The 56,505-nt window shown below is 74.0% G+C and carries 52 protein-coding genes and 1 pseudogene (1 of these 53 only partly in view); 28 read left to right on the plus strand and 25 right to left on the minus strand.

From position 1 onward, the window contains the following. From GA0070609_RS29485 to GA0070609_RS29505, 6 genes are all read right to left on the minus strand, one after another. Nucleotides 1-764: the 5' end (the start) of a hypothetical protein gene (locus GA0070609_RS29485; RefSeq protein ID WP_088996812.1), read on the minus strand. Its footprint begins 1,888 nt before the window's first position; the window shows 764 of its 2,652 coding nt (coding positions 1-764); its start codon is at nt 762-764; the stop codon falls past the left edge of the window. 347 nt (nt 765-1,111) lie between these two features. Beyond that, a complete protein-coding gene (locus GA0070609_RS33760) occupies nt 1,112-1,249 on the minus strand; it encodes a hypothetical protein (RefSeq protein WP_167180486.1) in 138 nt (45 codons plus the stop codon). A 221-nt stretch (nt 1,250-1,470) separates the two neighbouring features. Next, nucleotides 1,471-2,949, minus strand: coding sequence for a dihydrolipoamide acetyltransferase family protein (locus GA0070609_RS29490; protein ID WP_088998037.1), 1,479 nt, complete (start codon nt 2,947-2,949; stop codon nt 1,471-1,473). Nucleotides 2,950-2,954: 5 nt separating this feature from the next. After that, nucleotides 2,955-3,944, minus strand: a complete 990-nt coding sequence (locus GA0070609_RS29495; protein WP_088996813.1) for an alpha-ketoacid dehydrogenase subunit beta — start codon at nt 3,942-3,944, stop codon at nt 2,955-2,957. Then, nucleotides 3,944-5,128 carry a pyruvate dehydrogenase (acetyl-transferring) E1 component subunit alpha gene (gene pdhA / locus GA0070609_RS29500; RefSeq protein ID WP_088996814.1) on the minus strand — a complete coding sequence of 395 codons (1,185 nt, stop codon included), beginning with the start codon at nt 5,126-5,128 and terminating at the stop codon, nt 3,944-3,946. Before pdhA ends, GA0070609_RS29495 begins: the two co-directional genes overlap by 1 nt. Nucleotides 5,129-5,777: 649 nt before the next feature. Then, a complete protein-coding gene (locus GA0070609_RS29505) occupies nt 5,778-6,314 on the minus strand; it encodes a hypothetical protein (protein ID WP_172899434.1) in 537 nt (178 codons plus the stop codon). Nucleotides 6,315-6,518: 204 nt separating this feature from the next. On the opposite strand from GA0070609_RS29505, the gene GA0070609_RS29510 reads away from it, so the two are divergent. After that, nucleotides 6,519-7,139 (plus strand): phosphatase PAP2 family protein, encoded by a 621-nt coding sequence (locus GA0070609_RS29510; protein ID WP_088996816.1) that lies wholly within the window; start codon nt 6,519-6,521, stop codon nt 7,137-7,139. 90 nt (nt 7,140-7,229) lie between these two features. On the opposite strand, the gene GA0070609_RS29515 is transcribed toward GA0070609_RS29510, so the two are convergent. Further along, on the minus strand, nt 7,230-7,913 hold the full coding sequence (locus GA0070609_RS29515; RefSeq protein ID WP_088996817.1) for an NUDIX hydrolase: 684 nt from the start codon (nt 7,911-7,913) through the stop codon (nt 7,230-7,232). A gap of 76 nt (nt 7,914-7,989) precedes the next feature. On the opposite strand from GA0070609_RS29515, the gene GA0070609_RS29520 reads away from it, so the two are divergent. Further along, a complete protein-coding gene (locus GA0070609_RS29520) occupies nt 7,990-9,051 on the plus strand; it encodes an SPFH domain-containing protein (RefSeq protein ID WP_088998038.1) in 1,062 nt (353 codons plus the stop codon). Nucleotides 9,052-9,160: 109 nt separating this feature from the next. Further along, the gene (locus tag GA0070609_RS29525) at nt 9,161-10,120 is read left to right on the plus strand and encodes a hypothetical protein (RefSeq protein WP_088998039.1); all 960 of its coding nucleotides are present in this window, start codon (nt 9,161-9,163) and stop codon (nt 10,118-10,120) included. Between the two features lie 120 nt (nt 10,121-10,240). Here GA0070609_RS29525 and GA0070609_RS29530 read toward each other — a convergent pair whose 3' ends face one another. The 3 genes from GA0070609_RS29530 to GA0070609_RS29540 all read right to left on the minus strand — a co-directional run bounded on the left by GA0070609_RS29530 (nt 10,241) and on the right by GA0070609_RS29540 (nt 15,214). Further along, on the minus strand, nt 10,241-11,467 hold the full coding sequence (locus GA0070609_RS29530) for a hypothetical protein (protein ID WP_088996818.1): 1,227 nt from the start codon (nt 11,465-11,467) through the stop codon (nt 10,241-10,243). Between the two features lie 170 nt (nt 11,468-11,637). Beyond that, nucleotides 11,638-13,299 (minus strand): GTPase, encoded by a 1,662-nt coding sequence (locus tag GA0070609_RS29535; RefSeq protein ID WP_088998040.1) that lies wholly within the window; start codon nt 13,297-13,299, stop codon nt 11,638-11,640. 73 nt (nt 13,300-13,372) lie between these two features. After that, nucleotides 13,373-15,214, minus strand: a complete 1,842-nt coding sequence (locus GA0070609_RS29540) for an ABC transporter (RefSeq protein WP_088996819.1) — start codon at nt 15,212-15,214, stop codon at nt 13,373-13,375. Between the two features lie 219 nt (nt 15,215-15,433). On the opposite strand from GA0070609_RS29540, the gene dnaK reads away from it, so the two are divergent. The 5 genes from dnaK (at nt 15,434) to GA0070609_RS29565 (ending at nt 20,181) form a co-directional block, all read left to right on the plus strand. Then, a complete protein-coding gene (gene dnaK / locus GA0070609_RS29545) occupies nt 15,434-17,299 on the plus strand; it encodes a molecular chaperone DnaK (RefSeq protein WP_088996820.1) in 1,866 nt (621 codons plus the stop codon). A gap of 48 nt (nt 17,300-17,347) precedes the next feature. Further along, nucleotides 17,348-18,118, plus strand: coding sequence for a nucleotide exchange factor GrpE (gene grpE / locus GA0070609_RS29550; protein ID WP_088996821.1), 771 nt, complete (start codon nt 17,348-17,350; stop codon nt 18,116-18,118). Nucleotides 18,119-18,204: 86 nt separating this feature from the next. Continuing rightward, nucleotides 18,205-19,383, plus strand: coding sequence for a molecular chaperone DnaJ (gene dnaJ, locus GA0070609_RS29555; RefSeq protein ID WP_088996822.1), 1,179 nt, complete (start codon nt 18,205-18,207; stop codon nt 19,381-19,383). A gap of 32 nt (nt 19,384-19,415) precedes the next feature. Then, nucleotides 19,416-19,856, plus strand: a complete 441-nt coding sequence (locus GA0070609_RS29560; protein WP_088996823.1) for a heat shock protein transcriptional repressor HspR — start codon at nt 19,416-19,418, stop codon at nt 19,854-19,856. A gap of 142 nt (nt 19,857-19,998) precedes the next feature. Further along, a complete protein-coding gene (locus GA0070609_RS29565) occupies nt 19,999-20,181 on the plus strand; it encodes a hypothetical protein (RefSeq protein WP_088996824.1) in 183 nt (60 codons plus the stop codon). A gap of 331 nt (nt 20,182-20,512) precedes the next feature. Here GA0070609_RS29565 and GA0070609_RS29570 read toward each other — a convergent pair whose 3' ends face one another. From GA0070609_RS29570 to GA0070609_RS29585, 4 genes are all read right to left on the minus strand, one after another. Then, the gene (locus GA0070609_RS29570; protein WP_088996825.1) at nt 20,513-20,944 is read right to left on the minus strand and encodes a hypothetical protein; all 432 of its coding nucleotides are present in this window, start codon (nt 20,942-20,944) and stop codon (nt 20,513-20,515) included. A 177-nt stretch (nt 20,945-21,121) separates the two neighbouring features. Further along, nucleotides 21,122-22,327 (minus strand): cation:proton antiporter, encoded by a 1,206-nt coding sequence (locus tag GA0070609_RS29575; protein ID WP_088996826.1) that lies wholly within the window; start codon nt 22,325-22,327, stop codon nt 21,122-21,124. Nucleotides 22,328-22,334: 7 nt separating this feature from the next. After that, nucleotides 22,335-22,835: a cation:proton antiporter regulatory subunit gene (locus GA0070609_RS29580; protein WP_088996827.1), complete on the minus strand. Its 501-nt coding sequence runs from the start codon at nt 22,833-22,835 to the stop codon at nt 22,335-22,337. 79 nt (nt 22,836-22,914) lie between these two features. Then, complete coding sequence (locus GA0070609_RS29585) at nt 22,915-23,229, minus strand: winged helix-turn-helix domain-containing protein (protein ID WP_231928453.1); 315 nt, start codon at nt 23,227-23,229, stop codon at nt 22,915-22,917. Between the two features lie 209 nt (nt 23,230-23,438). Between GA0070609_RS29585 and GA0070609_RS29590 the strand changes: the two genes are divergently transcribed. Next, a complete protein-coding gene (locus GA0070609_RS29590; protein WP_088996828.1) occupies nt 23,439-23,690 on the plus strand; it encodes a hypothetical protein in 252 nt (83 codons plus the stop codon). 113 nt (nt 23,691-23,803) lie between these two features. On the opposite strand, the gene GA0070609_RS29595 is transcribed toward GA0070609_RS29590, so the two are convergent. Beyond that, nucleotides 23,804-24,940 (minus strand): epoxide hydrolase family protein, encoded by a 1,137-nt coding sequence (locus GA0070609_RS29595; RefSeq protein ID WP_088996829.1) that lies wholly within the window; start codon nt 24,938-24,940, stop codon nt 23,804-23,806. 82 nt (nt 24,941-25,022) lie between these two features. Between GA0070609_RS29595 and GA0070609_RS29600 the strand changes: the two genes are divergently transcribed. From GA0070609_RS29600 to GA0070609_RS29665, 14 genes are all read left to right on the plus strand, one after another. Beyond that, a complete protein-coding gene (locus GA0070609_RS29600) occupies nt 25,023-25,670 on the plus strand; it encodes a TetR/AcrR family transcriptional regulator (RefSeq protein WP_088996830.1) in 648 nt (215 codons plus the stop codon). 85 nt (nt 25,671-25,755) lie between these two features. Continuing rightward, nucleotides 25,756-28,347, plus strand: a complete 2,592-nt coding sequence (gene clpB, locus GA0070609_RS29605; RefSeq protein ID WP_088996831.1) for an ATP-dependent chaperone ClpB — start codon at nt 25,756-25,758, stop codon at nt 28,345-28,347. A 137-nt stretch (nt 28,348-28,484) separates the two neighbouring features. Then, complete coding sequence (locus GA0070609_RS29610; RefSeq protein ID WP_088996832.1) at nt 28,485-28,868, plus strand: hypothetical protein; 384 nt, start codon at nt 28,485-28,487, stop codon at nt 28,866-28,868. Between the two features lie 285 nt (nt 28,869-29,153). Beyond that, nucleotides 29,154-29,780: a DUF4178 domain-containing protein gene (locus GA0070609_RS29615; RefSeq protein ID WP_088996833.1), complete on the plus strand. Its 627-nt coding sequence runs from the start codon at nt 29,154-29,156 to the stop codon at nt 29,778-29,780. Further along, nucleotides 29,777-30,283 (plus strand): DUF2617 family protein, encoded by a 507-nt coding sequence (locus GA0070609_RS29620; protein WP_088996834.1) that lies wholly within the window; start codon nt 29,777-29,779, stop codon nt 30,281-30,283. The genes GA0070609_RS29615 and GA0070609_RS29620 overlap by 4 nt, the downstream gene beginning before the upstream one ends. After that, entirely contained in the window at nt 30,280-30,705 is a 426-nt protein-coding gene (locus tag GA0070609_RS29625; RefSeq protein WP_088996835.1) for a DUF4247 domain-containing protein, read from the plus strand. Before GA0070609_RS29620 ends, GA0070609_RS29625 begins: the two co-directional genes overlap by 4 nt. A 53-nt stretch (nt 30,706-30,758) precedes the next feature. Next, the gene (locus GA0070609_RS29630) at nt 30,759-31,181 is read left to right on the plus strand and encodes a DUF350 domain-containing protein (protein WP_088996836.1); all 423 of its coding nucleotides are present in this window, start codon (nt 30,759-30,761) and stop codon (nt 31,179-31,181) included. Next, complete coding sequence (locus GA0070609_RS29635) at nt 31,181-31,978, plus strand: hypothetical protein (RefSeq protein WP_231928454.1); 798 nt, start codon at nt 31,181-31,183, stop codon at nt 31,976-31,978. The genes GA0070609_RS29630 and GA0070609_RS29635 overlap by 1 nt, the downstream gene beginning before the upstream one ends. Next, nucleotides 31,975-33,543, plus strand: a complete 1,569-nt coding sequence (locus tag GA0070609_RS29640; RefSeq protein WP_088998042.1) for a polyamine aminopropyltransferase — start codon at nt 31,975-31,977, stop codon at nt 33,541-33,543. The genes GA0070609_RS29635 and GA0070609_RS29640 overlap by 4 nt, the downstream gene beginning before the upstream one ends. Nucleotides 33,544-33,627: 84 nt before the next feature. Next, nucleotides 33,628-34,461, plus strand: a complete 834-nt coding sequence (locus tag GA0070609_RS29645) for a hypothetical protein (RefSeq protein ID WP_088996837.1) — start codon at nt 33,628-33,630, stop codon at nt 34,459-34,461. 71 nt (nt 34,462-34,532) lie between these two features. Beyond that, nucleotides 34,533-35,168 (plus strand): hypothetical protein, encoded by a 636-nt coding sequence (locus GA0070609_RS29650; protein WP_088996838.1) that lies wholly within the window; start codon nt 34,533-34,535, stop codon nt 35,166-35,168. Between the two features lie 5 nt (nt 35,169-35,173). Continuing rightward, nucleotides 35,174-35,983 (plus strand): SDR family NAD(P)-dependent oxidoreductase, encoded by an 810-nt coding sequence (locus GA0070609_RS29655; RefSeq protein ID WP_088996839.1) that lies wholly within the window; start codon nt 35,174-35,176, stop codon nt 35,981-35,983. Nucleotides 35,984-36,150: 167 nt separating this feature from the next. After that, the gene (pyrE, locus tag GA0070609_RS29660) at nt 36,151-36,690 is read left to right on the plus strand and encodes an orotate phosphoribosyltransferase (RefSeq protein WP_088996840.1); all 540 of its coding nucleotides are present in this window, start codon (nt 36,151-36,153) and stop codon (nt 36,688-36,690) included. Between the two features lie 57 nt (nt 36,691-36,747). Further along, nucleotides 36,748-37,125 (plus strand): ArsR/SmtB family transcription factor, encoded by a 378-nt coding sequence (locus tag GA0070609_RS29665; protein ID WP_007073957.1) that lies wholly within the window; start codon nt 36,748-36,750, stop codon nt 37,123-37,125. Nucleotides 37,126-37,183: 58 nt separating this feature from the next. On the opposite strand, the gene GA0070609_RS29670 is transcribed toward GA0070609_RS29665, so the two are convergent. The 6 genes from GA0070609_RS29670 to GA0070609_RS29695 all read right to left on the minus strand — a co-directional run bounded on the left by GA0070609_RS29670 (nt 37,184) and on the right by GA0070609_RS29695 (nt 46,468). After that, a complete protein-coding gene (locus tag GA0070609_RS29670; protein ID WP_088996841.1) occupies nt 37,184-37,897 on the minus strand; it encodes a DedA family protein in 714 nt (237 codons plus the stop codon). 106 nt (nt 37,898-38,003) lie between these two features. Beyond that, a complete protein-coding gene (locus tag GA0070609_RS29675) occupies nt 38,004-38,789 on the minus strand; it encodes a thioesterase family protein (RefSeq protein WP_088996842.1) in 786 nt (261 codons plus the stop codon). 52 nt (nt 38,790-38,841) lie between these two features. After that, nucleotides 38,842-41,367 (minus strand): polynucleotide kinase-phosphatase, encoded by a 2,526-nt coding sequence (locus tag GA0070609_RS29680; protein ID WP_088996843.1) that lies wholly within the window; start codon nt 41,365-41,367, stop codon nt 38,842-38,844. Next, entirely contained in the window at nt 41,364-42,797 is a 1,434-nt protein-coding gene (locus GA0070609_RS29685) for a 3' terminal RNA ribose 2'-O-methyltransferase Hen1 (RefSeq protein ID WP_088996844.1), read from the minus strand. Before GA0070609_RS29685 ends, GA0070609_RS29680 begins: the two co-directional genes overlap by 4 nt. Nucleotides 42,798-43,157: 360 nt before the next feature. After that, nucleotides 43,158-44,696, minus strand: a complete 1,539-nt coding sequence (locus GA0070609_RS29690) for an LPXTG cell wall anchor domain-containing protein (protein WP_088996845.1) — start codon at nt 44,694-44,696, stop codon at nt 43,158-43,160. Nucleotides 44,697-44,905: 209 nt separating this feature from the next. Beyond that, nucleotides 44,906-46,468, minus strand: a complete 1,563-nt coding sequence (locus GA0070609_RS29695; RefSeq protein WP_157748328.1) for a cell wall anchor protein — start codon at nt 46,466-46,468, stop codon at nt 44,906-44,908. Nucleotides 46,469-46,580: 112 nt separating this feature from the next. Between GA0070609_RS29695 and GA0070609_RS29700 the strand changes: the two genes are divergently transcribed. Both GA0070609_RS29700 and GA0070609_RS29705 read left to right on the plus strand, forming a co-directional pair. Beyond that, nucleotides 46,581-47,060: a SigE family RNA polymerase sigma factor gene (locus GA0070609_RS29700; protein ID WP_088996847.1), complete on the plus strand. Its 480-nt coding sequence runs from the start codon at nt 46,581-46,583 to the stop codon at nt 47,058-47,060. A 2-nt stretch (nt 47,061-47,062) separates the two neighbouring features. Next, nucleotides 47,063-48,130, plus strand: coding sequence for an LCP family protein (locus GA0070609_RS29705; protein ID WP_088996848.1), 1,068 nt, complete (start codon nt 47,063-47,065; stop codon nt 48,128-48,130). 5 nt (nt 48,131-48,135) lie between these two features. Here the strand turns inward: GA0070609_RS29705 and GA0070609_RS29710 are convergent, their stop codons facing one another. Then, nucleotides 48,136-48,348, minus strand: a complete 213-nt coding sequence (locus tag GA0070609_RS29710) for a hypothetical protein (protein WP_088996849.1) — start codon at nt 48,346-48,348, stop codon at nt 48,136-48,138. 155 nt (nt 48,349-48,503) lie between these two features. Here GA0070609_RS29710 and GA0070609_RS29715 point away from each other — a divergent pair, with 155 nt between their 5' ends. Both GA0070609_RS29715 and fbaA read left to right on the plus strand, forming a co-directional pair. Beyond that, the gene (locus GA0070609_RS29715) at nt 48,504-48,887 is read left to right on the plus strand and encodes a phage holin family protein (RefSeq protein ID WP_088996850.1); all 384 of its coding nucleotides are present in this window, start codon (nt 48,504-48,506) and stop codon (nt 48,885-48,887) included. A 167-nt stretch (nt 48,888-49,054) separates the two neighbouring features. Continuing rightward, nucleotides 49,055-50,077 (plus strand): class II fructose-bisphosphate aldolase, encoded by a 1,023-nt coding sequence (fbaA, locus tag GA0070609_RS29720; protein WP_088996851.1) that lies wholly within the window; start codon nt 49,055-49,057, stop codon nt 50,075-50,077. A gap of 65 nt (nt 50,078-50,142) precedes the next feature. On the opposite strand, the gene GA0070609_RS29725 is transcribed toward fbaA, so the two are convergent. Then, on the minus strand, nt 50,143-51,348 hold the full coding sequence (locus GA0070609_RS29725) for an LOG family protein (RefSeq protein ID WP_088996852.1): 1,206 nt from the start codon (nt 51,346-51,348) through the stop codon (nt 50,143-50,145). A gap of 242 nt (nt 51,349-51,590) precedes the next feature. On the opposite strand from GA0070609_RS29725, the gene GA0070609_RS29730 reads away from it, so the two are divergent. Continuing rightward, nucleotides 51,591-52,019: a DUF3151 domain-containing protein gene (locus GA0070609_RS29730; protein WP_088996853.1), complete on the plus strand. Its 429-nt coding sequence runs from the start codon at nt 51,591-51,593 to the stop codon at nt 52,017-52,019. Between the two features lie 101 nt (nt 52,020-52,120). On the opposite strand, the pseudogene GA0070609_RS35090 reads toward GA0070609_RS29730, so the two are convergent. Then, nucleotides 52,121-53,539 (minus strand): annotated as a pseudogene (locus tag GA0070609_RS35090) (chromosome partitioning protein); the annotation flags it as partial. Nucleotides 53,540-55,360: 1,821 nt separating this feature from the next. Then, nucleotides 55,361-56,386, minus strand: a complete 1,026-nt coding sequence (locus GA0070609_RS29745) for a diacylglycerol kinase family protein (RefSeq protein ID WP_088996855.1) — start codon at nt 56,384-56,386, stop codon at nt 55,361-55,363. Between the last annotated feature and the right edge of the window lie 119 nt (nt 56,387-56,505).

Here is a 56,505-nt window from a genome sequence, read left to right on the forward strand (position 1 = left end):
TGCTGTCCGCCGGCCCAACCGCCGGACTGCTCCGGGCGCTCGTCGTGCCAACCGCCCGAGGCGGCCGGCTCCTCCTGGCCACCCCAGGCCGGCGCGGCCTGGGGCACCTGGGCGGCGCCCCGGGCGGCCGGCGGCTCGGCCGGCGCCCAGGCGGGCTGCTCGTCCTGCTGCGCGCCGGCCCAGCCGCCGGAGCGGGCCGGGTCGTCCTGCTGCGGCGCGGCGGCCCAGTCGGGCTGGCGGGGCTGCTCGTCCTGCGGGGCCGGGTCGTTGTGCCAGCCGCCGGACTGCGCCGGGTCCTGGCCGCCGCCGTTCTGCGCGGGCCAGGCGTCGGGGGCGGCGGACGGCACCTGGGCGGCGCCCCGGGCGGCGGGCTGCTGCGCCCAGGCCGGGGCCGACTGCTCGCCCGACGCCCAGCCGGGCTGCTCGGCGGATCCGCCGGCGGCCCACGGCTGCTGGCCGGGCTGCTCACCCTGGGCGAGCCAGGCGGGCTGCGCGTCGCCGGGCGGGTTCCAGGCGCCCGGTTCGCCCGCCTGCGGCGGCTGGGCGGCGCCCCGGTGCGGTGGCTGGTCCTGGGACGCGGCCCAGGCCGGTGCGGGTGGGCCCGGCTGCGCGGGGGGCGGTGGTGCCCAGCCCAGATCGGGCGTGGTCACGCCGCAGCCGGTCTGCTGCTGCGCCGGCCGGTCGCCGTACGGCGCCGGTCCGCCGGCGCCCGGCGACACCTCGTCCGGCTGCTGGCCGGGGTGGTGCGGGCCCTCGGACGTCATGCGTGCGCCTCCTCCATCACATGTCGGCCGCCGGTGCCGATCGGTCTGCTCGGCAGGGCTGCCGGCGTCGCCGGCGGTACCGGCCGTGCCGGCTCCCCGCACCGTATCCGGTGGCGGCCCGGGGGCGCCCGGGGAGCACTCGGTCGTCACTCCGCGTCGCCGGATGGTGTCGAGCAGCTTCTATCGGCCCGACCCGGTCCGGGTCGGCGGGCGACGACCGAGCCCCACCGTACCGGGCGCTGCGGCGAGGTGGAATCCCGGTGCCGAGGGCTGTGAAACGCCGACGACCCGCCCGGGTGGACCGGGCGGGTCGTCGATCTGGAGGAGGTGAGGAAAGTTGTGGAGCGTCAGCTCATGTGACGCTGGGCGATGGCGAGGATCTCGTCGCGGACCGCGGGCGAGTTGGCCGAGCGCAGCGCGTGCTCGATGGCACGGGCGCGGCGGTTGGCGTCGCGGCGGTTCCGGATTCGCTCGATCATGCTCATGGTGGTGTCTCCTCCTGGCTATTCGGTTGTCAGCCCGTCGATGTCTCTATTGAACCGCAGAACGCGGCCAACTTCCATCGATTATTAGGTGAGCTCGGACACCCGCCGAACAATCAAAGGTGAGAGGGCCATCTCGCCGACGTTTCTCGTCCTCCAATGGCAACGGCCGGTGTGCCGGGCGTTCACCCCTGGCACACCGGCCGTTGCCGGGTGTCGAGCCGTCAGGTCCAGGCGAGCAGCGCCGCCTCCGGGTCGCTGAGGAAGTCCCCGATGTCGCGCAGGAACTTCGAGCCCAGCTCGCCGTCGATGATCCGGTGGTCGAAGGAGAGCCCCAGCGTGGTGACCTGGCGCGGGCGGACCTTGCCCTTGTGCACCCAGGGCATCTCGCGGACCGCGCCGAAGGCCAGGATCGCCGACTCGCCCGGCGGCAGGATCGGCGTGCCGGTGTCCACCCCGAACACCCCGACGTTGGTGATGGTCAGGGTGCCGCCGGACATGTCGGCCGGCGAGGTGCGGCCGGCCTTCGCCGTCTGCACCAGGTCGGTCAGCGCGTCCGCCAGCTCCCGCAGCGACAGCCGGCCGGCGTCCTTGATGTTCGGCACGATCAGCCCGCGTTCGGTGGCCGCCGCGATGCCCAGGTTGACGTACTCCTTGACCACGATCTCGTCGCCCGACCAGGTGGAGTTCACCATCGGGTGCCGCTTGACCGCCAGCAGCACCGCCTTGGCCACCAGCAGCAGCGGCGAGACGCGTACGTCCCGCCACTCCCGCCGGTCGCGCAGCCGGTCCAGGGCCTTCATCGCCCGGGTCATGTCGACGGTCAGGAACTCGGTCACGTGCGGCGCGGTGAACGCCGACCGGATCATGTTCTCGGCGGTGAGCTTGCGTACCCCCTTGACCGGGATGCGCTGCTCGCGGTCCGCGCCGAAGCTCGGGGCCGAGGTGGCCGGCCGCGTCGCCGCGACCGGCTCGGCCGCCGCCGTGGCGCCGGCCGCCGCCCGCTGCACGTCCTCCCGGGTGATCGAGCCCAGCGGGCCCGAGCCGGTCAGCGTGGCGAGGTCGACGCCCAGGTCCTTGGCGAGCTTGCGCACCGGCGGCTTGGCCAGCACCAGCCCACCGGTGCCGGGGTGGCCGTTGCGGCCGGCGGCCGGGGCGGCCTCGACCGGCGGGACCACGGTCGGCGCCGCCGGTGCGGCGGGTGCCGCGGCGGCCGCGGCCGGCCGGGCCTGCGCCGGGACGTCACCCTTGCGCGGGCGGCGCTTCGCCGCGGTGGTACGCGGGCCGTAGCCGACCAGCACGGCGGTACGGCCGCCCGGGGCGGGACCGCCGATCAGACCCGGCTCGACCATGCCCTCGGCGGGCGCCACCTCGACCGCGGCCAGCGAGGCCGCCGACGGGGTGGGCAGGTCGTCGCCGCCGGCGGTGCTGGACGGCGTCTCGACCGGCCCGGCGCCCGGGTCGGTGTCGATCGCGATGATCGGGGTGCCGACCTCCACCGTGGTGCCCTCCGGGTGGAAGATCGCCTGCACCCGGCCGGCCCACTTCGCCGGGATCTCGACGGCGGCCTTCGCCGTCTCCACCTCGACGATCGGCTGGTTCAGCTCGATGGTGTCGCCCTCCGCGACCAACCAGCTGAGGATCTCGCCCTCGGTGAGACCCTCGCCCAGGTCGGGCAGGTTGAACTCCTTGATCCGGGACATGCCGATCACCAGCCGTAGGTGCGGTCGACGGCGTCGAGCACCCGGTCGAGGTCGGGCAGGTACTCCTCCTCCACCCGGGCGGCCGGGTAGGGGGTGTCGAAGCCGGTCACCCGCAGCACCGGGGACTCCAGGGAGTAGAAGCACTCCTCGGTGATCCGGGCCGCGAGCTCCGCGCCGAGGCCGACGTTGGAGGGCGCCTCGTGCACCACCACGGCCCGGCCGGTGCGCTTCACCGACTCGTACACCACGCCGAGGTCCAGCGGGGAGAGCGTGCGCAGGTCGATGACTTCCAGCTCCCGGCCGTCCTCGGCGGCGGCGGTCGCCGCGTCCAGGCAGGTCCGCACCATCGGCCCGTACGCCAGCAGGGTGACGTCGGTGCCCGGTCGGGCGACCCGGGAGGCGTGCAGCGGGTACGCGTCTGCCAGCGGCGCGTCCACCTCCACCGGACCCTTCTCCCAGTAGCGCCGCTTCGGCTCCAGGAAGATGATCGGGTCGTCCGAGGCGATGGCCTGCTGGATCATCACGTACGCGTCCTGCGGGTTGGCGCAGGAGACGACCTTCAGGCCGGCGGTGTGCGCGAAGTACGCCTCGGGCGACTCCGAGTGGTGCTCCACCGCGCCGATGCCGCCGCCGAACGGGATCCGGATCACCATCGGGATCTTCAGCTTGCCGCGCGAGCGGTAGTGCATCTTCGCCACCTGCGACACGATCTGGTCGTACGCGGGGTAGACGAAGCCGTCGAACTGGATCTCGCAGACCGGCCGGTAACCGCGGATGGCGAGGCCGATCGCGGTGCCGATGATGCCGGACTCGGCGAGCGGGGTGTCGATCACCCGCTGGTCGCCGAAGTCCTTCTGCAGCCCGTCGGTGATCCGGAAGACGCCGCCGAGCTTGCCGACGTCCTCGCCCATGATGACGACCTTCGGGTCGTTCTCCAGGGCGCGGCGCAGGCCGACGTTGAGGGCCTTGCCGAGGGTGAGCGTCTCCGTGGCCATCAGTGCGCGCTCCCCTCGAACGACTCCAGGTACCTGCTGAACTGCTCACGCTGCTGGTCGACCAGCGGCGACCCGTTGGGGTAGACGTGGTCGAACAGGGTGGTCGGCTCCGGGTTGGGCATGGCCAGCACCCGCTCGCGCAGGTGCACCGACTCGCGGCGGGCCTGCTCGTCGACCTCGGCGAAGAAGTCCGCGTCGGCCAGCTGCTGCTTGGTCAGGAACGCCTTCATCCGGGCGATCGGGTCCTTGGCCTGCCAGGCCTCGACCTCGCTGGCGATCCGGTACCGGGTCGGGTCGTCGGAGGTGGTGTGCGCGCCCATCCGGTAGGTGTACGCCTCGATCAGGCTCGGGCCCTGCCCGTGCCGGGCGTTGTCCAGCGCGTGCCGGGTGACCGCGTAGGTGGCCAGCACGTCGTTGCCGTCCACCCGGATGCCCGGGAAGCCGAAGCCGGCGGCCCGCTGGTAGAGCGGGATCCGGGTCTGCCGCTCCAGCGGCTCGGAGATCGCGTACTGGTTGTTCTGGCAGAAGAAGACCATCGGCGCGTTGAACACGCCGGCCCAGACGAACGCCTCGTTCACGTCGCCCTGGCTGGTGGCGCCGTCGCCGAAGTAGGCGATGACCGCCTCGCCGTCGTCGGTGCCGGTCTTGCCGTCCATGGCGATGCCCATGGCGTACCCGGTCGCGTGCAGGGTCTGCGCCCCGATCACGATCGTGTACATGTTGAACTTGAACTCGTTCGGGTCCCAGCCGCCCTGGTCGACGCCGCGGAACAGGCCGAGCGGCATGATCGGGTCGATGCCCCGGCAGTAGAGCACGCCGTGCTCGCGGTAGGTCGGGAAGGCCATGTCCTGCGTACGCAGCGCCCGGCCGGAGCCGACCTGGGCCGCCTCCTGACCCAGCAGGCTCGCCCAGATGCCCAGCTCACCCTGCCGCTGCAGGGCGGTGGCCTCGGCGTCCAGCTTGCGTACCAGCACCAGGTCCCGGTAGAGGCCGCGGTACTCCTCGTCGGTGAAGTCGACGCGGTACTCGGTGCCGTCCGGCCCGGTCACGCTCTCGATCCGCTCGCCCTCGGGGGTGAGCAGCTGCACCAGTTCCGGGTCGCCGGCCTTGCCGGCCCCGGCCTTCTTCGACCGGGGTGCGGCCCGCCGGCCGCGGGTGGTGACCCCGGGGTCGCCCTTTGCCATCCGTCTCTCCCTGTCATGTCTGCGTCGGCACCGGGGGGTCACCCGGCCGCGCAACTCGTGCGCCTGTCCGGCTGGTGCCGGACCGGTTCCTGGCGGCCGCGCCTAGCCCCGGTGGGGGTTGCCGCGCGGCGTGAGCCGGATTCAGGCCGAACCCGGTTCGGGGAGCGCCGGCGCCGTGCCGCGCCTGCCGCGAGGGTGCGCGGAGGTCGCGGCTGCGTTGCCGTCGTGGTCCATATTCGCATCAAGGGTGAGGCGGCCCACAGTACGCCCGCCCCGCACCCCGGTTGCCGCCCAGTTCGTTACACAGATCGCCCGGTGTCGCATCGATCGCCGCCCGACCGATCCGGCGATGGTTCGTCACCGTTCGGCCAGATACGCGTGGCGACACGCGGTAACGGGTTGGCTGACGCACCGTCACTGGGCCACCCTGGTCCGGGCGGATCGCCACCGATCGAGTGGTTTGCCGCTTCCCGGGTGGGCGCGACCCGTCCGGTCTCTCCGGTGGACCGAACGACGACGAGGAGTGTGCGGTGTCCGAGCCAGCTGAGGGACCAGGCGCTCCGCTGCTCGGCCGGCACCGCTCGGCCGGCGGCTACCGCCGGGTGGTCGGCGCGCACCGCGCGGCGGGCTCGGCGGCCCCGTCGCGGGGCTACCTGTTCACGGTCGCCCTGCTGGCCGGCACCGCGTCGATGCCGATCCTGGCCGCGATCAGCACCGGGTCGGCCACCGTCGGCAGCACCGCGCTGCCGGACACCAGCACCCCGTTCATCCCGACGCCGTCGGTGGGGCCGGTGGTGATCCCACTGCCGGTGACCAGCCAGCCGGCGGCCACCCCGCCCGGCACGCCGTCCGACGGCCCGGCGAACACCGCTCCGTGGCGGCCGGCCGGGCGCCCGCCCGGTCCGGCCGGGTTCGCGGCCGACCCGGCGCCGGCCCGGACTCCGCCGCCCGCGCGCCCGCGACCCTCCGGCGGTACGACGGCCCCACCGCCCCGGCCGACCCCGTCGCCGTCACCGTCGCCCACCGGCTCGCCGGGCGGTGGCACCTCGCCGTCCCCGTCGCCCTCGCCGGAGACCAGCACCACCGTGCCGCCCAGCCCGACCGGCAGCCCGCCCGCGTCGCCCGACGACGCGACCCCGTCCCCCGACGGCACCACCGGGGCGACGCCGGCCCCCGAGGTGGTCACCCCGACCAGGGCCGGCGGGCCCACTCCGACGTCTACCGGTTCGCCGGTACCGGCACCGCGTCCGGCCGGCGGCGCGCCGGCTCCGGGCGCGGGGCGCACGCCGGCGCCGCGGACCGGTCCGCCGGTCACCGAGCCGGCCGCTCCGGTCCCCGCACCGCGGACCTCGCCGACCCCGGCGACGGGTACGGTGCCGGCCACCGGCAGGTGAGTCGGGAGGTCCCGCCGGCCGACGCCGACCGGCCCGGCCCGGGTGCGCGGCTGGCCCGGATCGTCACCGAGGTGACCGCGCCCGCGGTGCTGGTCAGCGTGCTGACCATCGCCATCGGCTGGCACAGCAGCCAGGGGGCCGGGCGCGGCCTGGCCTGGGGGCTGCTCGCCACGCTCTTCGTCACCGGCATCCCGTTCGCGTACATCCTCGGCGGGGTGCGCCGGGGCCGGCTCACCGACCACCACGTGGGCGTCCGCGAACAGCGGCGGGTTCCGCTGCTCTTCGGCCTCTGCTCGGTGGCCGCCGGGCTGGCCCTGCTCGCGGCGCTCGGCGCGCCCCGCCCGGTGCTGGCGTTGGCCGCCGCCGGGGTGCTCGGCCTGGTGGTCGCGGTGGGCGTGAGCCACTGGTGGAAGCTGTCCATCCACGCGGCGGTGGCCGCCGGCACGGTGGTGGTGCTGGTGCTGACGTTCGGCGCCCGGCTGCTGGTCACCGCGCCGCTGCTCGCCCTGGTCGGCTGGTCCCGGGTGCGGCTGGGCGACCACACGGTGGCCCAGGTGCTGGCCGGTGGCGGGCTCGGTGGGCTGATCGCGGGCGTCGTCTTCGCCACCCTCCGCTGAGCCGGCGCGACCCGGGGCTGCCCGGGTCACCGCCGTCCATTCCGGACCGGCGTGCGCCGAGTCCGACCGCGCCGGAATCACACCCCCTACTCAGGACGGCCGCAGCATCGGCGGATGCAGCAGGGTGGCGGCACCGCGCCGGAACAGCTGCGCCGGCCGGCCCCGTTCGCCCGCTGTGGAGCGGCCCACCGGCTCCACGAACCCCGGCGTGCCGGTCACCTTACGGTGAAAGTTGCGTGGGTCCAGCCGGGTGCCCCAGACCGTCTCGTAGACCGCCCGCAGTTGCGCCACGGTGAACTCGGGCGGGCAGAACGCCGCTGCCAGCGGGGTGTACTCCAGCTTCGCCCGGGCCCGCTCCACTCCGTCGGCGAGGATCCGGTCGTGGTCGAAGGCGAGCTGCCCGGGGGTCAGCCGGGCGACCGGAAGCCAGTCCGCCGAGGCCGCGTCGGTGCCGGCGACCGGGCTGCCGAGATCGGGCAGGAGCGCCAGCCAGGCCACCGTGACCACCCGGCCGCGCGGGTCCCGGTCCGGCCGGCCGTACGTGCCGAGCTGCTCCAGGTGGCCGGCGGGCTCCGCGAGGCCGGTCTCCTCGGTCAGCTCGCGAACGGCGGCCGTCGGTAGGTCCTCGTCGACGTGGACGAAGCCGCCGGGTAGCGCCCAGCGCCCCCGGTACGGCTCGATCCCGCGCCGGACCAGCAGCACGTTCAGCTCGTCGGCCCGGACGGTGAGTACCACCAGGTCGACGGTCACCGCGAAGGGCGGGTACTCGGCCATCTTTATCACCACCTTGACGAGAATCTAGCAGAGCGTTTATCGTCGTGACGACGAAAAAGCGAGAGAGGTGGGGATGATGGCCGACGTGACGAGGCGGTTGCACCTGCGCCACCTGCGCGGGACGCCGACCAGTTGGGTGCGGTGGCAGGTGGGCGGGCGGGTGCGCCGGGAGGGCACCGGGCTCTCCTTCTGGTACCGGCCGCTGCGGGCGGTGCTCAGCGAGGTGCCGGTGGACGACCGGGAGCTGCCGCTGCTCTTCCACGCCCGCACCGGCGACTTCGCTGACATCACCGTGCAGGCCACGGTGACATACCGGGTGGCCGACCCGGCGCTCGCCGCCGCCCGGCTCGACTTCTCGGTCGACCCGCGCACCGGCCGGGCCCGGTCCCGCCCGCTCGACCAGGTGGCCACCCTCCTCGCCGAGCTGGCCCAGCAGCCCGCGCTCGACCTGCTGGCCCGGGTGCCGCTGGCCGAGGCGCTCACCACCATCGCGCCGGTGCGGGAGGCGGTCTCGGCGGCCCTGGCCGACGAGCCCCGGCTCGCCGACGTCGGCGTGGCGGTGGTCAGTGCCCGGGTGGTGGCCATCCGGCCCGAGCCGGAGCTGGAGCGCGCGTTGCAGACGCCGACCCGGGAGGCGGTGCAGGTCGACGCCGACCGGGCCACCTACGCCCGGCGCGCCCAAGCGGTCGAGCAGGAACGCTCGATCGCCGAGAACGAGCTGCAGAACAAGATCGAGCTGGCCCGGCGGGAGCAGCAGCTGGTCGAGCAGCACGGCGCGAACTCCCGGCGCCGGGTCGAGCTGGACGCCGCCGCCGAACTCGCCGCCGCGCAGGGCAAGGCCGAGCGGGAGAAGGTCGCCAACGCGGCGGCCGCCGAACGGGCCCGGGTGCTGGCCGGCGCCGAGGCGGAGAAGGAGCGGACGCTGGCCGCCGCCCGGGCCGACGGGATGCGCGCGGTCGGGCACGCCGAGGCCGAGGCGGAGGCGGCGAAGCTGGCCGCGTACGCCGAACTGCCGCCGGAGGTGCTGCGGGCCCTGACGGTCCGGGACCTGGCCGGGCAGCTGCCGCAGATCGGGCAGCTCACGGTCACCCCCGACCTGGTGTCCGACCTGCTGGCCCGGCTGACCCCGGCCCGATGAGCGGCGGGACGAGCCGCCGCACGGCGGCGATCGGGCCCGGCCCGGCGTGCCGGCCGGCCCGGGCGGCGGGCCGGCGCGGCGGGGCCGGGCCGGCCCCGGAGTGGCTCCGATGAGCGGCCGGGCGACCGTCGGCCGGGTGGGCGGCGGTCCCGGCGCCGGGGCGGGCACGCTCGCGCCCCGGGTGGTGGTGGTGAGCCGGCGCAGCGAGCTGGACGAGCTGCTGGCCCGGCACGGCACCCGGGCCGCGGCGGCCTGGTACCTGCGGGAGCGTGGTCGGGACCTGGCCGAGGTGGTGGACCGGCACGAGGCGCTCCAGGCCGCGCTGACCACCGTCGGGGCGGCCGTGCCGGCGGACTGGCGGCGTGGCGCGGTGGACCGCGCCGACCTGCCCCGGTTCCTCTTCGGACCGGAGGACGTGGTGGTGGCGGTCGGTCCGGACGGCCTGGTGGCCAACGTCGCCAAGTACCTGTCGGGGCAGCCGGTGATCGGAGTGGACCCCGAACCGGGGCGCAACGCCGGGGTGCTGGTCCGGCACCGGGCCGGGTCGCTCGCCGCCCTGCTGCCGGCGGTGGTGGCGGGCGCGGCCCGGACCATGGCCCGGACCATGGTCCGGGCCAGCCTCGACGACGGCCAGGAGCTGGTCGGCCTCAACGAGGTCTACGTCGGACACGCCTCCCACCAGTCCGCCCGCTACCTGCTCTCGGTCTGCGAGAGCGGGCGGACCCGGCGGGAGCGGCACTCCTCCTCCGGGGTGGTGGTCGGCAGCGGTACGGGGGCGACCGGCTGGTGTGCGTCCATCGCGCGCGACCGTCCGGGTGCGCCGCCGCCGCCCGCCCCGGAGGAGGCCGCGCTCGGCTGGTTCGTCCGGGAGGCGTGGCCGTCCCCGGTCACCGGGGTCGACCTCACCGCCGGCCGGCTCGCCGCGAACGACCGGCTGGACCTGGTCGCCGAGTCCGACGGGCTGGTGGCCTTCGCCGACGGCCTGGAGACCGACCGCCTCACCCTCGACTGGGGCCAGCGCCTCACGGTCTCGATCGCCCCCACCCACCTCACCCTCGTCTCCCCCTGACCGCCCCACCGCGGTCCCGCGCGGTTGATCATGAGGTTGGCGGCGGTGTCGATCTCCTCAGCTGCCGCCAACCTCATGATCAACGGGCATGGTGGGGTGGGGGCGGGTGGGGAAGGACGGTCAGGCGCCGTCGTCGGCCAGGCGGTGGCGGTTGGCTTCGATCCAGGCGTCCAGGGCGGCCGGGTCGTCCGGGTCGACGCCGTCGGCCATCAGCTGGGCGACCGCGGCGGTGGCCGGGCTGCGCCGCTCGCCGGTGCTGTAGAGCCGGGCGAACTCCGGCACCATCTCCTCGATCGCGGTGTCGGTCTGCGTCGCGGCCGGTCCGGGCAGCCCGCGCTGGCGGGCGGCGTACGCGGCCCAGGCGCGCAGCACCCGGGGCAGCATCGCGGCGTCGTCCATGTCCAGTACGGCCCGCCGGTGCACCCAGTCCAGCAGGAACAGCCCGGCCACCGCCGGACTCCAGCGCAGCGGGTCGGCGTCCGGGAAGCTCGCCGCGTGGTCCAGCAGCAGACTCAGGCAGAAGTGCAGGGACGCCAGCTCCGGGCCGTCGACGCTGTCCAGGCCGAACCGGGCCGCCTCGGGCGAGGCGAGGAACCGCCGCACCAGCTCCGTACGCTCGGCCGCGGAGAGCGGCTCGACGGAGTCCGGGTCGGCGGGCGGGACCGCGCCGTGCGGCAGCAGCGCCAGCCGCGCGCCGACCAGCGCCCGGTCGGTGGCCAGCGAGCCCTCACCCGGCAGCTCGCCGAGGTCGTCGGTGATCGCCAGGTGCCGGCTCACCTCGCCGTGCATCCGGGCCGGGTCCTCCTCGCGGAACCAGGTCAGCTCGTCGCCGGCGCACATCTGCCGGACCTGCTCCAGGATCCGCTCGGCCGGCCCGCCGACGAAGACGTCCTTGGTGATCCCGATGTTGTGGTCGACCAGGGCGACCAGCGCGTGCTCCGGGCCGCCGGCCGCGTCGTCGTAGGCGAACGTGGCGAGGTAGGAGGTCTGGTCGCCGTAGACGTCGCCGTACGCCCAGCTGCCGGTGAGGTGCACCTTGCCGAGCTGGCCGGACCAGGCCGGCGCGGTGGCGCCGGGGCGGACCCGGGCGGCGCCCTCGGCGTCGGGCACCAGGGCGGCGAAGACGGAGCGGATGGTGGTGGCCGCGGCCGTGCGGCGGCGGGAGGTGGCGGCCAGGAAGCCGGCCACGAAGTCCCGCACCGCGGCGCTGCGGTCGGTCTCGGCGACCGCGTAGACGCTGCCGAGCAGCGCGGCACCGAGCATCTCGGCGTCGAGGGCGGTGTCCAGCCTGGTCACGTCGCGTGCGGCCTGGAGCACCGCGTCGTAGGGGGTCTGGGGCGTGGCCATGTATCGACCCTACGCCGCCGGGCCGTCCCGGTCAGCGGTAGCGAGCCGAGCGATTCACCCGCCCGCCGGGCGCCCGGCCACCCCCGCCGGGCCCCGGACGACCATCCGCCGGGCTCCCCGGTGACCCGCGCGCCCGGGCTGCGCGGTCATCCGCGCGCCGGGCCTCGCGGTCATCCGCGGGTGGCCGACCGGAGTGCCTCGCGGGCCTTGGCGTACGAGCCGAGCACGACCCGCACCGGCGCGAGGACGTACGTCTCGCCGACCGTCGCCACCGCGGCGGTCAGCCGCTGCTCGGCCCGCCCCCGGGCGCGCCGGGCGGCCAGCCGGACGACCGGCCGGGTCAGCGCGGCCACCAGCAGCCCGGCCAGCAGCCCGCCGAGCAGCAGCAGGGTCGGCAGCGGCACCACCCCGACGGTGGGGTTGTCCAGCGCGGGCAGGCCGAGTGCGCGCAGTGCGTAGCCCAGCGCGAGCCAGCCCAGGCCGACCAGCGCGGTCAGGGTGAGCAGCCACTGGAGGCCGCCCACCAGCCGCCACCAGACCGGCCGCCGTTCCATGCCCAGGTCGGTGCCGGCCACCGCCCGGTCCAGCGCGTCCGGCAGGTCGCCGCGGCGGGACCGCGCGGCGGCGGCCACCGCGGTCTGCCAGACCGCCGGCAGGTCGGCCCCGGTGCCCTCGGCCACCGACCGGATGGCCAGCCCGAGCGCGGACCGCTGGGCCGCGGTCGGGTCGGGCACCGAGGTGGCGGCCACCAGGCTCTCCGCCGGATCGTCCCCGGCGGCGGCGCCGGCCAGGTGCAGCCGGCGCAGCGGGTCGGGGCGCAGCCGCCGCCAGCCCCGCACCACCGGCCAGCCGGTGGCCGCGCCGGCCCGGTGGCGGTACGCCAGCTCGACCGCCTCGGCCACCGCCGGCACCCCGGCCGCGCCGGCCAGCGCCCGGTTCAGCTCGCGGACCACCGCGGCGTCCGGCCCGGCGGACGGCTGGTCCCGGCCGACCAGGTCGGCCAGCCCGGCGACCACGCCGTCCACGTCGCCGGCCAGCCGGCGCAGCGCGGCCTGCCGTTCGGTCACGGTGCGCTCCAGCGCCTCCCGCAGCCCGGCGATGCCGGCCTGCTCGGTGGCCGTGGTGGCCAGCAGCGGTACGCCGGCGAGCTGATCGGCGTCGAGCAGCCGGCGCAGGTCGGCCAGCACCCGGGGCAGTTCGGCCGGGGGCAGCCGGTCGGCCTGGTTGAGCACGACCAGGGTGACGTCCCGGTGCCGGTGGAACTCGCGCAGGTAGCTGCTGTGGATCACCCGGTCCGCGTACTTCTGCGGGTCGACCACCCAGATCACCAGGTCGACCAGGCCGAGCAGCCGGTCCACCTCCAGCCGGTGGGTGCGCTGCACGGAGTCGAAGTCGGGCAGGTCGAGCAGGATCAGCCCGTGCAGGGCCGACTCGTCGTCACCGTCCAGCGCGCTCTCCCGGACGAACCGGTGCCGGGGCAGCACGCCGATCCAGTCGAGCAGCCGGCTGCCGCCGTCCAGCGGCCCCCACACGCAGGCGTGCGTGACCCCGGTGGTGGGGCGGCGTACCCCGACCGGCGACAGCTCCAGCCGGGCCAGCGCGTTGAACAGGCTGGACTTGCCGCTGCCGGTGGCACCGGCGAGGGCCACCACGGTGTGGTCGCGGGAGAGCGAGAGCCGGGTGCCGGCCCGCTCGACCAGGGTGTGCGCGGCGACCAGCTGCGTGTCCGGCAGGTGACCGTCGACCAGGTCGAGGAACCGGCGGATCGCCTCCAACCGGGCGACCAGGTCGTCCGCGTCCACCCGCTGGTCACCGCGGAACGCCTCCCGCATCCGCCCCACGATGTTGTTCACCGGAGTCCCTCTCCGTTCGCGGCGGCCGGGCGCGCAGGCTCACTCCGCGCGTTCACGAGAGTCCCTCTTCCCCGGCCGGGAGGGTGGCGCCGGTGGCCTCGGCGAAGCCGCTCCGGTGCCGGGCGGCCTCCACCCGGCCGGCGGCCCGGCGCAGCTCGGCGGCGGTGTCGGCGGCCGGCCGGGCCTGCTCGGTGCGGGTGAGGAAGCGAGCGGCCTCGTCGTCCAGCAGCGCCCGCACCCGGTCCAGCAGGTCGGCCCGGGCCTTGTTGGCGAGCGTACGCACGGCCTGGTCGCCGAAGATCGCCTGGAGCACGGCCTGCGCGGCGACGGTGGTGCCGGCGCCGGTGGCCACCTCCAGCCCGGTCGGGATGAACGCGGTCGAGGCGAACACCGCGATCATCACGGCCAGCCCGGTGGCGTTCACCGCGTAGGCCGCCGTGCGGGCCACGAACCGCTTGTCGCCGCCCTCCGCCCGGACCAGCTCCAGCACCCCGCGCTGCCAGTCGCGGACCATCCGCTCGGCGCGCTCGGGGAGGTCGTCGGCGGGGTGCGCGAGCGCCGGTTCGAGCAGCGCCGCCCCCGCCGGGTGCGCCTTCCACCCGGTGTAGGCGTTCTCGGCCGCCTCGGCGGCGACCCCGCGCAGCAGGGTGACCAGCTGCGACTCGATCGCGGTCCGCAGCTCGGCGGCCGGGGCGGGGCGCCCGGTCACGGCGGCCACCACCCGGTCGCGCAGCCGGCCGATCCGCGCCTCCAGGGTGCGGAAGAACTCGCCGGTGCCGACGAACTCCTGCCAGCGGGCGAGCACCTCGCCGCGGAGCAGCCGACCGTCGCGCAGCCCCTGCTCGACCGTCCGGTGCGCCCCCCGGTACGCGGCCCGGACCCGTTCGTCGAGCGCGTCCGCGGCGGCCAACTGCTCCTCGGCGGCCTCGGCGAGCCCTTCGACGGTGGGGTGCAGCGAGGCGAGTGCCCCGTCCAGGGTCTGCCGGACCACGGCGGCCCGGGCGTCCGCGTCGGCGGCGAGCCGGGCGAACCAGCCGGCCAGCGGCGCGGTGACCCGGTCGGGCAGCAGCCCCTGGCCGTCGACCCAGGTTTCCGGCAGCACGAAGAGCGGCGCCGCGCCGAGATCCTGCGCGGCGAGCATCTCGGACAGGTGGGCGGCGACCTCGTCGGCCGCCTCCGGTGGCACCCGGTCGAGCACCATGGCGATCACCGCGCCCCGGGACCGGGCGCTGCGCAGCAGTTCCCAGGGGACCGCGTCGGCGTAGCGGGCGGCGGTGGTGACGAAGAGCCAGAGGTCGGCGGCGGCCAGCAGCTGACCGGCCAGGGCCCGGTTGGCGTCGACCACCGAGTCGATGTCGGGCGCGTCGAGGAAGGCCAGCCCGGCCGGGAGCGCGGGGGCGGTGACCAGGTGCAGGGTGCGCGGGTCCTCGCTGGGCTCGTTGGTGCGGGTGAGGCCGGGCAGCAGCTCGCCCTGGCGGAACCAGGCGGCGTCGGCCGGGTTGCAGACCAGCACCGGGGAGCGGGTGGTCGGCCGGAGCACGCCGGCGGCGCTCACCCGGGCCTGCACCAGGCTGTTGACCAGGGTCGACTTGCCCGCGCCGGTGGAGCCGCCGACCACCACGAGCAGCGGCGCGTCCAGCCGGGCGAGCCGCGGGATGAGGTAGTCGTCGAGCTGGTCGGTGAGGGCGGCGCCGGTACGCCGGGCCGGCTCGGCCGAGGGCAGGACGAGCGGGAACCGGGCCGCCCCGATCGCGGCCCGCAGGCCGGCGAGCGCCGCGGGCAGGCTGTCGTCCCCGGTGGTGGCGGGCGGGTCCTCCCCGGCGTCCGTGGAGCCGGTGCGGGCTGCGACGGCGGGCGCGCCGGACTGGGTGGCGGGATCGCCGTGCGTCGTCACCGCTAAAGCGTGCCCGACCAATGCAAGGGAAGACAACTGATGAGTAGCTGTGTCGGACTTGCGTCAGCCAGACTCAACCTCGACTTGACGATCGCCGGCCGCGTGGCACTATTGAGTCAAGTTCACTCAACTTGTGGTGGGGTCCGGCAGCGGGCACCCGCCGGACAGTTCAGCGGGCGGCCCGTCACCTGCTCAACGTAACGAAGCGAGGAAGCGAAGATGGCACGTGCGGTCGGTATCGACCTCGGCACGACGAACTCCTGCGTCAGCGTCCTGGAGGGCGGTGAGCCCACCGTCATCGCCAACGCGGAGGGCTCGCGGACGACCCCGTCGATCGTCGCGTTCGCCCGCAACGGCGAGGTGCTCGTCGGTGAGGTCGCCAAGCGCCAGGCGGTGACCAACCCGGACCGGACCATCCGGTCGGTGAAGCGGGAGATCGGCACCAACTGGTCCGTCGACATCGACGGCAAGAAGTACACCCCGCAGGAGATCTCGGCGCGGACGCTGATGAAGCTCAAGCGGGACGCGGAGGCGTACCTGGGCGAGCAGATCACCGACGCGGTGATCACCGTCCCGGCCTACTTCAACGACGGCCAGCGCCAGGCCACCAAGGAGGCCGGTGAGATCGCCGGCTTCAACGTGCTGCGGATCGTCAACGAGCCGACCGCGGCCGCCCTGGCGTACGGGCTGGACAAGGGCTCCAAGGAGCAGACCGTCCTGGTCTTCGACCTCGGCGGCGGCACCTTCGACGTGTCGCTGCTGGAGCTGGCCGAGGGCGTGGTGGAGGTCAAGTCGACCAGCGGTGACAACCAGCTCGGTGGCGACGACTGGGACCAGCGGATCATCGACCACCTGGTGAAGACCTTCCGCGGCGAGCACGGCATCGACCTGGCGCAGGACAAGATGGCCCTGCAGCGGCTCCGGGAGGCCGCCGAGAAGGCCAAGATCGAGCTGTCCGCCGCCACCACCACCAACATCAACCTGCCGTACATCACCGCCGGCGCCGCCGGCCCGCTGCACCTCGACGTGACGCTCAGCCGGGCCGAGTTCCAGCGGATGACGCAGGACCTGCTGGACCGCTGCAAGGGCCCGTTCGAGCAGGCCGTGAAGGACGCCGGGATCAAGGTCTCCGACGTCGACCACGTCATCCTGGTCGGTGGTTCGACCCGGATGCCGGCCGTGACCGAGCTGGTCAAGCAGCTCACCGGCAAGGAGCCCAACAAGGGCGTCAACCCGGACGAGGTCGTCGCCGTCGGCGCCGCCCTGCAGGCCGGTGTGCTCAAGGGCGAGGTGAAGGACGTCCTGCTGCTCGACGTGACCCCGCTGAGCCTGGGCATCGAGACCAAGGGCGGCATCTTCACCAAGCTGATCGAGCGCAACACCACCATCCCGACCAAGCGCTCCGAGGTCTTCACCACGGCGGACGACAACCAGCCGTCGGTGCTGATCCAGGTCTTCCAGGGCGAGCGCGAGATCGCTGCCTACAACAAGAAGCTCGGCACCTTCGAGCTGACCGGCCTTCCGCCGGCGCCGCGCGGCGTGCCGCAGATCGAGGTCACCTTCGACATCGACGCCAACGGCATCGTCAACGTGCACGCCAAGGACCTTGGCACCGGCAAGGAACAGAAGATGACGATCACCGGCGGCTCCTCGCTGCCGAAGGACGACATCGAGCGGATGCGCCGGGACGCCGAGGAGCACGCGGAGGAGGACAAGCGCCGCCGCGAGGAGGCCGAGACCCGCAACGTGGCCGAGGCGCTCCAGTGGCAGACCGAGAAGTTCCTGGCGGAGAACGGCGACAAGCTCCCCGCCGAGAACAAGGACCAGCTCAACGAGGCCCTCGGCGAGCTGCGCGGCGCGCTCGGCGGCAGCGACATCGAGAAGATCAAGTCGGCGCACGAGAAGCTGGCCCAGGTATCCCAGCAGGCCGGTTCGCTGCTCTACGCCCAGCAGGCCGAGCAGCCGCAGCCGGGTGCCGAGGGTGCCGGTGCCGGGACGACCGGTGGGGCCCAGGCCGGCGGTGCGCAGGCCGGTGGCGCCGACGACGTGGTCGACGCGGAGATCGTGGACGAGGACAAGAAGTGACCTTGCCCCTCGCCAGCCGAACTCCACGCACAGGGATGAGGTAGCCGTATGACGGAGAAGCCACGAGCCGCCGACCCGGGCGCCACCGGGTCGGCGCCGGGTGGCTCCGCGCCCGCCGAGCCGACCGAGAAGGCCGCTGGCGGGAAGCCGCGGGTCGTCATCCGCAACAACCGCAAGATCAGCGAGACGGTCGAGCCGGAGGCGGCCGCCGCCGACGCCGGGACCGACGTCCCGGCCGAGGGGCTGGTCGAGGAGGCCGAGGTCGTCGTCGACGAGATCGAGGTCGAGGCCACGCCCGCCGAGGGTTCGGCGCCGGGCGGTCCGCCGGTGGTGGACGCGCCGGCCGAGCCGGCGGAGGGCGGCGCCGGCACCGGCACCCCGCTCGCGGCCGAACTGGAGGCGCTCCGCGCCGACCTGGACGAGCGGACCCGGGACCTGCAGCGGGTGACGGCGGAGTACGCCAACTACCGCAAGCGGGTGGACCGCGACCGGGGCCTGGTCACCGAGCAGGCCACCGGGGCGGTGCTCGCCGCGTTGCTGCCGATCCTCGACGACCTGGACCGGGCCCGCGAGCACGGCGACCTGGTCGGGCCGTTCGGCTCGGTGGCCGAGCAGCTCACCACGGCGCTCGGCAAGTTCGGGCTGACCGCGTTCGGCGAGCAGGGCGACCCGTTCGACCCGACCCGGCACGAGGCGGTGGCGCACCAGACCTCGGCCGACGTCACCGAGCCGACCTGTGTGCAGATCATGCGACGCGGCTACCAGATCGGCGAGCGGCTGCTACGGCCGGCGCTGGTCGGGGTCGCCGACCCGGAATAGATGCGAACGAGTGACCGGACCGCCCCGCCCGCCGGCGTACGACGGGCGGGGCGTCCGGGCCAAGTGGGCCGGGAGGGGGTGGACCGGTGAGTTCCAAGGACTGGATCGAGAAGGACTACTACGCCGAACTGGGCGTGACGAAGGCCGCCTCCGCAGACGAGATCAAGAAGGCGTACCGCAAGCTGGCCCGGGAGTCGCACCCGGACCACAACCCGGGTGACCCGAAGGCGGAGGAGCGGTTCAAGGCCGTCTCCGAGGCGTACGCGGTGCTCGGCGACGAGGCCAAGCGCCGGGAGTACGACGAGATGCGCTCGCTGTTCGGCTCGGGCGCGTTCCGGCGGGGCGCCCGCGGCGCCGGCCAGCCCGGCGGGATGCCGTTCGACGTCTCCGACCTGTTCGGCGGCGCGGCCGGCGGGGGTGACCGGCGCTTCGGCGGCGCCGGCTTCCAGGACCTGTTCAGTTCGATCTTCTCGGGTGGCGGGGGCGGGACGGCGCCCCGGGGACCGGCCCGGGGACGGGACGTCGAGGCCGAGGTCGCGCTCGACTTCGGCGACGCCGTACGCGGAGTGACGCTGCCGCTGACGCTGCGCGCGCCCGGGGTCTGCGACACCTGCCACGGCAGCGGGGCCAAGCCCGGCACCCAGCCGCGCACCTGCCCGGTGTGCCAGGGCGCCGGCGTGACCACCCGCAACCAGGGGTCGTTCAGCTTCTCCGAGCCGTGCCGCAACTGCCAGGGCGTGGGCACGATCGTCGAGGAGAAGTGCCCGGAGTGCCAGGGCACCGGCGGGGTCACCAAGACCCGCACGCTCAACGTCCGGTTCCCGGCCGGGGTCGCCGACGGCCAGCGGATCCGGCTGGCCGGGCGGGGTGAGCCGGGCGAGCGCGGCGGTCCGGCCGGCGACCTGTTCGTCCACGTGAAGGTCCGCCCGGACGAGCTGTTCGGGCGTGCCGGCGACGACCTGACGCTGACCGTGCCGATCACGTTCGCGGAGGCGGTGCTCGGCACCGATCTGCGGGTACCCACGCTCGACGGCGCGGTGACCCTGCGGGTGCCGCCGGGCACCCCGAGCGGCCGGATCCTGCGGGCGCGGGGCAAGGGTGTGGTACGTCGCGACGGGCGCGCTGGCGACCTGCTGGTGACGCTCGACGTGGTGGTGCCCGCCGGAGTGTCCGACGAGGCGCGGGCGGCGCTCGAGACCTTCGCCGCGCAGACCCCGCCGGCCGCTCGGGAACATCTCGACGCGCGAGTGCGTCGGTTCAGTTAGCCGGTGGTGGAGTGCACGCGGAGGTGAGTGGCATGTCGGGCGAGTTCGTCGGCTCGGACGACCCTGCCTACGAGGCCAAGGTGCTGATGATCTCGGTGGCCGCGCGGATGGCGGGGATGCACCCGCAGACGCTGCGCCAGTACGACCGGTTGGGCCTGGTGCAGGCCGGCCGGGCGGCGGGCGGCGGGCGCCGGTACAGCGTCCGGGACGTGGTGCTGCTGCGCGAGGTGCAGCGGCTCAGCCAGGACGACGGCATCAACCTGGCCGGGGTCAAGCGGATCATCGGCCTGGAGCGGCTGCTGGAGCAGGCCCAGCAGCGGGTGGCCGAGCTGGAGGCGGAGCTCGACGCCGCGTACCGCCGGATCGCCGAGCTGGAGTCGCTGGCCCGCTTTCCGGGCCGAGACCTCGTGCCCACCAACCGCACCACCACCGCCCTGGTGGTCTGGCGACCCCGCCGGGGGCCCGAACGCTGACCACCGCTGACCCGGAAGCCGCTGCGCCGGCCCGGTCCGCTCGCCGGAATCCCGGCGCGGGCCGGGCCGGCTTCGTTATGGTGCCAATAGGTCCTATCCGCTTAATCCGGACCTAACCTACTGACCCGGTGAGGGGGAGCAGGTGGCGGAGCCAGCGAAGAAGGTGGCGGAGCAGGCGGAGCAGCGACTCGACAAGGTGGCCGAGACGGTCCGGGAGAAGTTCGACGAGATCCTCGACGGCCGGTTCACCGACCAGGTCGACCACGGTGTCGACAAGGGGCGGACCGACACTCGCCCCCGGAAGCAGGGCGGTCCGGTTCGCTGACGACCGGTACGCCGACGTGCGGGCCGGGACCCACGGGGGGTCCCGGCCCGTTCGCCGTCGCGAGGTGTGGGCCGGGACGCCGCGATCCTCAGGGCGGGGGTCCCGGCCCGTTCGCCGTCGCGAGGTGTGGGCCGGGACGCCGCGATCCTCAGGGCGGGGGTCCCGGCCCGTTCGCCGTCGCGAGGTGTGGGCCGGGACGCGGCGATCCTCAGGGCGGGGGTCCCGGCCCGTTCGCCGTCATGAACCACTCGGTGTGCGGCGAACAGGGGTGTCCGGCGGCGCGGTTGGCGCGAGATCCCGCAAACGGAGTCGATCAGCGAGGGGTGCCAGCTCAGCCGATGCGGCGGTTCTCCCGGACCAGGCCGCCCTCGCACCAGTCGCGGTAGACGAAGAGGTCCGGCCGGGCCAGCAGCACCCGGCTGTTGTGCGCCCAGGTGCGCATCAGCTCGTCGCCGTCCCGCTCGGCCTGCTCGACCAGCTTGCGGAAGCGCCGCTTCGGGTGGGCCCGGAAGTTCGTCCGGATGCCGTCGGCGGCGTAGATGTAGAGGCAGTGCAGCGCGAACCGTCGCGCCGGGCAGGCCGGGTCCATGGCCAGGTCGAACAGGGTCATCACCAGCCGGTCGCCGGAGACCAGCAGATCCCAGTCGGGGGGCATGGAGGACAACGGAACGGAGTCGGGATGGTAGGCCCACGCCCGCAGCTCCGCCGGGGACGGGTCGACCGGGTTTGCGAACCCGTGGAACGTCGACTCCTGCACGCTCACCGGCCAACCTTCCGCTCTCGCCCGAGGGAGCACGCTCCCGCGAACCCTGGCTGCTGGGGCGACACGGTAACGCGCCACCGGCGACCGGCGGTAGACCCTGGCGGCAGCAATTCGGCAACCGTTGGCCCGGCCGGGTCGACCGTACGGTCGACCCGGCCGTCCAGGCTGATGTGCAGGTCAGTCCGGCACGGGTGCTGGCTGGGCCCGCTGCGCCGCGCCGCGCTGGCGCACCCAGCGCTTGAACCACGCGAGGTCGGGCAGCCGGGCCAGCATCGGCCCGGTCACCACGGTGATCAGGACGTACGCCGTGGCGAGCGCCGCCAGCTTCGGCTCGACGCTGCCGGCGGCCACCGCGAGCCCCGCGATGACGATGGAGAACTCACCGCGCGGCACCAGGGCCAGGCCGGCCCGCCAACGACCGGGTTCGGCGATGCCGACCCGGCGCGCGGCCAGGTAGCCGGTGAGCGTCTTCGTCGCCATGGTGACGATGGCCAGCCCGAGCGCCGGCAGCAGCACCGGTGGGATGTCCCGCGGGTCGGTGACCAGCCCGAAGAAGACGAAGAAGACCGCGGCGAAGAGGTCCCGCAGCGGGGTGAGCAGCTCGGTCGCGTGGTGCGCCACCGGCCCGGAGAGCGCGATGCCGACCAGGAACGCGCCGACCGCCGCCGAGACCTGGAGCTTGGCCGCCACACCGGCCACCAGCAGCGTCATGCCGAGCACACCGAGCAGCAGCGCCTCGGGGTCCTTGGCCGACATGAAGGTGGAGATGGCGTTGCCGTAGCGGATGGCGACCACCAGCACCAGCAGCACCGTGCCGACCGCGACGGCGAGCGCGATGCCGCCACCCAGCAGGCCGGTGCCGGCCAGTACGGCGGTGACCAGGGGCAGGTAGAGCGCCATGGCCAGGTCCTCGATCACCAGGACCGACAGGATCACCGGGGTCTCCCGGTTACCGAGCCGGCCCAGGTCGCCGAGGACCTTCGCGATCACACCGGACGAGGAGACCCAGGTTATGCCGGCGAGCACCAGCGCGGCCACCCAGTCCCAGCCCAGCAGCAGCGCGAACGCCGCGCCGGGCAACGCGTTGAGCAGGCCGTCGATCAGGCCGGCCGGCGCCGCGGACCGCAGGTTGCCGACGAGTTCGTTGGCCGAGTACTCCAGGCCGAGCATCACCAGCAGCAGGATCACGCCGATCTCGGCGCCGACGGCGAAGAACTCCTCGCTGGCGTTGAGCGGTAGCAGGCCGCCGTGCCCGAAGGCGAGCCCGGCGAGCAGGTACAGGGGGATTGGCGAGAGGCCGATCCGGCGGCTCAGCCGGCCGAGCAGGCCCAGCAGGAAGAGCAGCGCGCCGACCTCGACGAGCAGTGTTGTGGTCTCGTGCATCCGCGCCTCAGCCGTCCGGGTCGCTGTCGGCGAGGATGGCGGTCACCCCGTCGAGACCCTTGCGGGTACCGACCACGACCACCACGTCGCCAGCGGCGAAGCGGAAGGACGGCTCCGGCGAGACGATGACCTCGCCGTGACGCAGCACCGCCACGATCGAGGCACCGGTGCGGGTGCGCGTCTGAGTGTCGGCCAGCTTCCGGTTCACGTACTTCGAACCGGCCGGAATGGCGATCTGCTCGGTGAGCAGCCCGGCGGCCTGCTCGCGCAGCCCGGAGAGCTGGCCGAGCATCAGCGACGCACCGAGGATGTCGGCGAGCGCCTCCGCCTCGTCGTCGGTCAGCGGGATGTCATGCTGACACGAGTCGGGATCGTCCGGGTCGTACAGGACGAGATCACGACGGCCATTACGGTGGGAGACCACGCCGAGCCGGCGGCCGGACTCCGTCAACAGATCGTGACGGACCCCGATGCCCGGGAGGGCGGTCTGTTCGACACGTACACGCACATCGACAAGGCTACCGCTCGCTGACAGCCGTAGATCTTGGTACGAAATGGCCCCTCCAGGGGCACTTTGTCACCAACTCCTACCGATGTTCCGGGCGGGGAGTGACGTAGGTGCCCTTGCCCTGGTGGCCTTCGATCAGCCCTTCCGCCTGAAGGATCAGCAGGGCGGAACGGACCGGCTCGGCCGAAACCCCGTACTGGGCGATCATCTCGCGCAGTGACGGCAACTTGTCGCCCGGCGCGTACTCGCCTGAGCTGATCTTGTCGCGGATGTCCTGTGCGATGCGCTGACGGTCGGATACTCGGGGCATGGGCGGCAACTCCTGGTAGGCCCCAAGATCTTCCCACGCCTGTGCGCCCCAGCCAACACTTGTTGTGCCGAGCTTGGTACTCATTGTCTTTGCATGCTTTGCATTGTATGTTGACTTCCACGGATGCGGTCGGCGGAAGTCCTGGTAGGCAACCGGCTCCGAGTACGGCATTCGTCGTTCCACTGGCACGGCCGGCCGCTCCCCGGCGCCCGGCCGTGCCAGTGCCTGGACGCCCGACATCCGCCCACCACCCTCCTCAGAAGGACGACGATGACTGATCGCATTGGCCCGCGATGAGTGGGCGGTACGTGATCCATCTGCCGGTGACCGCGCCTGATCTGGCGCGGGCCAAGATGCTCGGCCGGACCGCCGGCCGCGCGCTGGCCTTCCTCGCCCACGTCGAGCCCGGTGGCATCACCGTCTCCGCCGAGGACAACCAGGGCGTACGGCACTGGGTGTTCTGTGACCGCCGGCTCGACGGGGGCCGTCGGTGCGTGCTGCGGGCCGACCATGAGACGCCCTGCACGCCACGGCTGCCCCGCTGACGACGCCGGACGCGACCGCGGCGTCCTTCGTGATGTCGTAGCCGACTCAGCTCCACAGCGCGGCAGTGCCCGCCCCGGCGGGAAAGCCGGGGCGGGCAGGAGAGCACGAGCAGTCAGGTCAGGCTGGCGAAGAAGGCGCGGATGTCGCCGACCAGCACGTCGGTCGCCTCGTGGGCGGCGTAGTGGCCGCCGACCTCGCCGCGCCCGTCGACGTCCGCCTCGTACGCCGTCCAGCGCACGATGTTGGCGTGGTCGCGCTCGGCGAAGCGGCGGATCGACTGGAAGTCGCCGGGGAACATGGCCAGCGCGGTCGGCACAGTGGTCGGCCCCTCGGGCTGCTCACCGGCGTGCGCGTCCTCCCAGTAGAACCGGATGGCCGAGCCGGCGGTGCCGGTGAACCAGTAGAGCGCCACGTTGGCCACGACGAACTCGTCGTCCAGGCTCTCGTCGAACAGTTGGGCGTTCCAGGCAAGCAGCCCGACCGGTGAGTCGGCCAACGCGAACGCCAGGGTCTGCGGCTGCTGGCTGTGCACCTGGTTGAAGGAGAACTTGTTCTCGTAGAACCACTGGAGGTGCTTGAGCGCCGCCTGGTCGGCCGCGGACAGGTCGGCGAACTCGGCCGGGTCGCCGGACGGGAACGAGAAGAGCTGGGTGACGTGCACGCCGAGCACGTGCTCCGGGTCGATCCGGCCCAGCTCGGGCGAGATGAGCGAGCCGCCGTCGTTGCCGACCGCGCCGTACCGCTCGTACCCCAGCCGGCTCATCAGCTCGGCCCAGGCGCGGGCGGTGCGGTAGCGGTTCCAGCCGGCCTCGCCGGTCGGGCCGGACCACCCGAAGCCCGGAATCGACGGGATGACCAGGTGGAACGCCGGCGCCGCCGGGTCGGTGGGCTCGGTCAGCGGGGCGATTACGTCCAGGTACTCCAGCACCGAGCCGGGCCAGCCGTGGGTGAGCACCAGCGGGGTGGCGTCCGGCCGGGAGGACCGGACGTGCAGGAAGTGCACCCGCTGGCCGTCGATCTCGGTGACGAACTGCGGGTGGGCGTTCAGCCGGGCCTCGACGGCCCGCCAGTCGAACGTCTCCAACCAGTAGGTGGCCAGGCCCCGGACCCGGTCGGTGGTCATCCCGTACGCGCCGCCGACGCCGGGCAGCTCGCCGGGCCAGATGGTCCGGCGCAGCCGGTCGGCCAGGTCGTCCAGGGCGGCCTGCGGGATCTCGACGCGGAACGGGCGGATGGCGGTGCCGGTCATGGCTGCTCCTTCAGAACGGAATGTTTCGTTCCGTTCCAACGTAGCAGATCGGAACGATCCGTTCCACTGCTAATCTCGATCCATGCCGAACCCGACCGGAAACGCCGCCGCGCCGCTGGCCGGCCGCCGCGCCCAGGCTGCCCGCAACGACGCGGTGATCCTGGAAGCGGCGCGCGCCGTCTTCCTCGACGACCCGAAGGCGCCGATCGCCGCCGTCGCCGACCGCGCCGGCGTCGGCATCAGCGCCCTCTATCGCCGGTACGCGGGCAAGGAGGACCTGCTCCGCCGGCTCTGCCACGACGGGCTGCGCCGGTACGTCGCCGAGGCCGAGGCGGCGCTCGCCGACCCGGACGGCTGGCGGGGGTTCGCCGGCTTCCTGGAGCGCGTGGTCGACGCCGACGTGCACTCGCTCACCGTCCACCTGGCCGGCACCTTCACCCCGACCGAGGAGATGGGCCGGGACGCGCAGCGCGCCAACGAGCTGACCGTGACGCTGGTCGAACGGGCCCACGCCACCGGCCGGTTGCGGCCCGACGTGGTGACCCAGGACGTCGGGCTGTTGCTGGAGGGTTGCGCCGCGCTGCGCGTACCCGATCAGGAGCGGACCCGGCAGTTGCGCCGGCGCCACCTGGCGGTGCTGCTGGCCGGCCTGGCCGTGACCGACCCCCCGCTGCCCGGCCCGCCGCCGGCGGCGGGCGAGTTCGCCTGGCGCTGGCGCCGCCCCGAGTGACTCAGCTCACACTGTCAGGGTTGAGCGGAATAGGCTCAACTCTGGTTGTGTCCTTTCCAGTGGACACGCCGATCCGGGGGAGCCCATGAACACGGAACGCCTCACCACCAAGAGCCGCGAGACGATCACCGGTGCCGTCGCGCTGGCGAACCAGCGCGGCCACGCCACCGTGGAGCCCTGGCACCTGCTGCTGTCACTGCTGGACACCGAGGGGTCGACCGCCGCCGGCCTGCTGCGCGCCGTCGGGGCCAACCCGGCAGAGCTGCGCCGGGCCGCCCAGCGCGCGGTCGACGCGCTGCCCGCCGCACGCGGCTCCAGCATCGCCGAGCCGACCCTGGCCCGCGAGTTCGTCAACGCCATCGGTGCCGCCGAGCAGATCGCCCGCCCGCTGGGCGACGAGTACACCTCGACCGAGCACCTGCTCGCCGGCCTGGCCCGGGTGGGTGGCGCGGTGTCCGGCGCGCTCAGGTCCGCCGGCGCCACCGAGGAGAACCTGGTCGCCGCCTTCCCGACCGTGCGCGGCGGGGACCGGCGGGTCACCACCGCCGACCCGGAGCAGACCTACCAGGCGCTGGCCAAGTACGGCGTCGACCTGACCGCCAGCGCGCGGGACGGCAAGATCGACCCGGTGATCGGCCGGGACTCGGAGATCCGCCGGGTGATCCAGGTGCTGTCCCGGCGCACCAAGAACAACCCGGTGCTGATCGGCGAGCCGGGCGTCGGCAAGACCGCCATCGTCGAGGGGCTGGCCCAGCGGATCGTGGCCGGCGACGTGCCGGAGTCGCTGCGGGACAAGAAGCTCGTCTCGCTCGACCTGGGCGCGATGGTCGCCGGCGCGCAGTACCGCGGCCAGTTCGAGGAGCGGCTGAAGTCCGTGCTGGAGGAGATCAAGAACTCCGACGGGCAGGTCATCACGTTCCTCGACGAGCTGCACACCGTGGTCGGCGCCGGCAAGGGTGAGGGCTCGATGGACGCCGGCAACATGCTCAAGCCGATGCTGGCCCGCGGCGAGCTGCGGATGGTCGGCGCCACCACGCTGGACGAGTACCGCGAGCACATCGAGAAGGACCCGGCGCTGGAGCGCCGCTTCCAGCCGGTGCTGGTCGGCGAACCGACCATCGAGGACACCATCGGCATCCTGCGCGGCCTTAAGGAGCGCTACGAGGTGCACCACGGCGTACGGATCACCGACGCCGCCCTGGTCGCCGCAGCGTCCCTCTCCGACCGCTACATCACCGACCGGTTCCTGCCGGACAAGGCGATCGACCTGGTCGACGAGTCCGCGTCCCGGCTCCGGATGGAGATCGACTCCCGGCCAGTCGAGGTGGACGAGATCGAGCGGGCGGTGCGCCGCCTGGAGATCGAGGAGATGGCGCTGGCCAAGGAGCCGGACGCCGCCTCCGCCGAGCGGCTGGAACGGCTGCGCAAGGAACTGGCCGACAAGCGTGAGCAGCTCACCGCGCTGTCGGAGCGCTGGCAGCTGGAGAAGAGCCACATCACCAAGCTCTCCACCGCCAAGGAGGAGCTGGAGCGGCTCGGCGGCGAGGCCGAGCGGGCCGAGCGCGACGGTGAGCTGGAGCGCGCCGCCGAGCTGCGCTACGGCCGGATCCCCGCGCTCAAGGCCGACCTGGCCAAGGCCGAGGAGGAGCTGGCCCGCCTGCAGGCCGACGGCGCGATGCTCAAGGAGGAGGTCGGCGCGGACGACATCGCGGCTGTGGTCGCCTCCTGGACCGGCATCCCCGCCGGCCGGCTGCTGGAGGGCGAGACGGCCAAGCTGCTCCGGATGGAGGAGTCGCTGCGCGCCCGGGTGGTCGGCCAGGCCGAGGCGGTGGGCGCCGTCTCCGACGCGGTCCGCCGCGCCCGCGCCGGCGTGGCCGACCCGGACCGGCCGACCGGCAGCTTCCTCTTCCTCGGCCCGACCGGCGTCGGCAAGACCGAGCTGGCCAAGGCGCTCGCCGAGTTCCTCTTCGACGACGAGCGGGCGATGGTCCGCATCGACATGAGCGAGTACGGCGAGAAGCACTCCGTTGCCCGCCTGGTCGGCGCCCCGCCCGGCTACGTCGGCTACGAGGAGGGCGGCCAGCTCACCGAGGCGGTGCGCCGCCGGCCGTACTCGGTGATCCTGCTGGACGAGGTGGAGAAGGCCCACCCGGACGTCTTCGACATCCTGCTCCAGGTGCTCGACGACGGTCGGCTCACCGACGGGCAGGGCCGGACGGTGGACTTCCGCAACGCGATCCTGATCCTCACCTCCAACCTCGGGTCGTCGGTGATCAGCGACCTGACGCTGGCCGAGGAGCAGCGCCGGGAGGGCGTCCTCGCGGTGGTCCGGTCGCACTTCAAGCCGGAGTTCCTCAACCGGCTGGACGACATCGTGGTGTTCGCCGCGCTCCAGGGCGCCGACCTGCGGGCCATCGTGGACATCCAGCTCGACCGGATGCGCAAGCGGCTCGCCGACCGCCGGCTGGGCCTGGAGATCACCGACGCCGCCCGCGATTGGCTGGCCGAGCACGGGTACGACCCGATCTACGGCGCCCGCCCGCTGCGCCGCCTGGTGCAGTCGGCCATCGGCGACCAGCTCGCCAAGGCCCTCCTGGCCGGCCAGATCCGCGACGGCGACACCGTGAAGGTCGACCTGACCGACCCCAAGGACAGCCTCACAGTCACCCCAGCCTGACCCCCCTCCCTCCTCCCTCCCGGCCCCGTTCACGTTGATCATGGGGTTAGCGGCGAGTTTGATCTCGATCACTGCCGCTACCCCATGATCAACACCGTGGGAGGGGTGAGGCTGGCGCGTCGGGGAAAGGTGGGGGCATGTTCGGGATGGGGAAGAAGGACTGGGAGCGGGAGCTCGAGGCGGCGATCGGGGAACTCGCGGGGGCGGACACTGTCGCGTTCGGCGGGGTGGGGATCGCGGGCACGCTGCTGCCGGCGACCGAGGCGTACCGGCGGGTGGAGGCGGCGCTGGCCGAGCACCCCGAGCAGGTACGCGAACACCTCGACCGGCTGCTCGCCGAGGGCTCGCCGGCCGGCCGGGCGTACGCGGCGACGCTGCTGGCGCGCCTCGACCCGGCGGCCGGCCGGGCGGCCTGGTCGGCGCTGGCCGAGGACCCGGGCGAGTTCACCACGTTCAGCGGCTGCGTGATGGGCCGCGCCACGCTGCGCGAGTACGCCACGGAGCGACTCGCCGAAGCATGATCGATTCGCCGGTCCCGGGCTGCCCGATCGGGCCTGCCGGGACCGGCCGCGCAGCCGTACGTTGCCTGCCATGAGCCCGCCCACCGGCACCCCGGACCGCCGAGCCGCCCGCCGACCGGCTCGCGGACCGGACCGCCGAGCGGCCCGCCGAGCGGCCCGGCGACCGCGCAGGCCGCCGCCGGTCCGGGGACGGCGGGTAGTCGGGCGGTCACCGGTGGGACATCCTCTGTGGCCAGGTGCGCGGGGTTGTTACCGTCTCCGCCGACGTACCTGGGGAGGTGCTCGGTGAACGGGTCGGTGGCGTACCTGGCGGCGGCGGTGGGGTGCCTGGTCGGGGTGGCCGGAATCGTGGTCGCAGTGGTGGCGCTGCGCCGTGCCCGGTCCCGGCCGCAGGGCCGGCCGGCCCCGGGCGACCCGTTGCGCGACCGGGACGCCGACGCGCTGCGCGGCGACCCGCGCCGCCTGCAACCCGGCGACCTGGTGGAGATCCGGCAGGTGACGTACGCGGTCCGCGGCTCGATCCGGCTGGTCGAGGGCGGCTGGAGCTGGACCGAGCACCTGCTGGACGACGCCGCCGGCGTACGCCGCTGGCTCTCCGTGGAGGAGGACCCGGAGCTGGAACTGGTGCTCTGGACCGCCGAGCCGGCCGCGACCATCACCCCGGGCGCCCCGACCATCGACTTCGCCGGCCGCCGCTACAGCTGGGACGAGTCCGGGCAGGCCCGCTACACCGCCACCGGCACCACCGGCCTCGACCCGAACGGCACCATGCGCTACCACGACTACCAGGCCCCCGGCGGCGCCCGGCTCTCCTTCGAGGCGTACGGCGAGGCGGGCTGGGAGGTGGCCCGGGGCGAGGTGCTGCACCGGGCCGAGGTGATGATCTACCCGCAGGGCGGGACCGACCGGTGATCGTCACCCTGCACGCCCCGTACGTCGACACCAGCGCGGCCGACCTCAGCCTCGCCCTCGACGACGTCGAGCGGCCCGCGCTGCACGTGCTGGACCTCGACCTGCCCGGCGCCGTCCGGCTGCGGCTGCGCCTGCTCGGCGCCTCGCACCAGGTGGTGCTGCGGGCACCCGGCGCGGCGCTGACCGAGACCGTGGCCTGCCTGCCCGGCCGGCCCCCCGAGCTGCCCGGAGCGCTGCACGACGAGCGGGCCGGCTACCGGTTCACCGCCACCGTGCTGCGCCCCGCGGGCAGCGGCCTGCGGGACCGGGTGGCCGCCCTCCGGGCCGACCTGGCCGACGACCCGTACGCGCTGGTGGGGGTGTTTCCCGGCGACGTCGACGCGGTCACCGCGCTGTCGGTGCGGCCCGACCCGCCGGACGGCACCCTCGGCTGGCGCACCTGGCACGCGTACCCCCAGACCAACGAGCTGGTCCTGACCGAAACGGTGGTGGCACTGCGATGACGTACCGACGCTGGTTCGTGGTGGGGGCGGTGTTCGCCGTCATCGGCGCGCTGGTCGCCGCGTTCGCCATCTTCTACGGCAATTTCTCGCCGCGCGGCTACGTGGAGGACCGGTACACCCGGGCGTCCAGCCGGGACATCGGCGCGGACGCGGTTGCGTACACGTCGCCCCGGTCGCCGAGCCAGGTGGCGAAGGAGGTCACCGACGCCTGGCAGCCGGCCGACCAGTACGTCGACGGCAGCGGCGTCTACCTGCGCTACGACGACGACTCGGTGGTCATCCTGCCGATCGCCACCGGCTCGGTGATCCTGCTCGAACGGCTGCGCACCGCCTACCCGCGCTACCACTCCACGGTCGGCAACCACTGGGGCTGGGGGCGCGGCAACACCGTCCGGGGCGGCGGCCCGGGCAGCGGCAAGTAACCCCGGCTTCTGCGTACCCGGCACGTCGATCCCCCTCAACCCTGGAGAACCCTGTGCAGACCCTCGTCACCGATCTGCTGGTCACCCTCGCCTACGGGGTGGTCGGCGTCCTGCTGATGGGCATCGGCTACGTCCTGGTGGACGTCGCCACCCCCGGCAGGCTCAACGAGCTGATCTGGAACGAGCGCAACCGCAACGCCGCGCTGCTGCTCGCCTCGAACCTGGCCGGGGTGGGCATCATCGTGGTCGCCGCGATCGCCGCCAGCGAGGACGACTTCGTGCTCGGTCTGGTCGGCGCGGCGGCGTACGGCGTCCTCGGCCTGGTCATCATGGCGGCGGCGTTCCTGCTGCTCGACGCGGCCACCCCGGGCCGGCTGGGCGAGCTGCTGGTCGACCCGGAGCCGCACCCGGCGGTCTGGGTCTCGGCCGTCGTCCACCTCGCCACCGGCGCGATCATCGCCGCCGCGATCAGCTGATGGCCACCGCCAAGCGCACCCCGGCCACGGGCCGGAAGACCTCCAAGGCGGCCGTCTGGGTCACCTGGCTGAGCGTGGCCGTGGTGCTCGGCGGCTGCGTCGTCGCCGGGGTGCTCAACAACGACGGGGACACCGACGTGCCGGCCCCGGTCGGGCAGGAGCGCGACGACACCGTGGCGATCCTGAAGCGCTCCTCGGCCAGCCAGGGCGTCTGCTACGGCTGGGAGCTGACTGACTACTTCGGCTACGGCGACCCGGTGAGCGTCGGCTCCAACCTCGGCGACGGGGTGGCGGTGGCGGACAACCCGTCCTGCCCGCGCTGGCTGCAGGTGGGCGTCCGGGTCTACTACGCGTCGGAGAGCAGCGAGAGCGAGGACAACGCCTACGTCGACGTCACCGGCTCCGACGACTTCTCCGCGACGGAACTGCTGCGCATCGAGAACGGGCTGGACCGGCTCGGGGTCACCAGGGAGGTCTTCGTCGACGACCCGGGCTGGGCGGTCACCCGGGCCGCCGTGATGCTGCCGCTGCTCGCCGTCGAGGCGGGGGTGGCCCAGCCGGCCGCCACGCCGACCCCGGCCGCGGCGGCGCCGTCGCCGCTGCCCGACCCCGGCGGCGACCTGTGGCGGGACCGCTGGGGCTACCTGCTCGCCGCCGCCGGCCTGCTGCTGGTCACCGCGCTGCTGGTCACCGTCGGAGTCGTGCAGCGCCGCCGGCAGCGGGCGGAGCAGGCCACCGTGCCGGCGCAGCGCGCCGGAGGCAAGCGGGCCGCGGAGCGTACCCCGGAGAAGGCGTGACCGTCGACGCGCCGGAACGGCCGCGCTGGCGACTGGCCCGGGCGGCGGTGCTGCTCGCGGTCTTCGTCTGCGCGGCCTGCGGCCTGGTCTACGAGCTGGCCCTGGTCGCGCTCGGCAGCTACCTGATCGGCGACACGGTCGGCCAGGCGTCGATCGTGCTCGGCGTGATGGTCTTCGCGATGGGCGTCGGCGCGCTAGCCGCGAAGCCGTTGCAGTCCCGGGCGGCCGCCGCGTTCGCCGCCGTCGAGCTGGCGCTGGCGCTGCTCGGCGGTCTGTCGGTGCTCGGCCTCTACGCCGCCTTCGCCTGGCTCGACCTCTACGGGCCGGCGCTGGTCGGCACCGCCTTCGTGCTCGGGCTGCTGATCGGCGCGGAGATCCCGCTGCTGATGGTGCTGCTGCAACGGATCCGGGAGCAGGCCGCCGGCAGCGCGGTCGCCGACCTGTTCGCCGCCGACTACGTCGGCGCGCTGCTCGGCGGGCTGGCCTTCCCGTTCCTGCTGCTGCCGGCCTTCGGCCAGCTCAAGGGGGCGTTGGTGGTGGGCGTGGTGAACGCGGCCGCCGGCCTCGCGCTGGTCTGCACCGTCTTCCGCCGCGAGCTGAGCCGCCGGGCGCGGGTCGCGCTCGGCGCCGGCACCGCCGTGGTCGCCCTCTGCCTCGGGTACGCGTGGGTGACCGCGCACGACTTCGAGCTGACCGCCCGCCAGCAGCTCTACCGGGACCCGGTGGTGCACGCCGAGCGCAGCCGGTACCAGGAGATCGTGCTGACCCGCTCGGTCAGCGAACCCGGCCGCACCGGCACCGACCTGCGGCTCTACCTCAACGGCGACCTCCAGTTCAGCTCGTCCGACGAGTACCGCTACCACGAGGCGCTGGTGCACCCGGTGCTGAACGGGCCGCGCGGCGAGGTGCTGGTGCTCGGCGCCGGCGACGGGCTCGCGGTCCGTGAGCTGCTGCGCTACCCGGACGTCCGGCGGATCACCGTGGTCGACCTGGACCCGGCGGTGGTGGCGCTGGCCCGCAGCGAGCCGCAGCTGCGCCGGCTCAACGGCGGGGCGCTCGACGACCCCCGGGTGCGGGTGCTGCACGCCGACGCGTTCACCTGGCTGCGCAACGCCACGGACCGGTTCGACGCGGTGGTAGCGGACCTGCCCGACCCGGACGAGACGGCCACCGCCAAGCTCTACACGGTCGAGTTCTACGCGCTGGTCCGCGCGGTGCTCGCTGACGGCGGCCGGCTGGTGGTGCAGTCCGGCTCGCCGTACTTCGCGCCCCGGTCGTACTGGTCGATCGAGGCGTCGCTACGCGAGGCGGGCTTCGCCACCACGCCGTACCACGTGGACGTGCCCTCCTTCGGCGACTGGGGTTTCCTGCTCGCCGCACCCGGCGCCGCCCCGCCCGCGCTGGCGCTGCCGGCCGACGCGCCGGCGCTGCGCTTCCTCGACGCGGCGACCCTGGCCGCGGCCGGGGCCTTCCCCGCCGACCGGCGCCGGCTGGACGTGCCGGCCTCCACCCTGCTGCACCCCAGGGTGCTGGAGTACGCCCGCGCGGAGTGGCGCGGCTACTGACCGTCCCGGCGGGTCCGGCCGCCGAGGCATGCCTCGTTGGCCGGTTGTCGATACGGTGTGGGCGCGATCTAGGGAAGGAGAATCGTGGTCGACACCCAGAACCCGCCGGCCCGGTCACGGCCGGGCGTGGTGACGATATCCAGCTACCTGCTGATCCTGTTCGCCGTGCTCCAGGTGATCAGCCTCATCATCTCGCTCGCCACGATCGGCACGGTGCGCGACGTGTTGGACGAGGCGTACAGCGGCACCTCGGCCAACGGCATGCAGAACGTCGCGGACTTCGCGTTCGCGGCGGGCATCGCCTCCAGCATCCTGTTCCTGCTGCTGTCGGTGGGCCTCGCGGTCCTGGCCCTGTTCAACAACCGGGGCAGCAACGGCTCGCGGATCGCCACCTGGATCCTCGGCGGCATCATGGTCTGCTGCACCGGCGGCAACCTGATCGGCGGTGTGACCGGCAGCTTCGGCGGGACCGGCGGGACCGACGGGGACGTGCCGAGCGGCGAGGAGATCCAGCGGATGCTGGACGACCGGCTGCCCGCGTGGGTCACCCCGGTCACCGTCCTGCTCGGGGTGATCTCGCTGCTCGCGCTGCTCGCCGCGCTGATCCTGCTGGCGCTGCCGAAGGCGAACGAGTTCTTCCGCAAGCCGAAGCAGGTGTGGGAGCCGCCGGTGCCCGGCGCGTCCTACCCCGGCTACCCGCAGGCGCCGGGCCAGCCCGGTTACCCGCAGACCCCGGGCCAGCCGGGCTACCCGGCCGCGCCGGGTTACCCGCCGGCGCCCGGCCAGCCGGGTGGCGCGGCCGAGCCGCCGTACCCGGGCGGCCCGCAGCAGCCGGGGAGTGCGCCCGGCGGCCCGGAGCAGCCGGGTGCGCAGCCCGGGTCGGACCGCCCCGGCCCGACCCTGCCGCCGGTGAGCTGAGCGCCGGATAACGACGACACCGACGGTCCCTCCGAGTAGGTTGCATCCGACGCCTACCGGAGGGACTCGTCGTGTCGTATCCCGATCAGGCCCCGACCCGTCGGCCGGCCGTGGTCGTGCTGGCCGCCGCGGTGCTGGCCGTGATGGCGGTCGCCGCGGTCGGGTACGCCGTGGCCGGCCTGCTCGCTCTCGGCGGCGCCGTCGCGGAGTTCCGGTCGGCCGCCGCCGGCACCTCGGCCCGACCCGACGAGATCGACGGCATGGTCACCCTGCTCCGGGTGTCCACCGTGCTCACCGCGGTGGTGAGCCTGCTGGGCGGGCTGCTCCTCGCCGGGCTGGCCCTCGGCCTGCTCGCCGGCCGCTCCGGCGCCCGGGTCGGCACCTGGGTGGTGAGCGGGCTGGGTCTGCTCTTCGGTTGCTGCGGGCTGGCGGTCCTGGTCGGGCAGCGGGCCGCCCCGCTGCGGCTGGGCGCCGACGAGCGGACCACCGCCGAGCTGCTGGCCCTGCTCGGCGACGCCCAGCCGGGCTGGTGGCTGCCGGTCAACGCGGGGCTTTCCGTCGGCCAGGTGCTCGGCTACCTTGTGGTGGCCGCGCTGCTGGCCCTGCCGGCGGCGAACGCGTGGTTCCGCCGGCGCCCGCCGGTCGGGCCGACCGATCGGCACCAGCCGCCCGCGGCGCCCCTCGCGCCCCCGTACCCGCCCAGGTGAGGCCCGTGACCGTCGACCAGCCCGACACCGAGCGGCGGGCACTGATCACCGGAGGCACGGCCGGCATCGGCGCGGCCTTCGCCCGGCGGCTCGCCGCCGACGGCTGGCACCTGGTGCTGGTGGCCCGGGACGCCGACCGCCTCGCCGCGACGGCCGCGGAGCTGATTGGCCGGTACGGCCGGACGGTGGAGACCATCCCCGCCGACCTGTCCACCGACGACGGATGCGCCGCGGTGGAACGTCGGCTCGCCGCGGAGCCCCCGGTCGAGCTGCTGGTGAACAACGCCGGGATCAGCCTGAACACGCCGTTCCTGCGGTCGTCCGTCGAGGACGAGTCCCGGTTGCTCCGGCTCAACGTGCACGCGGTGATGCGACTGACCCTGGCCGCCCTCCGGCCGATGACCGAACGCCGGCGCGGGGCAGTGATAAATGTCTCTTCCGTCGCCGGTTTCGGGGCCGTGATGCCGGGGTCGACGTACTCGGCCAGCAAGGCGTGGGTGACCAACTTCAGTGAGTCGGTGGGCCAGTCCGCCCGGCCGTTCGGGGTGCGGGTGATGGCGCTCTGCCCCGGCTACACCCGCACCGAGTTCCACGACCGGGCCGGCATCAACATGTCGAAGACACCGGGGTGGATGTGGCTGCGGGCCGACGACGTGGTCGACGAGGCACTGCGTGACCTGCGGAAAGGCAAGCTGGTCAGCGTTCCGGCGTGGAAGTACAAGCTCGCCGTGGCGGGCCTGCGGCACGCACCGCGGCGGCTGCTCGAGGTGGTCTCCCGGGACACCCGGGGCCGGATCGGCCGCGAGCACGGCTGACCCCGCCGGTCGCGGCCGCCCGGGCCCGCCGGTCGTCGGGCGTCCGGCCCCGTAACGCTCACGGTTGCTCAGCGTAGCCGGACATCGCCACCCATCTTTCGCCCGCAGGGTGGATCCAGGTAGGCCCCGCACACGGCTCACAGACTTCCGCAGTACGCTCTATCGCCATGGGGGCCCACGACGACCTGCGTAAATTCATTACCGACCTGGCTGTGGTCCACGGACGGGTGGTGCTCTCCTCCGGGCGCGAGGCCGACTGGTACGTCGATCTGCGGCGCGTCACGCTCCATCACCAGGCTGCGCCGTTGGTCGGCCGGGTGATGCGTGACCTCACCGCCGACTGGGCGTACGACGCGGTGGGTGGGCTGACTCTCGGCGCGGATCCGATCGCGCTGTCGATGCTGCACGCCGCGTCCGAAACTGATCGCCCGCTGGACGCCTTCGTGGTCCGTAAGGCGGGCAAGGCGCATGGGTTGCAGCGCCGGATTGAAGGTCCGGACGTGGCCGGGCGCCGGGTGTTGGCGGTGGAGGACACCTCCACCACCGGGGGAAGTGTGTTGACCGCCGTCGAGGCCCTTCGCGAGGTCGGGGCCGAGGTGGTGGGTGTGGCGGTTATTGTTGATCGAGGCGCCGGCGACGCGGTGCGAGCCGCCGGATTGCCGTATCGGGCGGCCTATACGTTGGCTGACCTCGGCCTTGTGGCGTAAAAGTCTGCCGATTCGGATCTGCTGATATGCAGGCGGATCGATGCTGCTGGTGGAAGGATGGAATACGTGGGAACTGCGTTGGCTGAAATGACTATGCCTCAGATCTCGCCGCTTGCCGGCGAGCCGATCGAACGTGCCGATGCCGAGCGTCTCGCCGGGGTCCTCAAGGCCCTCGCCGACCCCGCCCGGTTGCGGCTGCTCAGCCTGATCCAGTCGGCGCCCGAGGGCGAGGCGTGCGTGTGCGATTTGACCGCGCCGCTCGGCCTCTCGCAGCCGACGGTCAGCCACCACCTGCGGATCCTCACCGAGGCCGGCCTGCTGGAGCGGGAGAAGCGTGGTGTGTGGGCGTACTACCGGCTGGTCCCGACCGCGATCGCCACGATCGCCGATCTGCTGACCCCGCCGCGCAAGCGGGCCACCAAGAAGGCTCGCTGACCCGTTCCGATCGTCCGGTGCCATCCCAGTTCGGGACGGCGCCGGACGGCCGGGCCGATCAGTGCTTGCCGTAGTGCTCGCGGGTCTCCCGGATCGCCTCCTCGGCGGCGGCCCGCTCCTGCGGGGTGGTGCCACGCTTGGCCGCCATCCGCGCCCGGAGCAGCTCGACCACGATCGGGACCACCGAGATGCCGACGATGGCGATCAGGATCAGCTCGATGTTCGCCTTGACGAACGGGATCTGGCCGAGGAAGTAGCCGAGCACCGTCACGCCGGTGCCCCACAGGATCCCGCCGATCACGTTGTAGGTCACGAAGGTGCGGTAGTTCATCCGGCTCACCCCGGCCACGATCGGGGTGAAGGTCCGCACGATCGGCACGAACCGGGCCAGCACGATGGAGCGGGCGCCGTACTTCTCGAAGAAGTCGTGCGCCTTGAGCACGTTCTCCTGCTTGAACAGCCGCGAGTTGGGGCGACGGAACAGCGCCGGGCCGACCTTGCGGCCGAACGCGTAGCCGACCTGGTCGCCGGCGATCGCGGCAATGGTGATCAGCAGGCAGACCAGCCAGAGCGGCCAGGTGATGTACTGCCCGTCGGCGGTGAGCAGGCCCGCGGTGAACAGCAGCGAGTCGCCCGGCAGGAAGAAGCCGATCAGCAGGCCCGACTCGGCGAAGACGATGACCAGGATGCCGAGCAGCCCGAACGTCGAGATCAACACCTCTGGATCGAGCCAGCTCGGCCCCAGGGCCAGGGTGGTGGTGGGCGTCGGCACGAGCTGACCTCCGATGAATGCCGGTTCGGTGACGGAACGTCCGTAGTCTAGGTGGCCGCCCCACGCGGCGGTGCTCGACGTCACACCGGCGCCCGGGCCGCCCTGCTCAGCGTGGCGCGACGACGAGCGTCTGCACCGCCCGGCCCACCGTGCCGGCGGTGTCGGCCAGCCGGCTCTCCGCGACGCCGGAACCGTGCGGCCCGATCGTGGTGGCCGAGTCGAGCAGCAGCCACTCGCCGCGGGGCGGCCGGTGCAGGGTCACCGTCAGGTCGACGTTCACGAAGAGCCAGCGGGCCAGGTCCAGCCGGGCACTGACCCCGCTGCCCGAGTCGGCCACCAGCAGCGCCAGCTCCGCCGGGCGGACCGGCTCCGCGGGCAGCAGCGGGATCCGGGGCCGTACCCACACCCGGGCCGGACCCGGCTCGGCGAACGCGCCGGCGACGAAGCGCCATTGCATCGCCGCCAGGTAACCGGCGGCGTGCGCCGACGACCAGAACTCCGGCTCGGTGCCGGCGTCGGGCCCGGGCGCCGGCGGCGCGTCGTCGGGCGTCGCCGGTGTCGGCTCGGCCGGGGTGAGGATGCGCCAGCCCCGGGCGTGCAGCACCTCCTGCCCGCCCGCCTCGGCGATCCCCTCCACCAGGGTGATCCGGCGACCGGCGCGCAGCGTCCGGACGCGCAGGCTCAGCTCCGCCACCGGAACCGGGCGCAGGATGTCCACCGACACCCGGGTGAGCGGCTGACCGTCGACCGGATCGTGGTCGGCGAGCGCCCGGGCGAGCAGCGCCGACGGCGGTCCGGCGTGCTGGGCGGCGGGATCCCACGGGCCGGCGGTCGCCGGGGTGGCCACGAACCGGTTCGCGCCGGCCGGCTCGTAGAACGCCTCGTACGTCATGGTCGGCGACCATACCCGCCGGTACGCCCCGCCCGGGTGCCCCGCCGGCCGCCTACAGCCGCGGGTCGACCGGCTCCGACTCGCAGGCCAGGATCGCGAAGACCAGCTCGTGCCGCCGCCACAGCGGCGCACCGGCCACCAGGGCGTCCAGCGCCGCCAGCCCCAGGCCGTGCTCGCGCAGCGCCAGCCCCCGCTTGCGCCCCAGCGACCGGCCGCGCAGCGCGGCCAGCTGCTCCGGCTCGGTGTAGCCGGGGCCGTAGATGATCCGCAGGTACTCCCGGCCCCGGCACTTGATGCCCGGCTGGAGCAGCGAGCCCCGCTCGCTACGCGCGGCGAGCCCGGCGTACGGCTTGACCACCATGCCCTCGCCCCCGGCTGCGGTGAGCGCCAACCACCAGTCGGTGGCGTCGGCCACCGCGTCGGCGTCGGCCAGGTCCACCACCTGCCGCCGGGTCGGCGTGAAGAACTCCGGGTCGGCGGCGCAGAGCCGGTCGGCCAGCGCCAGGTGCCAGCCGTGGTCCCGGTCGGCGTAGCCGGCCTTCGCGCCGGCGAGCACCGCGAACGGGGCGAGGGTCACCCCGCGCAGCCCGTCGGTCGGCCCCACGTACGCCCGGTAGGCGGCCGAGTAGGCCAGCACCTCGTCCCGGCGGCGGGCCATCCGGTCGCGCAGCTCACCCACCGGCAGGCCCCGACCGGCGGCGGCGTCCAGGGCCGCCAGCGCCGCCGGCAGCGCTGCCCGGCCCGCCGCGCCGACCCCGGCGTACTGGTCGCGGATCAGCCCGCCCGCCTTGGCCGACCAGGGCAGCAGCTCGCAGTCGAGCAGCAGCCAGTCGGTCTCCAGCTCGGCCCAGAGGCCCGCCGCGGTCACCGCCGCGCGGACCCGGCCGAGCAGTTCGTCGTCCAGCGGCGCGCCGAAGAACGGCCGGCCGGTGCGGGTGTGCACCACCCCGCCGCCCGGCCCGAACGGGCCGGCGTCCGGCTCCCGGCAGACCAGCACCACCGCCCGCGAGCCCATGTGCTTCTCCTCGCAGACCACCCGGTCCACGCCGGCGGCCCGGTAGTCGGCGAACGCCTCCGCCGGGTGCTCCAGGAAGCCGTCCCGCTGCGAGGTCGAGCAGGGCGCCATCGTCGGCGGCAGCCAGGCCAGCCAGCGCGGGTCCACCGCGAACCGGCTCATCACCTCCAGCGCGGCGGCGGCGTTCTCCGCCGGCACCGTGAGCGAGCCGTACGGGTGCTCGACGTGCCGCCGGCCGACCACGTCGGTCAGCTCCAGCACCAGGTCGGGCCGGGCCGGAGCGGCGGTCAGCGGGCGGACCGGGGCGTACCACTCCCGCTCCGCCGGCACCGAGACCAGCTCCTTCTCCGGGTAGCGCAGCGCGGTGAGCCGGCCGCCGAACACGCAGCCGGTGTCGACGCAGATGGTGTTGTTCACCCACTCCGGCTCCGGGGTGGGCGTGTGCCCGTAGACCACCATGGCCGAGCCCCGGTAGTCGCGCGCCCACGGGTAGCGCACCGGCAGGCCGTACTCGTCGGTCTCGCCGGTGGTCTCGCCGAACAGCGCGAACGCCCGCACCCGCCCCGAGGCGCGGCCCTGGTACTCCTCCTTCAGCCCGGCGTGCGCCACCACCAGCCGGCCGCCGTCCAGCACGAAGTGGCTGACCAGGCCGTCGACGAAGGCCGCCACCTCGGCCACGAACTCCTCGGGCTCCGCCGCCAGCTGCTCCATCGTCTCGGCCAGGCCGTGGGTGAGCCGCACGTTGCGGCCGCGCAGCCGGCGCAGCAGCTTCTGCTCGTGGTTGCCGGGCACGCAGATCGCGTGCCCGGCGGCGACCATGCCCATCACCAGGCGCAGCACACCGGGCGAGTCCGGGCCGCGGTCCATCAGGTCACCGACGAAGATGGCGGTACGCCCCGACGGGTGCGTCGCGTCCACCGGCCGGCCGTGCTCGTCCCGGTGCAGCTGCCAGCCCAGCCGGGTCAGCAGCGCCTCCAGCTCGGCCCGGCAGCCGTGCACGTCGCCGACGATGTCGAACGGCCCGGTCAGCTCGCGCCGGTCGTTGAACAGCTTCTCGTAGCGGATCTCGGCGGCGTCGATCTCGTCCACGCCGCGCAGCACGTGCACCTTGCGGAAGCCCTCCCGGGCCAGCTGCCCGTACGAGCGACGCAGGTCGCGCTGCATCCGGGCGAGCACCTGCCGGCCGAAGGTGCGGTCGGCACGGGCGCCCGTGCGCTCCCAGGCCAGCGCCTCCGGCACGTCCAGCACGATGGCCACCGGCAGTACGTCCTGCTCGCGGGCCACCCGCACCAGGGCGGCCCGGGCGTGCGGCTGGAGGTTGGTCGCGTCGACGACGGTGAGCCGGCCACGCCGCAGCCGGGTGGCGGCGACGTGGTGCAGCGCCTCGAACGCGTCGGCGGAGGCGGACTGGTCGTTCTCGTCGTCGGCGACCATCGCCCGGAACGCGTCCGAGGAGAGCACCTGGCTGGGCGCGAAGTGCCGGCGGGCGAAGGTGGACTTGCCCGAGCCGGAGATGCCGACCAGCGCCACCAGGGCCAGCTCGGGGATGTCGAGGGTGCTCATCGGTTCGCCTCCTCCCGGGTGAACACGGCCAGTTGGGTCGGGGTGCCGACCTCGGGGTCGTCGTCGCCGACCCCGCGGATCACGGCGGAGTAGCCGTAGCTGGTGGCCACCCGGTCGACCCAGGCGGCGAACTCGGCGCGGGTCCACTCGAACCGGTGGTCCGGGTGCCGGAGCCGGCCCGCCGGCAGGCCGTCGTAGCGGACGTTGTACTCGACGTTGGGCGTGGTCACCACGACGGTGCCGGGGCGGGCGTGACCGAACACGGTGTCCTCCAGCGCCGGCAGCCGGGCCGGGTCGACGTGCTCGACCACCTCCATCAGCACCGCGGCGTCGTAGCCGCGCAGCCGGTCGTCCCGGTAGGTCAGCGCGGACTGCCAGAGCCGTACCCGGTCGCGCTGCCGCTCGGGCAGCCGGTCGAGCCGCAGCCGCCGGGCGGCCAGGGCCAGCGCGTGGGTGGCCACGTCGGTGCCGACGACCTCGGTGAACCGGCGGTCGCCGACCAGCGCCGCGAGCAGCGCACCCCCGCCGCAGCCCAGGTCGAGCACCCGGGTCGCGCCCGCCTCGGTGAGCGCGGCGAGGACCGCCTCCCGGCGGCGCGCGGCCAGCGACGGCTGGCGCACGCTGCCCTCGGCGACGCTCTCGTCCACCGCGTCGGGCTCGGCGGCGGCCGGCTCGTCGGCCAGCCGCTGCTCGGCGAGGCGGGCCAGGGCCAGCCCGGCGAGCGCCCGCCGGTGCGCCAGGTACCGGCGGGTGATCATGCCCCGCTCCGGGTGGTCGGCTAGCCAGCCGGCGCCGGCCCGGAGCAGCTTGTCCACCTCGTCCGGGGCCACCCAGTAGTGCTTGGCGTCGTCCAGCACCGGCAGCAGGACGTAGAGGTGGTTGAGCGCGTCGGCGACCCGCACGGTGCCGGTCAGGGTCAGGTCGACGTACCGGCTGTCGCCCCACTCCGGGTGCTGCTCGTCGAGCGGAATGGCGCGGGCGGTGACCGACCAGCCGAGCGGGGCGAAGAGCCGGACCGCCACCTCGGCCCCGCCGCGGCAGCGCAGCACCGGGACGTTGACCTCCAGCGGGATCGGCGTACCGGCCAGCTCCGGCCGCTCCCGGGACTCGCCGCGCAGCGCCGACCGGTACACCTTGGACAGCGCCGAGGAGAGCAGGCTCGACGCCGCGTACGGGCGGTCGTTGACGTACCGCCCGAGGGTGAAGCCCTCCGGGGCCGGCTGCCGGCCGCGACGGCGCCCGCCGGCCAGCCGCTGCGGGTCGACGTCGAGCAGCAGGGCGGCGGTGCAGCGCTGCTCGCCGGCCTCCGGGTAGAACACGTGCGCGGTGCCCACCGGCACGTCGAAGGAGTGCGCCCGGTCGGGGTGCTTGACCAGCAGGTGACCGAGGTCGGTCGCCGGCCGGTGGGTGGTGGTCAGGGTGAGCAGCACGCGCCCAATGGTGTCAGTGCCTTCGATCTTGCGTCGTCCCGTTTTCGGGTCCGGCCGTGGGGCTTCGGTGGTTGCGGTGGGGGGTTTCCGGGGGAGCCCCACCCGCTCCGGGCGGTCAGGCTTGATCCCTGCGCGGGCGGGGCTCCCCCGGAAACCCTCGGTGGTCCGGCGCCGTCCGTCGGTTCCTCCTGGCTGCTGATGGTGGGGTGCGTGCTGCCGGGTCTGGGGCGGGGAAGGGGGTGCGTGCTGTCGGGTTCGGGGTCTGGGGGTGGGGATGGCGGTGGGTGCTGCTTGGGTTCGGGTGGAAAAGCCGGTGCCCCGCCAACGGGGGTCGGCGGGGCACCGGTGGTGCGTGGTGGGTCAGGCGACGAAGCGGGTGCGGCGGCGCTTGGCCACCAGGTAGCCGCCGACGCCGGCGGCGAGCAGCAGGGCGCCGAGGCTGGCGATCAGGCCGGTGGAGGCGCCGGTGATCGGCAGCGTGCCGCCGTCCCCGCCACCCTCGCCGCCACTGGCGTTCACCAGGATCTTCGCGGTGTCGTTGGCCGGCTTCAGGTCGGCGTAGAAACCACCGTCACACTGGCACGGAATGTTGATCTTGACGGTACCGGTCGCGTTCGCGATGACCTTGTCGATCCGGAGGGCGAACTCGAAGGTCTCCTCGTCGCCGGCCTTGAGGAACGGCGGGGCGTAGCAGAAGTAGTTGCGAGCGCCCGGCTCGCCCGGTTCGCCCTGCTCCTCGCCCTTGGTCGGCAGGCAGTTGTCGGGGGCGTCGACCACTGTGGTGCCCTCGGGAACCGCCACCGCCATGTAGGTGACCGACGAGAAGCCGCGGCTGTAGTCGAGGGTGGCGGGGCCGTTGTTGTGGAAGCCGACGGTTGCGATGACCTTGTCGCCGGCCTTGCCCTTCACCTTGTCTCCGATGGCGGCGAGGTCGGTGCCGTTCGTGCCGGTCGCGGTGACCTCCAGGCTCGACCAGTTGTTCTCCGGGTCGATGTCCGCCTGGAACGAACGTGCGCTAGGGGACGAGAGGGTCAGCGGCTCGCCGTCACCGGGCTCACCGACCGAGTACCCGTTGTCGGTGAGGTACTTGGTGAAGTCCTCGAACTCGGCGACGGTCATCCAGTTGTAGTAGCCGTAGTCCCGGCCGGGGGCGTAGGTGTCCTCGCCCAGGCGGTACGCCAGGGTCCCGGAGAGCGACTGGCCCGGGGCCACCTCTTCGGAGAACCGACAGGTGCGAAGCTGTCCGTCCTCGTAGGTGCAGTTGCTGTGCCGCTTGTCAGCGCGGATGGCGTAGTCGTTGTCGAACACGGCGACGGCACCCTTGGCGGTGGTCTGTCCGGCGTTGCCGAGCTTGATCGGCGCGGTGAACCGGCTGCCGGGCGCCGCCGAAACCTTCACCTCATCGCCGCCGGCGAGGTCGACGCCCTCACCGACGCGGATCTGCCCGGTGGCACTCGTCGACGCGAGACCGTCGGCGCTGATGGTGACCTTGAGGTTGCCGACGTCGCCGTCCTTCGCCTCCGCGGTGGGCGCGATGACCACCCTGAAGTAGCCGGAGCCCCAGTCGTAGAGGTCGTGCTCGAAGGGGTCCGTGCACACGAGCACGCCCTCTTCCGGCGCGGTGCAGTCGTCGAAGCCGCCCTCCGACGTGAGCTTCACCTTGCCCCCGAGGTCGCGGTAGTCGAACCGGGCGGTCAGGCCGAACACGGTTACGGGCTCGGAGCTGAACAGGATGGGCGACTCGACCTTGCCGTCTGAGCCAGCGGCGATGGTGGTGTCGTTGACATAGACGCCGAGTTCGATGGCCTCCTCGGCGAAGGCGGGGGTGGCGGAGGCGGCGACGAGCGCGCCTGCGACGCCCAACCCGGCGAGCCAGCGCCGGGTGGAGTTCCTGAGCATTGGGGGTTTCCTCCCGTGGGGGTTACCGGTGGAGTCCGTGGAGCTTAAGGAACCGTTAAGCCGCGCCGCTGACCGGAGAAGCCGCTACCTGCGAATATGGGCCGAACGGCTGATCGGATCGGGCGCAATGCCCGGGTCGCCGGACACGGTCCGTCACCCGCCACCCTGGCTGGTGACGAGTCGCCGGTATCGCGGAAACAGTGCTGTGGTCAGGCGATGAAGCGGGTGCGGCGGCCTCGGGTCAACAGGTAGCCGGCGAGGCCGGCGGCGAGCAGCAGGGCGCCGAGGCCGGCGATCAGGCCGGTGGAGGCACCGGTGATCGGCAGCGAACCGCCGTCCCCGCCGTTGCCACCGGTGCCGCCGTCGCGCGGGGTGACGGTGATCCGCGCGGTGTCGTTGGCCGGGTTGGTGTTGCCGGCCACGTCGATGGTCACGGTGCCGGAGGTGGGCCCGGTCAGCCTGTCGACCCGGAGGGTGAAGGCGAACTCGTGGCGTTGACCCGCTTCGACGAAGTCGGCGTAGGCGCTGCACCCGTATTCCCGGGCGCCCGGCTTGCCGAACTCCTCCATCGGGTTCCAGCCGTCCGCGTCGATCGGAGCGCAGAAGTGGGTCACCTCGACCGCCGTGGTGCCCTCGGGAATGCGTACCCGCAGGTGCGGTTGGGACCGCCAGATCTCCACCCTGGTCGGCCCGAGGTTCTGGTACGCGGCGGTCACCCGCACCCGCTCGCCCAACCGGGCGCTGACGCTGCTGCCGACGGCGGCCATGTCGGCCGTCCGGTCACCGGTGACGGTGAGGTCCACGGCGGTCCAGTTGTTCCACGGCGCGGTGTCGGTCTGCCGGGTCGCCGGCTGCTCGACCAGACGCAACTCCGCGCCGCTGCCACCGGGCGTGTCCGGTGGCAGCGAAACCCCCGGGGCCTGCTCGGCCAGCGCCCAGTCGTCGGGCGTCCACCACTGCAGACGGTTGGCCAGCGCGATGCCGCTGCGCGCGGTCGGATTGAGGACGAGCGGCAGCGGCGCCGAGAGCCGGTAGGTCACCCCGGGCCGCAGTTGCGTGTCGAAGCGGCAAATGGTGGGCAGGCCCTCCCGGTGCCGGCAGTTGCGGAAGTTGCCGGTGTATTCCAGCAGCCAGTCCGCGGTGAAGACCAGCACCGCGCCGTCCGCCGGCCCGGGGCCGGCGTTGCGTACGGTGCTCGGCAGCTCGAGCCGGGCGCCGGGGTCGCCGCTGAACCTGAACCGCGGCTCCGTCTGCAGGTCGACCCCCTCGACGACGGTCACCGTGCTGGACCCGGTGGCGGTGCCGAGCGCCGACGTCGCCGTGATCGTCAGCTCGGCCTCTTCGGCCAGTTCGGCGTCCGCTCCGGCGATCACCTGGTAGTGCAGCCGCGGCGCGTCGCCCTGTCGGTCGAAGGCCGCCGCGCAGCGCACCACGTCACGGTCGCGTGCGCAGTCCCAGCCGTCGCCGGTGACGTCGAAGGCACCCAGCGCCGCCGCCTCGGACGCGTCGATCTCGACGGTCACTGGCACCGGGTTCGGTGGCCAGGGGCCCTCGAGCACGACGTCGATCTGGCCGAGCGCGCTGTGGCCGGGCGCGACGATCACGTCCCGGGTGTAGATCTTCACATCCCCGGCTGGGGCTGCGGCGGCGGGAACGGCGGCGACGGTGACGATCGCGGCCGCGACGGCGGTCCCGGCGAGCCAGCGTCGGACGGAGTGCCGGAGCATGGTGGCGTCCTCCCGGTTGACAGCGGAGCGTGGCCAGGCTCTCACGGAAATCGCTCTACCAGGGGACCGCCGTGCCCGGGCGGCGGGCCGATCGCAACCCGATCGCAACGTTCCGCCGACCCGTACCCGTCATCTGGGGCAGAGCCCGGGAGGTGCAGTGACGTACGAGGAGTTCGCGGACTCGCGGCTGGCCGCGCTGCTGCGGTACGCGGTCATGCTGACCGGTGACCCGCACCAGGCGCAGGACCTGGTGCAGGACACCATGGTGCGGGTCCAGCTCAACTGGCGCCGGGTGGCCCGGGCGGACTCGCCCGAACGCTACGTACGCCGGATGCTGACCAACCAGTACGTCGACTGGCGCCGGGGTTCCTGGATGCGGCGGGTGCTGCTGCGCGCGGAGCCCGACGACGCGCTGCCGGCGCCGGCCGACCACGCCCAGCACGCGGTGGACCGGGACCAGGTCTGGTCCTGGCTCGCCCGGCTGCCCCGCCGGCAACGGGCCACCCTGGTGCTCCGCTACTACGAGGACCTGCCCGACGCCGAGATCGCCGACATCCTGGGCTGCGCCGTCGGCACCGTCCGCTCGTCCATCTCCCGCGCCCTGGCCACGCTGCGCGCCGAATACGTGGAGGCCTGACCGTGATCGAAGACGACCTGCGTGCCGCCTTCGCCCGGCACGAGCCGCTGGCCCCACCCGCCGGTCCGGTGCGGGCCGCGATCGCCCGGCTCGTCGCCGTCCGGCGCCGCCGCCGGCGGCGGTTGCGGGCCGGCGGCGCCGCGCTCGCCCTGCTCGCGCTGCTGGGCGTCGGGATACCGCAGTTCACGCCCGACCGGGTCGCCGAGGACGCCACCCTGCTCACCGAGCCGGGCCGGCGCGCTCCCACCGGGGCGCTGAACGTGCTGCTGCTCGGCGTCGACTCGCGTGGAGACCAGGTACCCCCGCTGGCCGACTCGGTGCTGCTCGTGCACATTCCCGCCGACCGCGGCCGGCCGTTCCTGGTCTCCCTTCCCCGCGACCTGGAGGTGGCCATCCCGGGCCACGGGCGGGACAAACTCAACGCGGCCGCCGCGTACGGCGCGCGGGTGGACGGGGGGCTCGACCTGGTGCGCGGCTACGAGCTGACCCGGCGGACGGTGACCGACCTGACCGGCGTACGCGTCGACGCCGGTGCGGTGATCACCTATCCGGTGCTGCGCCAGTTGACCGACCTGCTGAGCGGGGTGGAGGTCTGCGTGCCGCAGCGGATCCGGTCGAGCCACACCGACCGGGTCTTCCCGGCCGGCTGCCAGCACCTCGACGGCCGCGCCTCGGTCGACCTGCTCCGGCAGCGCCGGGACCTGCCCGACAGCGGCTTCGACCGGGACCGCAACGCCCAGCGCTTCGCGGCCGGCCTGATCCGGCGGGCCGGTGAGCAGGGCGTGCTGCACGATCCGGTGCGGCTCTCCCGCATCGTCGCCGAGATCGGACCGGACCTGAGCGTGGCCACCACCGGCGGATCGCTGCTCGACCTGCTGCAGGTGGTCCCCGAGCTGGCGTCGGTCGAACCGGTCGGGCTCAACCTCCCGGTCGCCGAATCGACGAAGGGCGGCCACTGGGTCCTGCGTCCGGACCCGAAGGCCGCCCCGGTCTTCCTCGCCGCGCTACGCGAGGACCGGCTGGCGCAGTGGACCGCGCAGCACCCGGAGCGGGTCACCCGGCTCCGCTGAGCGGGTCAGCGGTAGTCGTCCTCGTCGCCGGCGACCACCCGGGCCTGCTCCATCGCGTCCCAGTCGTCGACCTCCAGGCCCCGGTGCGGCTCGGTGTCGCCGTCGGCGGGGTCGATCGACGCGGCCTGCTCGACCGCGTCGGCCGGCTCCGCCTCCGGGTCGCGCTCCTCCGGGGTGAGGTGGTCGCTGGGGGCGAAGTCCTCCTCGGGCTGAGCCATCAGTCCCTCCCTGGATCTCGGCGGACGGTCACCACACACCGTACGGGCTGCGCCGGTCGTCCGCTCGGAACGCGGGTGGAAGGCCGGCCCGGGGGGACCCGCCCAGTCGACGGAATCGCCCCACCGGCCGGTGGGCCCGGTGCCAGGATGGAACGGTGGGCTTCCTGATCCGGCTGGCGATCACCGCCGTCGCGCTGTGGATCACCACGCTGATCGTGCCCGGGGTGGAGGTGAGCGGCCGGTCCGGCGCCGACGACGCGCTCACGCTGGTGGTCGTGGCCCTGATCTTCGGCGTGGTCAACGCGGTGTTGAAGCCGTTGATCAAGGTGGTCGGTTGTGTCTTCTACCTGCTCACCCTCGGCCTGTTCGCGCTGGTGGTGAACGCGCTGCTGTTCCTGCTCACCGACGCCATCGCCGGGGCGCTCGACCTGCCGTTCCAGGTGGACGGTTTCTGGGCGGCGTTCTGGGGCGCCATCGTGATGGCCGTGGTGACCTGGCTGATCAGCGTGGTCCTGCCGGACCGGTTGGAGGCCCGGTGACGGCACCCGTCCGGCCGCCCGCCGCCGAAGTGCGGACGCGCCCCGGGTCGGTTGTGCCGGTACGGCGCTCCTACGGGATACTGCCGGCGGAGGACAGCGCGGTCCGGCGCACCCAATGGACAACAGCGGCCAGCATGGCCGACAGCGGTTAGTAAGGAGCGTTCGACATGCCCATCGCTTCCCCCGAGGCTTACGCGGAGATGCTGGACCGCGCCAAGGCCGGCCGGTACGCGTACCCCGCGATCAACGTGACGTCCTCGCAGACGCTGAACGCCGCGTTGAAGGGCTTCGCCGACGCGGAGAGTGACGGCATCATCCAGGTCTCCACCGGTGGCGCGGAGTACCTCTCCGGACCGTCGGTGAAGGACATGGTCACCGGCGCCGCCGCGTTCGCCGCGTACGCGCACGAGGTCGCCAAGAACTACCCGGTGAACATCGCCCTGCACACCGACCACTGCCCCAAGGAGAAGCTGGACAAGTTCGTCCGGCCGCTGATGAAGATCTCCCAGGAGCGGGTGCAGCGGGGCGAGGAGCCGCTGTTCCAGTCGCACATGTGGGACGGCTCGGCCGTGCCGGTGGCGGAGAACCTGGAGATCGCCGAGCAGCTGCTCACCGAGGCCGCCAAGGGCAAGATCGTCCTGGAGATCGAGGTCGGCGTGGTCGGCGGCGAGGAGGACGGCGTCGAGAACGCCATCAACGAGAAGCTGTACACCACCGTCGAGGACGGCTTGGCCATGGTCGACGCGCTCGGCCTCGGCGAGAAGGGCCGCTACATGGCGGCGCTGACCTTCGGCAACGTGCACGGCGTCTACAAGCCGGGCAACGTCAAGCTCCGCCCGCAGGTGCTGCACGACATCCAGGTGGCGGTCGGCGCCAAGTACGGCAAGGAGAAGCCGCTCAGCCTGGTCTTCCACGGCGGTTCCGGCTCGCTGCTCTCGGAGATCCGCGAGGCGCTGGACTACGGCGTGGTGAAGATGAACATCGACACCGACACCCAGTACTGCTTCACCCGGCCGGTCGCGGACCACATGTTCCGCAACTACGACGGCGTGCTCAAGGTCGACGGCGAGGTCGGCAACAAGAAGATGTACGACCCTCGGGTCTGGGGCAAGGCCGCCGAGGCCGGCATGGCGGCCCGGGTCGTGGAGGCCTGCGAGGCCCTGCGCTCGACCGGCACCAAGATGAAGTGACGGGCTGAGACCCTCGACGGCCGGCTCCCCGCCCGGGGAGCCGGCCGTCGGCGTTCCCGCCCCGGTCAGGCGCTCGCCGTTAGCAGCCGGACGGCCTCGTGCACGTCGTCGGTGAGGTGCACGGTCGCCGACAGGTCGCCGAACGGGGAGGCCGCCAGCAGTGGCCGCAGCAGCGACTCCACCGGCAACTCCCGGGTCCAGTAGGCACGGTCCAGGAAGACGTACGCGCCGCTCGCCCCGTCGGTGCCGTAGTAGGTCTTCGTGGCCGCCTGGAACACCTCCTGGAGGGTGCCGGCCCGGCCGGGGGCGAAGACGATCCCGCCCCGGGCCAGCCGCAGGATGGTGTCCTCCCGGATCGCGTTCGAGAAGTACTTGGCGATCCGGCCGGCGAACAGGTTCGCCGGTTCGTGCCCGTACAGCCAGGTGGGGATGGCCAGCCCACCGGTGCGCGCCCAGTCCAGGTCCAGGCCGCGCTGACGGGGCACGGCCGTCGGCGCGTACCGCTCGCGGACCTGGAGCGCGACCGCCGTGTAGCGGTCGTGGTCGGTGAAGTCGGGGGCCGTGGCGAGCAGGTCGATCGCCGCGGTCAGTTCCTCGGCGGGGCGGGGGGCGAGGTAGGCGCCGAGGTTCGCCGCCTCCATCACCCCGGGCCCGCCGCCGGTGACCACCAGTCGGTCGGCCCGGGCCAGCTCCCAGCCCAGCACGGCGGCCATCCGGTACGGGACGCTGCCACGCGGCACCGCGTGGCCGCCCATCACGCCGACCACCGACTGCGGCCCGTGCACGGCCAGCCAGGCGCGGGTGGCGTCGGCCAGTGCGTTGTCCACGCCGTGGTCGTGCAGCCGCTGCCCGAGCGCCTCCTTCACCTCCGGCAGCGCCCCGCCGTGCGCGCGGAAGTGCTCGTAGACCCGGGTGTCGTACATCCCGGCGAACCCGGCCTCGGCGAAGCCGGCGGCGAGGTCCTCCGGGGTGTAGAGGTGCGACGGCTGGGTCGGGTACGGCAGCCCGGAGAACGGTGGCACCACGTTCGCGCCGCGCCGGACCAGGTCGGCGCCGACCTCCCGGTTGGCGAACCGGCAGCCGACGAAGAGGGTGCCGGTGACCGGGACGGCGGTGAGGTCGGGCACCGGGTCCAGGTCGAGCCGGAGCCCCTGCACGGTCAGGCCGGCGAGGCTGCCGGTGGCGAGCCGTTCGTCGAAGGCGGCCCGGGTCTCGATCTCGTCGGTGCAGATGTGCGGCTCGATGACGTCCGCGGGTGGTGGAGTCGGCACCGGATCATCGTGCCCAACGCCGTCCAGCCGGCAAACCTGGGCCGGGACCGACAGGAGCCCGGCGGCTGCGGCCACCGGGCTCCTGCGTAACCGGGTCCTGGGGAGGCTCCGGACCAATAGTTGTAGTGGAAAATTCTTGACGGCGGCATAGGCCGCAGGCGTGACCAACTCCTCAGCCGTTCAGCCATCCCGGTTGCCCGACCCCCTCGCGTGTCGGTCCGCGAAGCGGGTTGAATGGGACGATGCAGAACCTGTTGCCGGAGCCACCGGCCACCCTCCTCCCCGCGCACGACGAGGCCGACGCCGCCCTGTCCGCCGCCGAGCAGGCCGGCAGCGACCAGGCCTACGCCGAGGTGGCGGCGCGATTCCCGAGCTACAGCGCGGGCTGGGGCGCACTGGCGGCCCGCGCCTTCGCCGAGGGCCAGGTGATTCCGGCGTACGCGTACGCGCGCACCGGCTACCACCGGGGCCTGGACCAGCTGCGCCGCAGCGGCTGGAAGGGGCACGGCCCGGTGCCGTGGTCGCACGAGCCGAACCGCGGCTTCCTACGCTGCCTCTACGTGCTGTCCCGGGCGGCCGACGCGATCGGCGAGGCGGACGAGGCGGCCCGCTGCGCCCAGTTCCTGCGGGACTGCGACCCGGCCGCCGCGGACGCGCTGGCCAGCAACTGACCCGCGCGCTCGACCCCGCGATCTTGCAGTTCCGCTCCCCGCTTCACGGCATTCGCCCGTTCCGCCCGGGCGGAACTGCAAGATCGCGGCCGCCGAGGGCTCTACAGGCCCTCGGCGACCGCTGCGGCGATCTTGAGCCAGGCGTCCCGGGTGGCCGCGGAGAGCGCGCCGTACCGGATCGGCTCGCCGGTGTCGATGAGCCGCTCGTACGGCGCGAGCAGCACCGCCCGGGTGCGGGCGGCGAAGTGATCCTGGATCGCGGGTAGATCGATCTCCTTGCGGGACGGGGGCATGGAGACCACGCTGACCGCCTGTCGGACCAGCCGCTGCCGTCCGCTCTGCTCCAGGTGGTCGAGCATCCGGGCGGCCGTCTCGGCCGAGTCGTTGCGGGCCGACATGGTGACCACCAGTTGGTCGGTGGCGTCCATCGCTGCCTGCCAGTTCTGCGCCCGGACGTTGTTCCCGGTGTCCACGAAGATCAGCTTGTAGAAGCGGCTGACCACCTCGCGGATCTCGGCGAACGCGGCGGCGGTGAGCATCTCGCCGCCGGTGGCCGACTCGTCCGAGGCGAGGACGTCGAACATCCCCTCGCCCTGCGACCGGACGTACTGCGACAGGTCGCCGATCCGCCCGTGCGCTCCCTGGAACTGACCCAGGTCACGCAGCAGGTCACGGACCGTACGGGCGTGGAAGTCCTGCTGGGCGCGCATGCCCAGGGTGCCCTGGGTCTCGTTGTTGTCCCAGGCCAGCACGTAGCCGCCGCGCTTCTGGCCGAACGTCATGGCCAGCAGCAGGATGGCCACCGTCTTGCCGGCCCCGCCCTTCGGGTTCACCACGGTCACCTGGCGCAGCCCGCCGAAGTTGCGCCGGACCATCTCGATGTCCCGCTTCATTTCCAGCTCGTGCCGGCCGGGCGGCAGGCGCAACCCGACCTTGTTGAACACCGCCCGTACGCCCATGGTGGCCACCGGCTCGGCCGGGCGTACCTGCCGGCGCCGGGCGAAGTCCTCGGCGGTCGGCGGCGCGGTCGTCTCCGGGCTCCAGTCCGGGTCCGGTTGCGCCGGCGGCACCCCGGTCACCCCGTCCGCCGGCCGGTACGGCTGCCGTGGGGCGGGGCCGGCCTGCGGCGGGCCCTGCTGCCAGCCCGGCGGATACCAGCCCGGCTGCGGCGGGAACGGCCCCGGCGGTGGCGCTTCCTGTCGCGGGCCGGCCGGTTCCTCCGCCGCTGGGCTGAGCGGCGCGTCCTGCCCTGGGCCCGGTGACGCGTCGTACTGCGGCGTGGGTGCCGGGACGGCTGGTTGCGGCATCACCGGCGGCTGCGCCGCGCCCGAGGCCCCGCCCGGCGAGGACGCGGCCCCACCGGGCTGCAGCGGCACGCGCCCGCCGGGCGGGGTCGCTCCGCCCTGCCGATCGACTGTTCCACCCGCCCCGGTCGGGGCGCCGGCCTGCTGCGGGACGGTGTGGTGCGGCGTGGCGGCGACGGCACCGTGCACGAGGGCGGGTGCCGTGGAGGCCGGCGCTGCGGGGGCGGGCGGCGTGCCCTGGACGGAGCCGGGGAATTCGGGGGCCGGGCCGGGCGAAGCGCTCGCCGGTCCGGGCGAGGCGCTGCTCAACCCGAGCGGAGCATTGGCCGGCCCGGTCGAGCCGTTGGACGACTCGGCGGCGGACCGCTGCGGCGGCTGGGCCCAGGGCGAGGTGGCACCCCGGCCAGCGCCCGGAGCCGGACCGGCGCTCGGGGGCGGGCCCGGGGTGGAGGTTGGGTCGCTGGCGGGGGCCGTTCCGCTGGTCGGGGTCGGGTCGCTGGTCAGGGGTAAGCCATCGGCCGGGGTCGGGTCGCTGGTGGGGGTCGCGCTGCCGGCTGAGGTCGGGCTGCTGGTCGGGGTCGTGCTGCCGGCTGGGGTCGGGGGTGGGCCGCTGCTGGGGGCGGCGCTGCCGGTCGGTGATGGGCCGCTGGTGGAGGCCGTGCTGCCGGCTGGGGTCGGGCCGCTGGTGGGGGCGGCGCTGCCGGTTGGAGGTGGGCTGCTGGTGGGGGCCGTGCTGCCGGTCGAGGGTGGGCCGCTGGTGGGGGCCGGGCTGCCGGCTGGGGTCGGGCCGCTGGTGGGGGCCGGGCTGCCGGTCTTGGGTGGGTTGTTGGTCGGCCGAGGGCTGGCCGGTTGCCGGTCGTCGGAGGGATTGCCCGGCGTGGTCGGGTCGGGTGTCGCGGGGGGCGGCCCTTCTCCACGGGCGGGTTGGGATGCGGCGGGCTGCACCGGCTGGGGTTGGGCCGCGCCCGCCGAGGAAGCCGCCGCCAGGTTGGCTGGCGGCCGGGACGGTGCCGGTCCGGCCATCGTGTCCTGGTCGAGGGTGAAGGGCAGGTGGAGATCGACCCGGGTCGGCTGCCCGGTCCTGGGTGCCGGCACGCCGATCGCCGCCGGTCGAGCCGTTGCTGCCTCGTCCGTCGCGGGGTCCGTCAGGGCGACGTCCGGCCCGCCTGCGATGCCGGGCGAGGCGCCGAGGGCAGCGTTGGCCCCCGCGTTGTCCCGTCCGGGCAGCATCGTCCGGCCGGCCGAAGCGGGCACATCGGGTGCCGGGGCCGGTGCGGCGGCTGGCGTGGGCGATCCGGTCGCCGGAGTCGGCGGGCCGGGCGGTTCGACCGGTGGCGCTGGCGGAGTGGGCGATCCGGGCGACGGGGCACCGGACGGTTGGGCTGGCGGGATTCGTGTGCCGGTTGCCGATGCCTGCGGGCCGGACGTCTGGGCCGGTGGCGCTGCCGGGGTCGGCGATGCGGGGGGCGGGGCACCGGGCGCCGCAGCTGGTGCGATCGGCGCCTCGGCTGGCGGGGTCGGGGCGCCGGGCGGCTGGGGTGGTGGGGCTGGCAGGGCCTCGTCCGCCGCCGGGGCGTCAGGCGCCTGCGGTGGGGCGGGCGGAGCCGGCGGCACAGGTGCCGGGGACATGGGCTGCGGGGCGGCGCTGGTCGGGGGCGAGGGAACTGCCGGAGGCGGGGTGTCCACCGGCGGGGGTGCCCAGCCCTGGCCGGCCGTCCAGGCGGCGGGTTGATCGGCGCTCGTCCATCCGCCGGGCGGCGACATCCCGCCGGTCAGCGACGGGTAGTCGGCGGGCGAGGGCGGGGCGGCGCTCGACGAGGCCGGTGACCGGGCGGCCCAGGGCGGGGTGCCGGCACCCGTGGTGCCGTCGAGCTGTTCGGGCGGCCAGAGTGGTTCGATGTCCCGCTCCGGTACCGGCTGCTGGCCGGGCTTGTGGACCCGGTCGGCGTTGTCGTCCACCACGGTTCCTCCCCATTCCTCCTGCCGAGGATAGGCCCACCGGCCGTACCCGACCGGCCGGCGCGGAGGCGCCCGGGGTCAGGCCGCCCAGACCGCCCAGGCGCCCGGCTCGGTCCACCAGGACCGCTTCCGGCTCAGCTCGCCCGCCACCCCGTCGTCGAGGTAGGGCAGCTTCTCGTCCCGGGGGAGCACCGAGGCGGCCCGGCCGCGGGCCCGGCGCACCTCGAGCCGTACCCGCTTCCGGCCCAACGCGGAGCGGGTGACGACCGGCACGGCCACCGCCACCTCGACCTTGCCGTCGGTCGGGTCCGGCGCGCCGAGCAGCGCCACGTCGTCCAGCCGCGCGTACCCGCCGGCGTTGCCGATCGCGCAGGCCAGCAGCGGTTCGTCGCCGTTGCTGAGCACCGTGTCGTCCACCTCGACCCGGCCCCGCCAGTGCAGCGGCCGGCCCTGGTCGTCCGCCGCGCCGAGCAGCGCGCCGTCCAGGGTCACCGAACCGCCGTCGTTGCGCAGCAGGTCGAGCCGCCGGGCCGTGCCGTCCAGCACCGCGGCGGCCACCGCCGCCGGGTCACGCGGCAGGCCGAGCTGCGCCGCCAGGTCACGCTGCGCCGTGCTCCGGGCCGGATCGAGCGGGAGTACGCCCACCGGCGGCAGGTCCGGCACCGTACGGTTGCTGGCCAGGTCGTCGGGGCGGCGGCTGGGCGGTGGGGCGTACCGCCGGACCAGCCGGCGCAGGACGGCGCGCAACTGTGCGTCACTGGCCGTGGCGACCACCAGCCGGGTCTTGGAGTCGGGATCCGGCCAGGTGAGGCCGTCGGGGCGGGCCGGGCCGTCGAGCCGGGCCAGCACCTCGTCGATCTCCTTGTCGGAGCGGGCGGTCACCGTCTCGACCCGGGCGCCGCGCGCGGTGAGCGCGTCCGCGCAGGCCAGCACCGGCACCCGGGGCGTCTCGCAACGCTCGCCGGCCTGCTCCGGGGCGTCGGCCGCGGTCGTGTCCTGAGGTGGAGAGTCCCCGGTCGCGCCGCCGCAGCAGGCACCGCCGCTGCCGCAGCCCCCGGGAGCGTCCCGCTCCGATCCGAGGGTGAGCAGCACCACGTCGTACACCGCTACCGGCCTCCCGCCTCTCGCCGCGACCCGTGCCGGTCGCGCCGTCACTACTTGTTAACCTGACACCCCGGGCTCGCCAACCGGTCGCCACCTGGCACCCGAGCCTTCTGGAGGCG

This window comes from Micromonospora echinaurantiaca, assembly GCF_900090235.1.
Classification (GTDB): Bacteria; Actinomycetota; Actinomycetes; order Mycobacteriales; family Micromonosporaceae; genus Micromonospora; species Micromonospora echinaurantiaca.

What these genes read in the sequence shown, in the direction of transcription:
- GA0070609_RS33760 (WP_167180486.1), bottom strand. Translation starts at nt 1,249, where the DNA reads ATGAGCATGATCGAGCGAATCCGGAACCGCCGCGACGCCAACCGCCGC.
- GA0070609_RS29490 (WP_088998037.1), bottom strand. Translation starts at nt 2,949, where the DNA reads ATGTCCCGGATCAAGGAGTTCAACCTGCCCGACCTGGGCGAGGGTCTC.
- GA0070609_RS29495 (WP_088996813.1), bottom strand. Translation starts at nt 3,944, where the DNA reads ATGGCCACGGAGACGCTCACCCTCGGCAAGGCCCTCAACGTCGGCCTG.
- pdhA (WP_088996814.1), bottom strand. Translation starts at nt 5,128, where the DNA reads ATGGCAAAGGGCGACCCCGGGGTCACCACCCGCGGCCGGCGGGCCGCA.
- GA0070609_RS29515 (WP_088996817.1), bottom strand. Translation starts at nt 7,913, where the DNA reads ATGGCCGAGTACCCGCCCTTCGCGGTGACCGTCGACCTGGTGGTACTC.
- GA0070609_RS29520 (WP_088998038.1), top strand. Translation starts at nt 7,990, where the DNA reads ATGGCCGACGTGACGAGGCGGTTGCACCTGCGCCACCTGCGCGGGACG.
- GA0070609_RS29525 (WP_088998039.1), top strand. Translation starts at nt 9,161, where the DNA reads ATGAGCGGCCGGGCGACCGTCGGCCGGGTGGGCGGCGGTCCCGGCGCC.
- GA0070609_RS29530 (WP_088996818.1), bottom strand. Translation starts at nt 11,467, where the DNA reads ATGGCCACGCCCCAGACCCCCTACGACGCGGTGCTCCAGGCCGCACGC.
- GA0070609_RS29535 (WP_088998040.1), bottom strand. Translation starts at nt 13,299, where the DNA reads ATGCGGGAGGCGTTCCGCGGTGACCAGCGGGTGGACGCGGACGACCTG.
- dnaK (WP_088996820.1), top strand. Translation starts at nt 15,434, where the DNA reads ATGGCACGTGCGGTCGGTATCGACCTCGGCACGACGAACTCCTGCGTC.
- grpE (WP_088996821.1), top strand. Translation starts at nt 17,348, where the DNA reads ATGACGGAGAAGCCACGAGCCGCCGACCCGGGCGCCACCGGGTCGGCG.
- GA0070609_RS29560 (WP_088996823.1), top strand. Translation starts at nt 19,416, where the DNA reads ATGTCGGGCGAGTTCGTCGGCTCGGACGACCCTGCCTACGAGGCCAAG.
- GA0070609_RS29575 (WP_088996826.1), bottom strand. Translation starts at nt 22,327, where the DNA reads ATGCACGAGACCACAACACTGCTCGTCGAGGTCGGCGCGCTGCTCTTC.
- GA0070609_RS29585 (WP_231928453.1), bottom strand. Translation starts at nt 23,229, where the DNA reads ATGAGTACCAAGCTCGGCACAACAAGTGTTGGCTGGGGCGCACAGGCG.
- GA0070609_RS29590 (WP_088996828.1), top strand. Translation starts at nt 23,439, where the DNA reads ATGAGTGGGCGGTACGTGATCCATCTGCCGGTGACCGCGCCTGATCTG.
- GA0070609_RS29595 (WP_088996829.1), bottom strand. Translation starts at nt 24,940, where the DNA reads ATGACCGGCACCGCCATCCGCCCGTTCCGCGTCGAGATCCCGCAGGCC.
- GA0070609_RS29600 (WP_088996830.1), top strand. Translation starts at nt 25,023, where the DNA reads ATGCCGAACCCGACCGGAAACGCCGCCGCGCCGCTGGCCGGCCGCCGC.
- clpB (WP_088996831.1), top strand. Translation starts at nt 25,756, where the DNA reads ATGAACACGGAACGCCTCACCACCAAGAGCCGCGAGACGATCACCGGT.
- GA0070609_RS29610 (WP_088996832.1), top strand. Translation starts at nt 28,485, where the DNA reads ATGTTCGGGATGGGGAAGAAGGACTGGGAGCGGGAGCTCGAGGCGGCG.
- GA0070609_RS29625 (WP_088996835.1), top strand. Translation starts at nt 30,280, where the DNA reads ATGACGTACCGACGCTGGTTCGTGGTGGGGGCGGTGTTCGCCGTCATC.
- GA0070609_RS29635 (WP_231928454.1), top strand. Translation starts at nt 31,181, where the DNA reads ATGGCCACCGCCAAGCGCACCCCGGCCACGGGCCGGAAGACCTCCAAG.
- pyrE (WP_088996840.1), top strand. Translation starts at nt 36,151, where the DNA reads ATGGGGGCCCACGACGACCTGCGTAAATTCATTACCGACCTGGCTGTG.
- GA0070609_RS29665 (WP_007073957.1), top strand. Translation starts at nt 36,748, where the DNA reads ATGGAATACGTGGGAACTGCGTTGGCTGAAATGACTATGCCTCAGATC.
- GA0070609_RS29675 (WP_088996842.1), bottom strand. Translation starts at nt 38,789, where the DNA reads ATGACGTACGAGGCGTTCTACGAGCCGGCCGGCGCGAACCGGTTCGTG.
- GA0070609_RS29680 (WP_088996843.1), bottom strand. Translation starts at nt 41,367, where the DNA reads ATGAGCACCCTCGACATCCCCGAGCTGGCCCTGGTGGCGCTGGTCGGC.
- GA0070609_RS29690 (WP_088996845.1), bottom strand. Translation starts at nt 44,696, where the DNA reads ATGCTCAGGAACTCCACCCGGCGCTGGCTCGCCGGGTTGGGCGTCGCA.
- GA0070609_RS29710 (WP_088996849.1), bottom strand. Translation starts at nt 48,348, where the DNA reads ATGGCTCAGCCCGAGGAGGACTTCGCCCCCAGCGACCACCTCACCCCG.
- fbaA (WP_088996851.1), top strand. Translation starts at nt 49,055, where the DNA reads ATGCCCATCGCTTCCCCCGAGGCTTACGCGGAGATGCTGGACCGCGCC.
- GA0070609_RS29730 (WP_088996853.1), top strand. Translation starts at nt 51,591, where the DNA reads ATGCAGAACCTGTTGCCGGAGCCACCGGCCACCCTCCTCCCCGCGCAC.